52 protein-coding genes and 2 riboswitches (2 of these 54 running past the window's edge) are annotated in these 57,671 nt (G+C 39.1%); of the genes, 27 read left to right on the top strand and 25 right to left on the bottom strand.

What is annotated here, in order from left to right; translation table 11 throughout:
* Positions 1 to 725 carry the 3' portion of a sodium:proton antiporter gene (locus tag QP437_RS02830; protein ID WP_285266885.1) on the top strand. 586 nt of this gene lie to the left of the window's left edge, so 725 of the gene's 1,311 nt are visible here — the last part of the coding sequence; its start codon lies beyond the left edge, outside the window; its stop codon occupies positions 723 to 725.
* Between the two features lie 10 nt (positions 726 to 735).
* Here QP437_RS02830 and QP437_RS02825 read toward each other — a convergent pair whose 3' ends face one another.
* Complete coding sequence (locus QP437_RS02825; protein WP_285266884.1) at positions 736 to 1,413, bottom strand: TIGR01621 family pseudouridine synthase; 678 nt, start codon at positions 1,411 to 1,413, stop codon at positions 736 to 738.
* A gap of 18 nt (positions 1,414 to 1,431) precedes the next feature.
* Here QP437_RS02825 and cls point away from each other — a divergent pair, with 18 nt between their 5' ends.
* Positions 1,432 to 2,892: a cardiolipin synthase gene (cls, locus tag QP437_RS02820; protein WP_285266883.1), complete on the top strand. Its 1,461-nt coding sequence runs from the start codon at positions 1,432 to 1,434 to the stop codon at positions 2,890 to 2,892.
* Positions 2,893 to 2,955: 63 nt separating this feature from the next.
* Here cls and QP437_RS02815 read toward each other — a convergent pair whose 3' ends face one another.
* Positions 2,956 to 4,476, bottom strand: coding sequence for a Na+/H+ antiporter NhaC family protein (locus QP437_RS02815; protein WP_285266882.1), 1,521 nt, complete (start codon positions 4,474 to 4,476; stop codon positions 2,956 to 2,958).
* Positions 4,477 to 4,536: 60 nt separating this feature from the next.
* Positions 4,537 to 4,714: riboswitch (Lysine riboswitch) on the bottom strand.
* Between the two features lie 299 nt (positions 4,715 to 5,013).
* Here QP437_RS02815 and QP437_RS02810 point away from each other — a divergent pair.
* The 3 genes from QP437_RS02810 (at position 5,014) to aroA (ending at position 7,624) form a co-directional block, all read left to right on the top strand.
* The gene (locus tag QP437_RS02810) at positions 5,014 to 5,418 is read left to right on the top strand and encodes an H-NS family nucleoid-associated regulatory protein (RefSeq protein ID WP_285266881.1); all 405 of its coding nucleotides are present in this window, start codon (positions 5,014 to 5,016) and stop codon (positions 5,416 to 5,418) included.
* A 71-nt stretch (positions 5,419 to 5,489) separates the two neighbouring features.
* Entirely contained in the window at positions 5,490 to 6,326 is an 837-nt protein-coding gene (gene purU / locus QP437_RS02805) for a formyltetrahydrofolate deformylase (protein ID WP_285266880.1), read from the top strand.
* A complete protein-coding gene (aroA, locus tag QP437_RS02800) occupies positions 6,326 to 7,624 on the top strand; it encodes a 3-phosphoshikimate 1-carboxyvinyltransferase (protein WP_285266879.1) in 1,299 nt (432 codons plus the stop codon). Before purU ends, aroA begins: the two co-directional genes overlap by 1 nt.
* An 83-nt stretch (positions 7,625 to 7,707) precedes the next feature.
* Here aroA and QP437_RS02795 read toward each other — a convergent pair whose 3' ends face one another.
* Complete coding sequence (locus tag QP437_RS02795; protein ID WP_285266878.1) at positions 7,708 to 8,883, bottom strand: multidrug effflux MFS transporter; 1,176 nt, start codon at positions 8,881 to 8,883, stop codon at positions 7,708 to 7,710.
* Between the two features lie 110 nt (positions 8,884 to 8,993).
* A complete protein-coding gene (folE, locus tag QP437_RS02790; RefSeq protein WP_285266877.1) occupies positions 8,994 to 9,650 on the bottom strand; it encodes a GTP cyclohydrolase I FolE in 657 nt (218 codons plus the stop codon).
* A 155-nt stretch (positions 9,651 to 9,805) separates the two neighbouring features.
* Here folE and moeA point away from each other — a divergent pair, with 155 nt between their 5' ends.
* The 4 genes from moeA (at position 9,806) to yedF (ending at position 13,843) form a co-directional block, all read left to right on the top strand.
* A complete protein-coding gene (moeA, locus tag QP437_RS02785; protein WP_285266876.1) occupies positions 9,806 to 11,023 on the top strand; it encodes a molybdopterin molybdotransferase MoeA in 1,218 nt (405 codons plus the stop codon).
* Positions 11,023 to 11,745, top strand: coding sequence for a molybdopterin-synthase adenylyltransferase MoeB (gene moeB, locus QP437_RS02780; RefSeq protein WP_285266875.1), 723 nt, complete (start codon positions 11,023 to 11,025; stop codon positions 11,743 to 11,745). Before moeA ends, moeB begins: the two co-directional genes overlap by 1 nt.
* Before the next feature lie 563 nt (positions 11,746 to 12,308).
* Entirely contained in the window at positions 12,309 to 13,532 is a 1,224-nt protein-coding gene (gene yedE / locus QP437_RS02775) for a selenium metabolism membrane protein YedE/FdhT (RefSeq protein ID WP_070775294.1), read from the top strand.
* 41 nt (positions 13,533 to 13,573) lie between these two features.
* On the top strand, positions 13,574 to 13,843 hold the full coding sequence (gene yedF, locus QP437_RS02770) for a sulfurtransferase-like selenium metabolism protein YedF (RefSeq protein WP_005696304.1): 270 nt from the start codon (positions 13,574 to 13,576) through the stop codon (positions 13,841 to 13,843).
* 102 nt (positions 13,844 to 13,945) lie between these two features.
* Here the strand turns inward: yedF and QP437_RS02765 are convergent, their stop codons facing one another.
* From QP437_RS02765 to rsmI, 6 genes are all read right to left on the bottom strand, one after another.
* Positions 13,946 to 14,785: a hypothetical protein gene (locus QP437_RS02765; RefSeq protein WP_070775293.1), complete on the bottom strand. Its 840-nt coding sequence runs from the start codon at positions 14,783 to 14,785 to the stop codon at positions 13,946 to 13,948.
* Positions 14,786 to 14,863: 78 nt separating this feature from the next.
* Positions 14,864 to 15,229: a hypothetical protein gene (locus tag QP437_RS02760; protein ID WP_197553591.1), complete on the bottom strand. Its 366-nt coding sequence runs from the start codon at positions 15,227 to 15,229 to the stop codon at positions 14,864 to 14,866.
* Positions 15,230 to 15,378: 149 nt separating this feature from the next.
* Positions 15,379 to 16,758 carry a Re/Si-specific NAD(P)(+) transhydrogenase subunit beta gene (gene pntB / locus QP437_RS02755; protein ID WP_285266874.1) on the bottom strand — a complete coding sequence of 460 codons (1,380 nt, stop codon included), beginning with the start codon at positions 16,756 to 16,758 and terminating at the stop codon, positions 15,379 to 15,381.
* A 10-nt stretch (positions 16,759 to 16,768) separates the two neighbouring features.
* The gene (pntA, locus tag QP437_RS02750) at positions 16,769 to 18,310 is read right to left on the bottom strand and encodes a Re/Si-specific NAD(P)(+) transhydrogenase subunit alpha (protein ID WP_005696308.1); all 1,542 of its coding nucleotides are present in this window, start codon (positions 18,308 to 18,310) and stop codon (positions 16,769 to 16,771) included.
* A 307-nt stretch (positions 18,311 to 18,617) separates the two neighbouring features.
* Complete coding sequence (gene tldD, locus QP437_RS02745) at positions 18,618 to 20,066, bottom strand: metalloprotease TldD (RefSeq protein WP_285266873.1); 1,449 nt, start codon at positions 20,064 to 20,066, stop codon at positions 18,618 to 18,620.
* Positions 20,067 to 20,147: 81 nt separating this feature from the next.
* Positions 20,148 to 20,996: a 16S rRNA (cytidine(1402)-2'-O)-methyltransferase gene (gene rsmI / locus QP437_RS02740; protein ID WP_285266872.1), complete on the bottom strand. Its 849-nt coding sequence runs from the start codon at positions 20,994 to 20,996 to the stop codon at positions 20,148 to 20,150.
* A gap of 69 nt (positions 20,997 to 21,065) precedes the next feature.
* On the opposite strand from rsmI, the gene QP437_RS02735 reads away from it, so the two are divergent.
* The 8 genes from QP437_RS02735 (at position 21,066) to lysS (ending at position 30,842) form a co-directional block, all read left to right on the top strand.
* Positions 21,066 to 22,787, top strand: a complete 1,722-nt coding sequence (locus tag QP437_RS02735; RefSeq protein ID WP_285266871.1) for a penicillin-binding protein activator — start codon at positions 21,066 to 21,068, stop codon at positions 22,785 to 22,787.
* 3 nt (positions 22,788 to 22,790) lie between these two features.
* The gene (locus QP437_RS02730; RefSeq protein ID WP_049357528.1) at positions 22,791 to 23,150 is read left to right on the top strand and encodes a YraN family protein; all 360 of its coding nucleotides are present in this window, start codon (positions 22,791 to 22,793) and stop codon (positions 23,148 to 23,150) included.
* 12 nt (positions 23,151 to 23,162) lie between these two features.
* A complete protein-coding gene (locus QP437_RS02725) occupies positions 23,163 to 23,747 on the top strand; it encodes an SIS domain-containing protein (protein ID WP_285266870.1) in 585 nt (194 codons plus the stop codon).
* Positions 23,748 to 23,837: 90 nt separating this feature from the next.
* Entirely contained in the window at positions 23,838 to 24,419 is a 582-nt protein-coding gene (gene dolP, locus QP437_RS02720) for a division/outer membrane stress-associated lipid-binding lipoprotein (RefSeq protein WP_285266869.1), read from the top strand.
* A gap of 276 nt (positions 24,420 to 24,695) precedes the next feature.
* Positions 24,696 to 26,966 (top strand): class 1a ribonucleoside-diphosphate reductase subunit alpha, encoded by a 2,271-nt coding sequence (nrdA, locus tag QP437_RS02715; protein WP_285266868.1) that lies wholly within the window; start codon positions 24,696 to 24,698, stop codon positions 26,964 to 26,966.
* 119 nt (positions 26,967 to 27,085) lie between these two features.
* A complete protein-coding gene (locus QP437_RS02710) occupies positions 27,086 to 27,916 on the top strand; it encodes a DUF2806 domain-containing protein (protein WP_336620758.1) in 831 nt (276 codons plus the stop codon).
* Between the two features lie 9 nt (positions 27,917 to 27,925).
* Positions 27,926 to 29,056, top strand: a complete 1,131-nt coding sequence (gene nrdB / locus QP437_RS02705) for a class Ia ribonucleoside-diphosphate reductase subunit beta (protein ID WP_054418800.1) — start codon at positions 27,926 to 27,928, stop codon at positions 29,054 to 29,056.
* A gap of 277 nt (positions 29,057 to 29,333) precedes the next feature.
* Positions 29,334 to 30,842, top strand: coding sequence for a lysine--tRNA ligase (gene lysS / locus QP437_RS02700; protein WP_285266867.1), 1,509 nt, complete (start codon positions 29,334 to 29,336; stop codon positions 30,840 to 30,842).
* Between the two features lie 138 nt (positions 30,843 to 30,980).
* Here the strand turns inward: lysS and QP437_RS02695 are convergent, their stop codons facing one another.
* The 6 genes from QP437_RS02695 to pxpB form a co-directional block, all read right to left on the bottom strand.
* Positions 30,981 to 32,126, bottom strand: a complete 1,146-nt coding sequence (locus QP437_RS02695; protein WP_285266866.1) for a 5-methyltetrahydropteroyltriglutamate--homocysteine S-methyltransferase — start codon at positions 32,124 to 32,126, stop codon at positions 30,981 to 30,983.
* Positions 32,127 to 32,306: 180 nt separating this feature from the next.
* Complete coding sequence (locus QP437_RS02690) at positions 32,307 to 33,671, bottom strand: patatin-like phospholipase family protein (protein ID WP_285266865.1); 1,365 nt, start codon at positions 33,669 to 33,671, stop codon at positions 32,307 to 32,309.
* Between the two features lie 136 nt (positions 33,672 to 33,807).
* Positions 33,808 to 35,001: an NRAMP family divalent metal transporter gene (locus QP437_RS02685; RefSeq protein WP_285266864.1), complete on the bottom strand. Its 1,194-nt coding sequence runs from the start codon at positions 34,999 to 35,001 to the stop codon at positions 33,808 to 33,810.
* A gap of 48 nt (positions 35,002 to 35,049) precedes the next feature.
* Positions 35,050 to 35,787 carry a 5-oxoprolinase subunit PxpA gene (pxpA, locus tag QP437_RS02680; RefSeq protein ID WP_285266863.1) on the bottom strand — a complete coding sequence of 246 codons (738 nt, stop codon included), beginning with the start codon at positions 35,785 to 35,787 and terminating at the stop codon, positions 35,050 to 35,052.
* Positions 35,774 to 36,703, bottom strand: a complete 930-nt coding sequence (locus tag QP437_RS02675; protein WP_285266862.1) for a 5-oxoprolinase/urea amidolyase family protein — start codon at positions 36,701 to 36,703, stop codon at positions 35,774 to 35,776. The genes pxpA and QP437_RS02675 overlap by 14 nt, the downstream gene beginning before the upstream one ends.
* The gene (pxpB, locus tag QP437_RS02670; RefSeq protein WP_285266861.1) at positions 36,700 to 37,341 is read right to left on the bottom strand and encodes a 5-oxoprolinase subunit PxpB; all 642 of its coding nucleotides are present in this window, start codon (positions 37,339 to 37,341) and stop codon (positions 36,700 to 36,702) included. The genes QP437_RS02675 and pxpB overlap by 4 nt, the downstream gene beginning before the upstream one ends.
* Before the next feature lie 212 nt (positions 37,342 to 37,553).
* Between pxpB and fbp the strand changes: the two genes are divergently transcribed.
* Positions 37,554 to 38,558, top strand: a complete 1,005-nt coding sequence (gene fbp / locus QP437_RS02665) for a class 1 fructose-bisphosphatase (RefSeq protein WP_178161072.1) — start codon at positions 37,554 to 37,556, stop codon at positions 38,556 to 38,558.
* 92 nt (positions 38,559 to 38,650) lie between these two features.
* Here the strand turns inward: fbp and lptG are convergent, their stop codons facing one another.
* Together lptG and lptF are read right to left on the bottom strand one after the other, a co-directional pair.
* The gene (gene lptG, locus QP437_RS02660) at positions 38,651 to 39,724 is read right to left on the bottom strand and encodes an LPS export ABC transporter permease LptG (RefSeq protein WP_285266923.1); all 1,074 of its coding nucleotides are present in this window, start codon (positions 39,722 to 39,724) and stop codon (positions 38,651 to 38,653) included.
* Positions 39,725 to 39,735: 11 nt separating this feature from the next.
* Positions 39,736 to 40,827, bottom strand: coding sequence for an LPS export ABC transporter permease LptF (lptF, locus tag QP437_RS02655; RefSeq protein WP_014065549.1), 1,092 nt, complete (start codon positions 40,825 to 40,827; stop codon positions 39,736 to 39,738).
* Between the two features lie 105 nt (positions 40,828 to 40,932).
* On the opposite strand from lptF, the gene QP437_RS02650 reads away from it, so the two are divergent.
* Complete coding sequence (locus tag QP437_RS02650; RefSeq protein WP_285266860.1) at positions 40,933 to 42,408, top strand: leucyl aminopeptidase; 1,476 nt, start codon at positions 40,933 to 40,935, stop codon at positions 42,406 to 42,408.
* Between the two features lie 59 nt (positions 42,409 to 42,467).
* On the opposite strand, the gene QP437_RS02645 is transcribed toward QP437_RS02650, so the two are convergent.
* Complete coding sequence (locus QP437_RS02645) at positions 42,468 to 43,319, bottom strand: endonuclease/exonuclease/phosphatase family protein (RefSeq protein ID WP_285266859.1); 852 nt, start codon at positions 43,317 to 43,319, stop codon at positions 42,468 to 42,470.
* Positions 43,320 to 43,533: 214 nt separating this feature from the next.
* Here QP437_RS02645 and ytfE point away from each other — a divergent pair, with 214 nt between their 5' ends.
* Positions 43,534 to 44,208 (top strand): iron-sulfur cluster repair protein YtfE, encoded by a 675-nt coding sequence (gene ytfE, locus QP437_RS02640; protein WP_285266858.1) that lies wholly within the window; start codon positions 43,534 to 43,536, stop codon positions 44,206 to 44,208.
* A 69-nt stretch (positions 44,209 to 44,277) separates the two neighbouring features.
* Here ytfE and QP437_RS02635 read toward each other — a convergent pair whose 3' ends face one another.
* On the bottom strand, positions 44,278 to 46,203 hold the full coding sequence (locus tag QP437_RS02635; protein ID WP_285266857.1) for an LTA synthase family protein: 1,926 nt from the start codon (positions 46,201 to 46,203) through the stop codon (positions 44,278 to 44,280).
* A 146-nt stretch (positions 46,204 to 46,349) separates the two neighbouring features.
* Positions 46,350 to 47,624, bottom strand: coding sequence for a malic enzyme-like NAD(P)-binding protein (locus QP437_RS02630; RefSeq protein WP_285266856.1), 1,275 nt, complete (start codon positions 47,622 to 47,624; stop codon positions 46,350 to 46,352).
* Positions 47,625 to 47,824: 200 nt separating this feature from the next.
* On the opposite strand from QP437_RS02630, the gene QP437_RS02625 reads away from it, so the two are divergent.
* From QP437_RS02625 to QP437_RS02615, 3 genes are read left to right on the top strand one after another with little or no spacing between them, the layout of a single operon-like run.
* Positions 47,825 to 48,454: a DUF1919 domain-containing protein gene (locus QP437_RS02625; protein WP_285266855.1), complete on the top strand. Its 630-nt coding sequence runs from the start codon at positions 47,825 to 47,827 to the stop codon at positions 48,452 to 48,454.
* 9 nt (positions 48,455 to 48,463) lie between these two features.
* Positions 48,464 to 49,162, top strand: a complete 699-nt coding sequence (rsuA, locus tag QP437_RS02620; protein ID WP_285266854.1) for a 16S rRNA pseudouridine(516) synthase RsuA — start codon at positions 48,464 to 48,466, stop codon at positions 49,160 to 49,162.
* 1 nt (position 49,163) lies between these two features.
* A complete protein-coding gene (locus QP437_RS02615) occupies positions 49,164 to 50,354 on the top strand; it encodes a Bcr/CflA family multidrug efflux MFS transporter (protein WP_285266853.1) in 1,191 nt (396 codons plus the stop codon).
* 75 nt (positions 50,355 to 50,429) lie between these two features.
* Here QP437_RS02615 and QP437_RS02610 read toward each other — a convergent pair whose 3' ends face one another.
* The 3 genes from QP437_RS02610 to QP437_RS02600 all read right to left on the bottom strand — a co-directional run bounded on the left by QP437_RS02610 (position 50,430) and on the right by QP437_RS02600 (position 53,795).
* Positions 50,430 to 51,869: a sodium:alanine symporter family protein gene (locus QP437_RS02610; RefSeq protein WP_285266852.1), complete on the bottom strand. Its 1,440-nt coding sequence runs from the start codon at positions 51,867 to 51,869 to the stop codon at positions 50,430 to 50,432.
* 137 nt (positions 51,870 to 52,006) lie between these two features.
* Positions 52,007 to 52,924 (bottom strand): N-acetylglucosamine kinase, encoded by a 918-nt coding sequence (gene nagK / locus QP437_RS02605; protein ID WP_285266851.1) that lies wholly within the window; start codon positions 52,922 to 52,924, stop codon positions 52,007 to 52,009.
* Positions 52,925 to 53,069: 145 nt separating this feature from the next.
* Positions 53,070 to 53,795, bottom strand: a complete 726-nt coding sequence (locus tag QP437_RS02600) for a phosphatase PAP2 family protein (protein WP_049381514.1) — start codon at positions 53,793 to 53,795, stop codon at positions 53,070 to 53,072.
* Between the two features lie 66 nt (positions 53,796 to 53,861).
* Here QP437_RS02600 and ribA point away from each other — a divergent pair, with 66 nt between their 5' ends.
* Positions 53,862 to 54,509, top strand: coding sequence for a GTP cyclohydrolase II (ribA, locus tag QP437_RS02595; protein ID WP_005696347.1), 648 nt, complete (start codon positions 53,862 to 53,864; stop codon positions 54,507 to 54,509).
* Positions 54,510 to 54,554: 45 nt separating this feature from the next.
* On the opposite strand, the gene QP437_RS02590 is transcribed toward ribA, so the two are convergent.
* Positions 54,555 to 54,698 (bottom strand): hypothetical protein, encoded by a 144-nt coding sequence (locus QP437_RS02590; protein WP_014065561.1) that lies wholly within the window; start codon positions 54,696 to 54,698, stop codon positions 54,555 to 54,557.
* Between the two features lie 123 nt (positions 54,699 to 54,821).
* Positions 54,822 to 54,866, top strand: a riboswitch (PreQ1 riboswitch).
* A 1-nt stretch (position 54,867) separates the two neighbouring features.
* On the opposite strand from QP437_RS02590, the gene queC reads away from it, so the two are divergent.
* The 3 genes from queC to nirK form a co-directional block, all read left to right on the top strand.
* Positions 54,868 to 55,545 carry a 7-cyano-7-deazaguanine synthase QueC gene (gene queC / locus QP437_RS02585; protein ID WP_285266850.1) on the top strand — a complete coding sequence of 226 codons (678 nt, stop codon included), beginning with the start codon at positions 54,868 to 54,870 and terminating at the stop codon, positions 55,543 to 55,545.
* A 196-nt stretch (positions 55,546 to 55,741) separates the two neighbouring features.
* Positions 55,742 to 57,640 (top strand): DNA topoisomerase IV subunit B, encoded by a 1,899-nt coding sequence (parE, locus tag QP437_RS02580; protein ID WP_285266849.1) that lies wholly within the window; start codon positions 55,742 to 55,744, stop codon positions 57,638 to 57,640.
* A 16-nt stretch (positions 57,641 to 57,656) separates the two neighbouring features.
* Positions 57,657 to 57,671, top strand: the 5' portion of a protein-coding gene (nirK, locus tag QP437_RS02575; protein ID WP_285266848.1) for a copper-containing nitrite reductase. It continues 1,179 nt past the right edge of the window; 15 of the gene's 1,194 nt are visible here — the first part of the coding sequence; its start codon is at positions 57,657 to 57,659; the stop codon falls past the right edge of the window.

Here is a 57,671-nt window from a genome sequence, read left to right as displayed (position 1 = left end):
CGACAGCAAGCGGTATTCTCCATTTATTTTTTAAAGAAGCTTTAGGCGGGATTGCATTTGGATTAGTTTTAGGCCTATTCGCCCATTATTTGATTTCAGCTACAGATGATGGTTCGCTAGAAATTCTCTTAACCTTAATCGTACCAACCGCGGGCTTTATGCTTGCTAATCTCTTGCACGTCTCAGGTGCATTAGCTATGGTTGTCGCAGGGATTTTAATCGGGAACTGGACAAGATACACTGGATTTTCTCGACAAAGCCAACGCTATTTAGATCACTTTTGGGAAATGATTGATCACTTCCTCAACTCCTTACTCTTCATCTTAATCGGTTTAGCGATTTTATTGATTCATGTGTCTTGGCAAGGTTTAATCTTAATTTTCCTCGCTATTCCGGTTTGCTTAATCTGTCGCTATGCAAGTGTTTGGTTGCCATTCCAAGTTATGAAACGCTACCGTAAATACAACCCTTACACTATGAAAGTACTCACTTGGGGTGCATTACGAGGTGGATTAGCGCTCGCTATGGCGCTTTCTATTCCAAGTGGCCAATTTTATATTGAAGGATTAGAAATGGATGTTCGTGATCTTATTTTAGGTATGACATATGCAGTAGTGGCATTCTCAATTCTCGTACAAGGCATGACAATTGAGACCTTAATTCGTAAATCAAAAGAAGCTACTATGCGTGAACGTGGCTATACAGGTATCGGATTAGCGAAATAATCAATAACATTTATATCTTTGGCTCAGCACTTGCTGAGCCTATTTTTTGAATCTGAGACATAACGCCTTCACGATGCCACCACTCTCCTTCTTTAGGAACAGTAAATACATCAAATGCCTGACCTTTAAATTCAAATTGCAATCTTGCATCGTGCAAATAAGTGCGGTCAATATTTTCAGTGTTTTTACCATAAAGCGCATCGCCTAAAATCGGGCTACCTAAGCTTTTCATCGCTACACGCAATTGATGAGTTTTGCCTGTTTGTGGCTTTAAGATAAATAATCGTAAATTAGGCTCACAACTTACACTTTCAAAACGCGTAATAGCTGGATTTTCTTTCGATGGGCAGAGTTTCCAGGCGCCGTTTCTGGCCTTTTGCATATCCCCGACAATCAATCCTTGTTTCTTTTTAGGTTTCTGATTACTAAGGGCGAGATAAGTTTTTTGAATACGGTGTTCAGCAAAAAGTCGGAAAAATTCAGCCGCACTTTCGGCGTTCAATGCCAAAATGAGTAAACCTGATGTCACTTTATCTAACCGATGTACAAGCCAAACTTGCGGCACGCCAAGCTGCTCAGCAAGCAAAGTGGTTAAACCAATTTCGCTTTGATCTTTATGCACACTAAGCCCACAAGGCTTGTAAATAATGATAAAATCATCGGTCTGATAAACAATGTCTAATTTCATAAGTACGGTTAAAAATTAATGAATTTTGAACATATTATACTGGTTTATATTATTCCCGTGTTAATTTGGGTGGCGGTTATTTCTGTCACCTTGCGTTTGCTCGTCAAAAAACAAGCTGTCTCCGCTACGCTGTCATGGCTAATGATTATTTACCTAGTACCACTGATTGGTGTCATTGCCTATTTAATTTTTGGTGAAGTGAAACTTGGTGCTCGCCGTGCCAAAGCATTTCAGTTGTTAAAACCTAAATACATCAAATGGCTCAACCTGCTTTCAGAGCAAAAAGATGTGGTCACTCATTCTAAAGATCCGCGTTATCGTGCTTTATTTAAATTAGTCCACCAACGCTTAGGCATTCCGAATATTCGAGGCAATGAATTACATATTCTCGATACCCCGGAAACCATTATTCGAAGTATCATCGGTGATATTCAACAAGCTAGACATTCTATTAATATGGTCTTTTATATTTGGAGTAATGATGGATTAATTAATGAGATTAAACAAGCGTTAGAAGAAGCTGTGCAACGTGGCGTAAAAGTTTGTCTTTTACTGGATTCCGTTGGTAGTAAAGCCTTTCTTAAAAGTGCTATTTGTAAAGAAATGCGAGCGAAAGGTATTGAGATTACAGAAGCGTTACACGTAAATTTATTCCGGATGTTCTTCAACCGAATTGATTTACGCCAACACCGTAAAATTATCGTCATTGATAATCAAATTGCCTATACAGGCAGCATGAATATGGTGGACCCCAATTTCTTCAAACAAGAAAGTAATGTGGGCAATTGGGTGGATGTGATGGTACGAATTAATGGCCCTGTTTCACCTATTTTGAACAGCCTACACGCCTGGGATTGGGAAATTGAAACTACGGAAGAATTACCCCTTTTATTGCCAAATTGTCCAATTGTGGAAATTGATGACAATGATACTCACTCCGTACAAGTTATTGCTAGTGGTCCAGCATTCCCTGATGATTTAATTGCACAATCCCTTGCTACTGCGATTTATGCAGCGAGAGAAAGCATTGTGATTACCTCACCTTATTTTGTGCCAAGTCATAATATCGCTGAGGCACTACGTATTGCTGCATTTCGTGGCGTTGAGATCACGCTTATTTTACCGAAACAAAATGATTCCCTAATGGTTCGCTGGGCAAGCCGTACCTTCTTTGATGATTTACTTGAAGCGGGGGTAAAAATTTATCATTTTGAAGCGGGACTTCTCCATACAAAAAGTGTGTTAATCGATAACAAGCTTGCACTCGTTGGTACGGTAAATATGGATTTACGCAGTTTCCTGCTTAACTTTGAAATCACTGTTGCCGTAGAAGATCGTAATTTTGCCAATGAAGTGGCCACACTCCATGAAAATTATTTAGCGAACTCTTCTGCACTCAATATGCAAGAATGGCTAAACCGTCCTTTCTATCATCGAATAATTGAGCGGTTATTTTTCTTGTTTAGTCCTTTACTCTAATTTTCACAACAAATACAAAAAGGGCGTATCATGTGATACGCCCTCTCTTATTTCACTTATCGATTAACGTTTTTTCACGATAAACACTAAAGCAACTAATACGACTGCAGTTGTAACAAATCCCGCTAAACCTGATTCTGTAAAGCCAACCACAATGTAGCCCACAGCACTTGCTGTCGCAACAGTTGCCGCATAAGGTAATTGTGTGGTGACGTGATCCATATGGTTACATTTTGCCCCAGTTGATGACAAAATAGTCGTATCAGAAACTGGTGAACAGTGGTCGCCACATACCGCGCCAGCCATTACTGCAGATAAGCAAGGAAGTAATAACTCTGGAGCAGAGTTGGTCGCCATTGCTGCTGCGATTGGTAACATAATGCCAAATGTCCCCCAGCTTGTCCCTGTTGAGAATGCCATTGCTGAACCAAGGATAAATAAAATCACTGGTAAAAATTGAACTGGAATACTACCACTCACTAAAGAAGATAAGTATTTACCGGTTTGCGCATCCCCCACCACTTTATTGATTGTCCACGCAAAAAATAGGATCGCAATTGCACCTAACATGGATTTAATACCGGCAATCCACGCTTTTCCGTATTCTTGTAAAGAAACTTGACGCTCAAGAATAATCAATAATGTTGACATTGCAACCGCACTTGAACCCCCAACTACAAGCGAAATACCGACGGTTGTATTTTCAAATGCGCCTAAGATACTAAATGGTTTTCCATCTGCCGCTAAGGCTTCACTCCCCGTATGAATCATCATGAAAACAGTGACGGTAATTAAGACTAAAATCGGTAAAATTAAATTACGAACTTTGCCTTTTACACCTTCAATGACTTCTTCTTTATAATCACGTTCCATGGCTAATTTTTCATGACGAGCCATTGATGCAATATCAAATGAAAAATAAGCAACAAAGAACACCATTAATAATGAGAAGATCGCATAGTAGTTCATTGAGCTCATCGCAACGAATGCGCCCATTGGCGTATAAGATGTAATAGAGTAAGTCGCCAATAAACCTGCTACGAGAGTAATAATATATGCTCCCCAGCTTGATACTGGCATCATGACACACATTGGTGCAGCAGTAGAATCAAGAATGTACGCTAATTTTGCACGAGAAACTTTAAAACGATCAGTGACTGGACGAGCAATAGCACCGACAGCAAGACTGTGGAAGTAATCATCGATAAATGTCACAAACACTAAAGATGCCGCTAATAATTTCGCACCACGACGACCTTTAATTTTATTTTGTGCCCATTCAGCAAACGCACGGTTGCTGCCTGACACGGTTAAAAGTGCGGTCAATACGCCAAGTAAAACGAGGAAAAACACGATATTCATATTTGAATTCATGCCTTCTTCGCTACTATAAACTAATGCAACAACATTATCTTTTAAATAAATGAATGCATTCAATGGGTTGAAATCAACCAACATTAATGCACCGACAACAATCCCTGCACTCAGAGACACCAAAACCCGACGTGTTGCAATCGCTAAAATAATCGCAAGTAATGCGGGGATAATTGAATAAATAGATGAAGAATAATCGACTAGTTCCATTAAGTTATACCTAATAATTTAATGGAGACAACGGCAAGAAAAGACACAAGCATGACCAGACCGAACCGTAGCGCTCCATAGTTAATACACAAAAACTATGACAGTCACGTTCCTTTCGAAGACGTGACCAACCGAATAAGATGACGCCTATTCGATTTCGGCAATCATTCCTTTCCTTTCCCTTCAACGCTATCCACTCCAGGAAAATACTCATAATGATCGCACCTCTACTGTTGTATAGGATGGTGAGAGATTACATTAAAATGAATGAAATTACCAATAAAATCTTATACTTTCCCCTAAATCTATTCTTTAATTTAAAATTTCTAATCAGGTTGTTAAGACTTTGTTAAGTTGTTTTATAAGCAAACGTTTGCAATAACATGGAAAAACAATCAACTTTATACAGTGAAATATGATGACATCCGACCAATTAATTCTCTTATTTGAGCTAATTGATATTTACCAAATATACTATTTTCGTTATCATATATATCCAAAAAATAATTAAGCATTCACACATATAAAGGGGTAATAATGAACGAATTAACAAAAGGTTTAACGAACCTTCGTAGTTTACGTGCTGCTGTACGTGATTTAACATTAGAACAAGCCGAAAGTTCACTTTTAAAATTACAAGCTGCCGTGGAAGAAAAACGCGTTCAAGCAGCTGAAATTGAACAAGCTGAACAAGAACGTCGCGCACGTATTGCAAAATATAAAGAATTAATTAAACAAGAAGGTATCACTGCGGAAGAATTAACCGCAATTATCGGTATTGCCCCTTCTTCAATTCGTAAAAAACGTGAACCTCGTCCAGCAAAATACAAATATACTGATGAAACTGGTCAAGAAAGAACATGGACTGGCCAAGGCCGTACACCTCGTGTGATTCAAAAGGCCTTAGATAAAGGTGCCTCTTTAGCTTCTTTCGAAATCTAATTTCATTATCAACGATGCAGAACCCATTTTTATGGGTTCTCTTTTTTTATTTACCTTGCAAAATATTCATTATGTTAGAAAAGAAAATATTACTGACCGACTGTCCAGATGACAAAGGCTTAATCGCTAAAATCACCAATATTTGTTACAAACATCAATTAAATATCCTTCACAATAATGAGTTTGTTGATTTTGAAACAAAGCATTTCTTTATGCGTACAGAATTAGAAGGGATTTTTAATGAAGAAACCTTGCTAGCTGATTTAGATTATAGTTTGCCGAAAGGGACAAACTGTCGCCTAATCAGTGCAAAACGTAAACGTATCGTGATTTTAGTGACCAAAGAAGCGCACTGCATAGGTGATATTTTAATGAAAAATTACTACGGTGCGTTAGACGTAGAAATTGCGGCAGTCATTGGCAATCACGATAATTTACGCGAATTAGTTGAACGCTTTGATATTCCATTCCATTGTGTCAGCCATGAAGGTTTCACTCGTGTGGAACACGATAAATTGCTCGCTGAAAAAATTGATGAATATGCACCTGATTATATTGTTTTAGCTAAATATATGCGTGTATTAAATCCAGAATTCGTCGCTCGTTATCCAAATCGTGTGATTAATATTCACCATTCATTCTTACCGGCATTTATTGGGGCAAAACCTTATCAACAAGCCTATGAGCGCGGCGTAAAAATCATCGGTGCAACGGCTCACTTTATTAATAATGAATTGGATCAAGGTCCGATCATTATGCAAAATGTGATTAATGTGGATCACACCTACTCTGCCGATGCCATGATGCGTGCAGGCCGTGATGTGGAAAAAACAGTATTAAGCCGTGCGCTTGATCTTGCCTTACATGATCGTATTTTTGTGTATAAAAATAAAACGGTGGTCTTGTAATGAAAGCAATCACTTTAGAGCCAATTTCTCGCATTGAAGGTGAAATCAACTTACCTGGCTCGAAAAGTTTATCAAACCGTGCATTATTATTAGCCGCATTAGCTAAAGGCACTACAACGGTCACTAACTTGTTAGACAGTGATGACATTCGCCATATGCTAAATGCCCTTAAAGCTTTAGGTGTAAATTACCAGCTTTCTGAAGACAAAACTTGCTGTGAAGTTGAAGGCTTAGGTGGCGCATTTCAGGTTGAAAATGGCTTATCACTGTTTCTAGGCAATGCTGGCACAGCCATGCGTCCTTTAACTGCTGCGCTTTGTTTAAAAGGCGATACAGAAGGAGAAGTTATTTTGACTGGTGAGCCACGTATGAAAGAGCGTCCAATCAAACATTTGGTGGATGCGCTTCTTCAAGCAGGGGCCAATGTTCGTTATTTAGAAAATGACGGTTACCCACCGCTTGCGATTCGTAATCAAGGGATTAAAGGTGGCGTGGTTAAAATTGATGGCTCAATTTCTTCTCAATTTTTGACCGCACTTTTAATGGCTGCACCTCTTGCTGAAGGCGATTTAGATATCCATATTGTGGGTGATTTAGTTTCAAAACCTTATATTGATATCACCCTCGCGATGATGAAAGATTTTGGCGTTTCAGTTGAAAATCAACATTATCAAGTGTTTAAGGTGAAAGGTAACCAATCCTATGTCTCACCTGGCAAATATATGGTGGAAGGTGATGCTTCATCTGCCTCTTATTTCCTTGCCGCCGCCGCGATTAAAGGCAATGTAAAAGTGACAGGAATTGGTAAGCATTCCATTCAAGGCGACCGCCTATTTGCCGATGTACTAGAAAAAATGGGAGCCAAAATCACTTGGGGTGAAGATTTTATTCAAGCAGAACAAGCTGAACTCCATGGCATTGATATGGATATGAACCACATTCCTGATGCAGCCATGACGATTGCCACAGCTGCCTTATTTGCCAAGGGTGAAACCGTTATTCGCAATATTTATAACTGGCGAGTGAAAGAAACTGATCGCCTTGCTGCAATGGCTGCTGAGTTACGAAAAGTCGGTGCGGAAGTTGAAGAAGGTGAAGATTTTATTCGCATTCAACCACTTGCCCTTTCTCAATTTAAACATGCCGAAATTGAGACCTATAATGATCACCGTATGGCAATGTGCTTTGCATTGATTGCATTATCGGATACACCCGTCACGATTTTAGATCCGAAATGTACGGCTAAAACGTTCCCAACATTCTTCGATGAATTTGAGAAGTTAAGCATTCGAAACTAATTGCTAAAATAACAAAAGGCGAACCTATTGAAGTTCGCCTTTTTCTTTCTCAAAAACGCCGTCAAAAATGACCGCACTTTTCACTACTCTGCTGAATTTGGAATTTTATGACGAACCATCCAATAAATAACTAAAGCTAATACACTACAAGCCAAAATGACCAAAGCCGTTGAATAGAAAATATTGCCGATTCCGGCTAATGGTGAAACCACGCCACCTAAAAAGAATGGAGCAAAGCCTAATAAAGCTGATGCACTGCCTGCATATTGACGTTCACTTTCCATCGCTAAAGAAGAAATAGCCGGGAAAGTAATGCCCATTAATAACAACATCGCAAAGAAACCAATTTCAACAAACAACCAGTATGGCTGAATAATTAATACGGCAATGGTATAAAGTGCAGCCACCACAAAAGCCAATACGCCAATCGCTAAAGCCTTACGATTTGGTAATTTACCACCAATATTTGCCCCTATGACTAACGCCGCGCCATTCGCACCAAAACATAAGCTAAAGACAAATGCACTCAACCCATAAAAACTTTGAAAAATAAATGGCGAAGCCGCAATATAGGCAAACATGGAACCAAGCAAGAAACTTTGAATTCCTACATAGCTCATAAATAAGCGATTTTTGATAATCACACCAAACGTCAAAAAGGTAGAAAATATTGAACCTTGTAAGCGATTTTCGACACTTAAGCTTTCTTTTAAACGGAAGCAGAAAAGCAAAACAATCACACCAATCAATGCAAGGAAAATAAATATGCCTTTCCAACTGATGTATTCCAACAATAAACTACCAAGGATTGGTGAAATAATTGGGGCGAGTCCGTTAATTGTCATTAATAAACCAAAGAAACGAGTCATTTCACGGCCTCGATACAGATCCGTTGCGACCGCACGAGAAATGACTACACTCCCTGCCGAAGAAAGCCCTTGAATCACACGCAAGACAATCATCGCTTTAATATTTGGTGCATAAACGATTAAGACCGTGCTGATAATATAAATTACCAATGAAATAATAAGCGGAATTTTTCGCCCAAATTTGTCACTGAGAGGACCAAGAAGTAACTGCCCCACCGCTAGACCAATCATGGCAGTGGTGAGCGTAAGTTGTGTCATTGAAGCACTTGTTTCAAAAAAGGTGGCAAGTTGTGGTAATGAAGGTAAATAAAGATCCACCACAAACGGACCAAATGCTGAAAGGACACCGAGTAATAAAACAAGAAAAAGTTTTGAATTTGCTTTCGTCATGAGAATCCTCAAGAAAAATAAAAATCGAAATAAAAATGAAAAGGCTGATTTTAACTTATATTCGTACAATTAATAAACAAAAAGCACCGAATATTCGGTGCTTTTGCTCATTACTTCTGAATGGAAGATAAAAACTCTTTGCGAGTTTCGCGATCTTCTAAAAAGACCCCGCCATAGGCTGATGTCACTGTATAACTATGGGTATCTTTTACTCCGCGAGCTTTCACACAGAAATGTGTCGCTTTCACATAAACTGCCACATCATCGGTTTCTAAAATAGTTTGAAATGCCGTTAAAAGCTGTTCGGTTAAACGCTCTTGCACTTGTGGACGTTGTGCAAAAAACGCCACAATGCGATTGATTTTAGACAAGCCAATCACCCAATCTTTTGGATAATAGGCGATGGCGACATTACCATCAATCGTCACAAAATGATGTTCGCAAGTACTGGTCAACGTGATGTCATTCACTTGCACCATTTCGCTCACTTTCATTTGGTTTTTGATTTTCGTCATTTTCGGGAAATTGGCGTAGTCCATTCCACTGAAAATTTCATCAATAAACATTTTGGCTAAGCGATTTGGCGTTTCTTCTAAGCTATCATCACGTAGATCTAACCCAATCAATTTCATCACTTCACGCATATGCGAAGCAATCGCCGCGCGGCGCTCATCTTTACATTGAGTCGGATCAATCATTGGTGTTTCGATGCCTTTGGCTACCAAGGCTCGGCGGACACTTTCCGCATCAGGTGAAATAGCGTTCATTCACTTTCCATTTATAAAAAAATAATGTGTCATTTTAGCAAAAGATGAATTATTCGTAAAATGCGAAAAATCACCCTAATTTATTAATTTCCTTCATATTGTATTTCGGGCTACAATATATCTACTTTTATTTCGCTCAACCCAAAGGATTGATTATGTTGCCACTTGAAGATGCCTTGGCGCAAATGCTCAACCAACTTCCCTTCCCAACAAAAACTGAAACACTGGCTTTAACTGAAGCCGCTGATCGTGTCTGTGCGGAAGATGTGATTTCTCCGATTAACGTGCCTTCTTTTGATAACTCCGCGATGGATGGCTATGCAGTTCGTTTAGCCGATTTACAGCAATCCATGACACTTTCTGTTGCGGGAAAATCCTTTGCGGGTAATCCGTTTCAAGGGGAATGGATAGCACAAAGTGCGGTCAGAATTATGACGGGTGCGATGATTCCAGAAGGTGCTGATGCGGTGGTGATGCAAGAAGATGTCACCGTTAATGAAGATGGAGCTGTGACTTTTTCCGCATTACCAAAAGCCAATCAAAATATCCGTCGTATTGGTGAGGATGTGAAAAAAGGTGATGTGGTATTACATCAAGGGGATGAATTAAATGCCGTTTCTTTGCCTTTACTTGCATCATTAGGCATTGCTGAAGTCAAAGCATATCCACGCTTAAAAGTGGCTGTGCTTTCAACGGGTGATGAATTAGTGCCTGTTGGCAAACCATTGGAAGCGGGACAAATCTACGATACCAACCGTTTCACCGTCAAATTAATGCTAGAAAAATTAAATTGTGATGTGCTTGATTTCGGTATTCTGCCAGATAACCAAGCAGAATTTGAAGCGGCTTTTGTGAAAGCACAAGCTCAGGCCGATCTTGTGATCACAAGCGGTGGCGTTTCGGTGGGTGAAGCAGACTTCACGAAAACCGTGTTAGAAAAAGTAGGCCAAGTGAATTTCTGGAAAATAGCAATGAAACCCGGCAAGCCATTTGCTTTCGGTAAGTTAGAAAATGCTTGGTTCTGTGGCTTACCCGGCAATCCGGTTTCTGCATTAGTGACATTCTATCAATTGGTTCAACCTGCTATTGCCAAATTAAGCGGTAAAAAACACCCGAAAAAACAACCGCACTTTCAAGCGATTGCCCAAACCAATTTGAAAAAATCACCGGGACGTTTAGATTTCCAACGTGGTTTCTATCAAATTAATGAAAATGGTCAACTTGAAGTGCAACCAGTGGGTTTCCAAGGCTCACATTTATTCAGTTCTTTTGTGAAAAGTAACTGTTTTATTCGCCTCGAAAAAGATCGCGGCAATATAGCTGCAGGCGAAATCGTCACCATTGAACCGTTTAATCACCTATTGGGGCAATAATGGCTGAATTAAGCTACGAAGAAGAACTGCGCTATAACCGCCAAATCATCTTAAAAGCAGTTGATTTTGACGGGCAAGAAAAGCTGAAAGACAGCAGAATGTTAATTGTCGGTCTGGGCGGTTTAGGCTGTGCGGCAAGTCAATATCTTGCTGCCGCTGGCGTTGGGCATTTAACCTTGTTGGATTTCGACACCGTATCGCTTTCCAATTTGCAACGTCAGGTATTACATACCGATAGCCGATTAAATATGCCTAAAGTGGAATCGGCAAAAATCGCGTTACAACAGATTAATCCATACGTAGAAATTGAAACCATCAATGCACAACTTTCCGAAGAAAAACTCGCGGAAATCATACCGCACTTTGATGTGATATTAGATTGTACCGATAACGTGAATATTCGTAATGCACTCGATCGTGGGTGCGAACAAGCGAAGATCCCGCTAATTTCAGGTGCAGCGATCCGTTTAGAAGGGCAAGTATCCGTCTTTACTTATGAACCCAATACCCCAACCTATCGTCAACTTAGCCAGCTCTTTGGGCAAAATGTTTTAAGTTGTGTAGAGGCGGGCGTACTGGCGCCAATTGTGGGTATTGTTGGCTCTATTCAAGCCTTAGAAGCCATCAAAGTGCGGTTAAAAATCGGTTCAAATTTATGTGGACGTTTATTGTTAATCGATGGATTAACCATGCGTATCCGAGAAATGAAATTGCCTGTTTAAGTTTTCTCTTAACATTTAGGCAGACAGAAAGTTTGTCTAAACAAATCATTATTATGACTTAGCATTGAAACAACGTATGGATATTCTCTTTGAATGTATTTTCCGTTTATTTTTTGAAGGATTATTTGAATTTCTATTCAATAAATATTCCAAATTAAGTTGGGGATTATGGTATGTATTTTCCCTGTTATTTGGTTTCTATTTCTTTAATTTCCTTAATATGGATAAATCTGCTTGGGTAATTTGTTTATTAGCTATTCTAGCTGGTGGACTTACAATGCTTATTACCCTAGTCTTCGTTTTTTTAATTAAAAAATTGATATTGAGGAAAAAATAAGGACTATAGATTGACTTTATTCTTTCATCTTAAAACTCAAAATTACCCACAAATAATTATCCCTCCCCTCGTGCATTAACAAAAAACAAATGCTATTATCTTGCTCGACAATTCATTTGTCTTATATCGCAAGTTTTGTGTATAGGAAAATGGTAGACACTTCAAAATATCTTCATTTTATACCTCACTTGCAAATCATCATTTCAATTTAAGGATTTATTCACTAATGAAAGAGATTTTGCAGCAATTCAAACAAAATTATCTGATCAAATACTGGAATCCTGTCGCTGCAGTTATTGCTGCCGGACTCATTTCAGCTTATTACTTTGGGGTAACTGGCACTTATTGGGCGGTTACTGGGGAATTTACCCGTTGGGGCGGTCATGCTTTGCAAGCGCTAGGTGTCGATGTATCCGACTGGAGCTATTATAAAATTATCGGCATGCAAGGCACGATCTTCACCCGTATTGATGGCGTGATGATTTTAGGTATGTTCGCGGGATGTATTTCTGCTGCACTTTGGGCAAACAACGTAAAATGGCGTAATCAACCACACAAACGTCGTATTGTTCAAGCCCTCATTGGGGGTGCATTAGCCGGTTTTGGTGCACGTTTAGCAATGGGCTGTAACCTTGCCTCTCTCTTCACGGGTATTCCACAATTTTCGGTTCACGCCTGGTTCTTTACTATTGCCACTGCCGTAGGTACTTATGCAGGGGTAAAAGTCACCTTACTACCGATGTTTCGCGTGAAATTAGAATTGAAAAAAGGCGCGGCAAAATTACAAGAAACTGACCCGAAACAAGCAAGTCGTCGTTTTTGGATTGGTATGGTGATCTTTTTTGCTTACCTGATTGCTTCACTTTATGTGATGACAAACTCCGTCAAGCTCGGTTTTGCAATGCTTTGTGGGTTAGCTTTTGGCTTATTAATTGAACGTGCTCAAATCTGCTTTACCTCTGCCTTCCGTGATTTATGGGTAACTGGCCGTGCTTATATGGCAAAAGCGATTATCTTCGGTATTATCGTGGGTACGCTCGGCGTATTCAGCTACATTCAATTAGGCGTACCAGCCAAAATCATGTGGGCGGGTCCAAATGCAATTATCGGTGGTTTATTATTTGGCTTCGGTATTGTATTAGCGGGCGGATGTGAAACCGGTTGGATGTATCGCTCAATGGAAGGTCAAGTTCACTTTATGTGGGTGGGCTTAGGCAATGTTATCGGTTCAACCTATTTAGCCTACGCCTGGGACGATCTTGCCCCTGTGCTTGCGTTAGATTACGAAAAACTTAACTTATTGAAATCCTTTGGCCCAGTTGGCGGTTTATTAGTAAATTACGGCTTGCTTATTCTCTGCTTAATCGCTGTTGTTTGGTGGGAACACCACTTCTTGAAAAAAGCCAAAGCAAAAATCGCTGCAGCAAATCCACAAGCTTGTGGTTGCTAATTAAATATTAACGAATTCATTCAAAAAAAGAGGACATTATTATGGCATTTACCGTTGTTCAAAAATTAGATAAAGATCCAAAAGACATCACCCCAGATTACACGTTAGATACGCTAGGTGAACCTTGCCCGTATCCAGCGATCGTAATGCTCGAAACCATGCCACAATTACAAAAAGGCGAAATTTTAGAGCTATTAAGTGACTGTGCTCAATCTATCAACAACATTCCTGTTGATACTAAAAACCACGGTTACACACTATTAAGCGTAGAACAAGATGGCACCAAATTACGCTATTTGATTCAACGTTAATGTAAAAAGTGCGGTCAAATTTGGCCGCACTTTTGTATTTTTTAGCAAGACACATCTAATAAAAAACAACCCCATTTTTACTGTCAGCGCTTACATTGAAGCCTATTCATAATATTCATATTGATAAGTCTTTTTCGTTTTCCATACACCATCTTTGTTATAGATTATCTCTTCAATAACATTGCCATGTTTATCAAATTGGTATGATACGGTTATCCAGTTGATGCGTATTCCAACGCTAAACATTTCACTTTTTAATAAGCGATGATTTTTATCAAAAGAATTTTTCACACTATTGATAAAAACGTTTAAAGATTCGGTAAATGAACCATCATTTTCGTAATGATAAATATCGCAATCTTTTTCTACATTATCTTCAATACGACATATTTTGCTCAGTTTACCATTCTCATAGTCGTATTTTTTTATATCTGATGTTGTTTTATTCTCTACATCATACTCTTGAGTTTTGAGCAAAGTACCCGCTTTATCATAAAAATGTTCTTTATATGAGGATGAAAAATCTGGTGTGTCTTTATATTCCACAAACTGCACCACACCACTACCATCCTGATTTTCTAAATAACGATAAAATTTGCTAAAGGTTTTGAGCTCTGGATTAGTTTCAGTTACATTGTCATCTTGAATTTCTAATAATCGATTCTGATCATCATACTTATAGTAACGAATTGTGATCTTTTCTTTATCAAAAAGAACGCCCTGTTCCTTTTCTTTTATCAAAAAGCCTTGTTCGTTATAAAATCTATCTAGATAACTTACTGTCCCATTATCGGGCAAGGCTGAATTACCTTCATCCTTGGATTTAATTGATTTCACTTTTCCTTGCAAATGATGTTTTGTCCAGTCATTCTCAATTGGAAATAATGCGAAAGCAGAAGTTGAAAAAGAAAAAAGCAATAAGAAAAATAAGGATTTATTCATAAAATTCTCTTTAAAAATTAAATACTGAATGATTCTAAATAATTACAAGAAAAATTCAATAAACGAAAGTTGTGATACCTAATACTTACCCCAAGGCTTAGCATCAGGCTTGCTGTGTTTTTTTCGCCATTGGGTACATATTGGACTATCCCACATTAGTCTTTCTTCACAAACCGGACCGCCTTCTAGATACCAACCTTTTTTCTCTAAACAAAGATTCACTTCTGGATTAACACTTTCACCGGTAACAAAATCCATACCGCAATCCTTCATATCTTTTTCTTTTCTATCAACATATTTAGTTAAAACATTAGGATCTGATTCAGGGAATAATGCATCTGCATTACGCAAACGCCAATGATAATATTGTGGTGCTGGCTTAAATCCGCCAAAAGAACAACCAAACAAAGTTAGAGATAATAATAGTAGTAATATAAATCTCATTTTATAGCTCCCTCGCCTATTTTGATTTTGGGAAGTTAGTGTATTACTTCTTAAAGTTCGGTTATTTAATCATATACGCACTTAAAAACATACAAAAAAACCGCACTTTAATTTCTCAAAGTGCGGTTAGTTTTACGTCAGTTTTTTGCTTATTTGTTTAATGCTGTAAGAATGTCATCAACACGTTCTTTTGCATCACCAAAGAGCATTTGAGTGTTTTCTTTGAAGAATAATGGGTTTTGAACGCCTGCGTAACCTACCGCCATAGAGCGTTTGAATACGATAACGTTTTGTGCTTTCCATACTTCTAACACCGGCATACCGGCGATTGGGCTGTTTGGATCTTCCATTGCAGCAGGGTTTACGGTGTCGTTTGCACCGATAACCAATACTACATCGGTATCCGCGAAATCATCATTGATTTCATCCATTTCAAGCACGATGTCATAAGGCACTTTCGCTTCCGCTAAAAGTACGTTCATATGACCCGGTAAACGACCTGCAACAGGGTGAATACCAAAACGTACGTTAATACCACGTTCACGCAATTTCGCCGTAAGTTCTGCGACTGGATATTGCGCTTGTGCTACCGCCATACCATATCCTGGCGTGATGATCACAGAGCTTGCATTTTTGAGTAATTCAGCCACTTCTTCTGCGGTTGTTTCACGGTATTCGCCTTGTTCTTCATCAGAAGATACTTGAACATCATTACCAAAACCACCAGCGATAACGCTGATAAATGAGCGGTTCATCGCTTTACACATAATGTAAGAAAGAATCGCACCAGAAGAACCCACTAATGCACCGGTGACGATAAGCAAGTCATTGCTTAGCATGAAACCTGCTGCAGCCGCTGCCCAACCAGAGTATGAGTTAAGCATTGAAACCACAACCGGCATATCCGCACCACCGATAGATGCCACTAAGTGCCAGCCGAATGCAAGTGCAATCGCGGTCATGAGTAACACTGGGAAGATATTATCTGGGTTGTTTAAGAATGCCACCATCAATAAAGCAGAAACTACTAACGCCGCTAAATTTAATTTATGGCGATGTGGCAACATTAACGCTTTTGAATTGATTTTGCCGCTTAATTTGCCAAATGCCACGATAGAACCCGTGAATGTTACCGCACCGATGAAGATCCCTAAGAATACTTCAACGTTATGGATATTCATTAACACAGGATCAGTTTCGTTTGTTAAACCGTAACTGTTAAAGCCTACGAGCACTGCTGCTAAACCTACAAAGCTGTGAAGGATCGCAACAAGTTCAGGCATTTCAGTCATTTCAACTTTTAATGCACGTTGAACACCAATCACGCCACCGATGATCATCGCAATAATGATCCATAGTGTACCTTCAGATTGTGGGCCGAAAATGGTTGCAACAAGGGCAATTGTCATACCGACAATACCATACCAGCAACCGGCTTTTGCCGTTTCGTGTTTAGAAAGACCGGCTAAGCTCATAATGAAAAGTAATGCAGCGATAATATAGGCTGCTTGTACTAAACCTTCAGACATCGTCTTCTCCTTAACCTTTTCTAAACATCGCCAACATACGTTGAGTTACACGGAAACCACCAAAGATGTTGATGCTTGCCACCAAGATTGCCACAAAGGCTAATGCATCAATGAAGAAGTTGCCTGTTGGTTGTCTAATTTGCAGTAATGCACCCACAATGATGATACCTGAAATCGCATTGGTTACCGCCATAAGTGGGGTGTGTAAAGCGTGGCTAACGTTCCAAACCACATAGTAACCAACTACACAAGCCAATACGAATACAGTGAAGTGAGAAAGGAATGCCGCTGGCGCCACAGATGCAAGCCAGAGGAATAACACACCTACACCCGCCATCACACCGTATTTGATGCGAGGATCAGCTGGTTTTTCTTCCTCTTTTTTAACCGCACTTTGTGCCGCTTTCGCTTCTTGTTTTGGTTGTGCTGACACTTGGATTTGCGCTGGTGGAATTTCTTCACCATCACGTACCACAGTCACACCGCGTAATACCACATCTTCAAAATCGATATTGATCTTGCCGTCTTTTTCTTTACAAAGTAGTTTTAATAAATTAACTAAGTTTGTGCCGTAAAGTTGGGAAGATTGTGTTGGTAAACGACTTGGGAAATCGGTGTAACCAATGATTTTCACTTGGTTTTCAGTGGTGACGACTTTTCCTGCTTCAGTGTAAGCACAGTTACCGCCTGTTGCAGCCGCTAGATCCACCACCACAGAACCTGGTTTCATGGAATCAACCATTTCTTTCGTGATCAAGCGAGGGGCTGGTTTACCTGGAATCGCTGCAGTGGTAATAATGATATCCACTTCTTTCGCTTGTTCCGCATAAAGCTCCATCGCACGACGGTTAAATTCTTCTGACATCACTTTCGCGTAACCATCGCCACTACCGCCTTCCTCTTTGAAATCAATTTCTAAGAAAGACGCGCCCATACTTTGTACTTGTTCTTTTACTTCAGGACGAGAGTCAAAAGCACGTACAATCGCACCAAGGCTATTCGCTGCACCAATCGCCGCAAGACCTGCAACACCCGCACCAATGACTAACACTTTTGCCGGTGGTACTTTACCTGCTGCGGTAATTTGTCCAGTGAAGAAACTACCAAATTCATGAGCTGCTTCAATCACCGCACGATAACCAGAAATATTCGCCATAGAGCTTAATGCATCAAGCGCTTGCGCACGGGAAATACGCGGCACAGAATCCATCGCTAATACATTAATTTTTTTCGACGTGAGTTTTTTCATTAAATCCGGATTTTGTGCGCGCCAAATGAAGCTCACAAGTGTTGCACCTTCCTTCATTTGATCAATTTCTGCATCCGTTGGTGGATTCACTTTAAAAATCACATCCGAATGCCACACTTCTGAACTTGAGCCAATTTTTGCGCCGGCGTCGATAAATGCTTGGTCTTCAAAACTTGCTTTGAATCCCGCATCGTGTTCTACGATGACGTCAAAGCCCAGTTTTAAGATCTGCTGAACCGTTTTTGGCGTCGCCGCCACACGATTTTCACTCTCAAGCAGTTCTCTAGGTACACCAATTAACATAAATGTTTCCCTCTGGTTGATGAAATTTCAGACAAACTCACGCCTGTCCCTGTCTCTTAAATGACAAAAAGTCATGCGACGGTAAATGTATCACTTATTAGGGTTATTTGGGGAATTTTTTTAACTGGTTTTACAAGATATTGTGATAGGGATCATAAAAGAATCGAGATAAACGCATAGGGTGTTTAACTTTTAGCCTAACGCAATGATTATTCATCAGAAACTGATTAATCAAAAATAGATGAAAAACGGACCGCACTTAGATACGAAGGAAATAAAAAGCCCAATATGATTATCGGGCTTATGTTTAATTGGTTCCACCAACGGTGATTTCATCTATTTTCAAGGCTGGCTGACCAACGCCGACCGGCACGCTTTGGCCATCTTTGCCGCATACACCGATACCAAGATCCAAATCAGTTTCATCTGCAACCATAGAAACTTTTTGCATCACATCAATACCGCTACCAATCAACGTTGCACCTTTAACGGGTTTAGTGATTTTACCTTTCTCGATCAAATAAGCTTCAGAAGTTGAGAACACAAATTTACCTGAGGTAATATCCACTTGCCCACCACCAAAGTGCGGTGCATAAATACCGCGATCTACTGAAGCCACTAAATCTTCAAATTTGCTTTGACCCGCTAACATATAGGTATTCGTCATTCTCGGCATTGGCAAATGCGCATAAGACTCACGGCGACCATTCCCTGTTGGTTTCACACCCATTAATCGAGCGTTGAGTTTATCTTGCATATAGCCTTGCAAAATCCCGTCTTTAATTAAAACGTTACACTGACTTGGCACACCTTCATCATCAATGGTTAAAGAACCTCGGCGATTTTGTAATGTGCCGTCATCCACAATTGTACATAATGGTGACGTCACTAACTCACCAATTTTTCCTGTAAATAAAGAACTTTCTTTACGGTTGAAATCCCCTTCTAAACCGTGTCCCACTGCTTCATGAAGTAACACGCCAGGCCAGCCAGCCCCTAATACTACAGGCATTAATCCTGCTGGCGCAGCGACCGCACTTAAATTCACAAGGGCTTGACGAACCGCTTCTTTGGCAAAATTAACGGCACGAATGTCCCCGTTTACTACTTCAAAGAACCAATCTAAGCCAAAGCGTCCACCTGAACCACAACTGCCCCGCTCACGTTTACCATCTTCTTCAACAAGAACAGAAATGGATAAGCGCACAAGCGGACGAATATCTGCGGCAAGTGTGCCATCTGTTGCGACTATTAACACTTCCTCATAAATCGAACTTAATGCTGCAGAAACATGTGTAACACGAGGATCTTCAGATCGCGCAGTACGATCCACTAAGTGTAATAACTCGATCTTTTTCTCTTTACTTAAACTTTCTAACGGGTTAATTGCCGCATAACGCTGAACCGCATTCACCGCATTAAATGCTTGAGGCGAAATTAAATTGCCTTCTTTAATTTGTGCAATACCTTTTACGGCCTCTGCACATTGTTGTAATGACGCTAAATTAATTTGATCGGAATACGCAAAGCCTGTTTTCTCTCCAGAAACTGCGCGTACACCAACACCGCAATCAATATGAAAGCCACCTTCTTTAATAATACTATCTTCTAATACCCAGCTTTCATCTTGGCTTAATTGGAAATAAAGATCCGCATAGTCAATATTACGATGCGACATCACATCAAAAATATTAAGCAATGATTGATGCGATAAATTGCTTGGTGCAAGTAAGGTATCTGAAACCTGTTTTAACATTTGTTCTCCGAAATTTATAAAAATTAATTCTGCCAAATCTCCCCTAGCTCCTCTTTGCTAAAGAGGGAGATAGTTTTTTGACTAATCTAAATTATCCAATCCAAATTGGTATAAGGCATTTTTCTTATAACCATAAAGTTCTGCCACAATCGCCGAGGCTTTTTTTAAAGGTAATTCTTTAGCTATCAAAGTGAGTGCTTTAATTGCTTGTGGTGAAAATTCTTCGCTATCTTCTGATTTGGGTTTGCCTTCCACGATTAACACCATCTCACCTTTTGTGCGATTCGGATCTTCACTTAACCATTGACGAAGACTACTTAATTTATCCCCTGCAATGGTTTCCCATGTTTTCGTAATTTCACGGGCAAGCACAACATAACGATCACCCCCTAATACATCTTGCATATCGGCAAGGGTATCTAAAATGCGGTGGGTTGATTCATAGAAGATTAAAGTGCGGTCTTCTTCCGCGACATTTTCTAACTTATCTTTACGCGCCTTGGTTTTGGCGGGTAAAAAACCTTCAAAGCAAAAACGGTCTGACGCAATGCCCGATGCACATAATGCAGTAATCGCAGCACAAGCGCCCGGTAATGGCACCACTTTAATGCCTGCCTCACGACATTGACGCACTAAATGAAAACCCGGATCGCTAATTAAGGGCGTTCCTGCATCAGAAATTAATGCAATATTAGTGCCTTGTTTTAGCTTTTCTACCAACACATGAGCTTTTTCTTGCTCGTTGTGATCATGCAAGGCGAAAAAAGGCTTTTTGATACCATAATGACTGAGCAATAAACCACTGTGGCGCGTGTCTTCCGCAGCAATTAAATCCACTTGTGAAAAGGTCTCTAAAGCACGTTGTGTAATATCTTGTAAATTCCCGATTGGCGTGGCGACAATATATAAAATTCCGGTTAAATCATTCATTTTTGTTTGCTTTTATATTGTGAGATAAGTAAGATCGACCATTATTGATTTATTCATTATGGAGCGAATATGTCTATTCTATTACAAGGCGGTCGTTTTAAAAAACGTTTAATGCCGATTTTATTGTCTATTGCATTAGCGGGTTGTTCTAACTTATTTGGCAGCAGCTTTACCCAAACATTACAACGTGATGCCAATGCAAGTTCTGAATTTTATATGAACAAATTAGGACAAGCACAAGATAAAGAAGATCAACAAACTTACAAACTTTTAGCCGCACGTGTATTAATTACTGAAAATAAAGTGCCACAAGCCGAAGAGTTATTAAATGAATTGGTTGACTTAAACGAAGCGCAACAATTAGACCGTACTTTAGTTGAAGCACGTATCGCTGCGGCGAAAGGCGCTAATGAGATGGCTGAAAGTAAATTACGTGCGCTTGATCTCACGAAATTAAGTCCATCACAAAAATCTCGTTATTACGAAACTTTTGCTCAAACTGCAGAAAATCGTAAAGACGTGATTGAAGCGGTGAAAGCACGCATCAAAATGGATGAAAACTTAACGGATGTACAACGCCGTCAAGATAATGTAGATAAAACTTGGGCTTTATTGCGTTCAGCCAATACAGGTGTCATTAATAATGCATCAGATGAAGGCAGTGTTGCATTAGGTGGCTGGCTCACATTAATCAAAGCATATAACGATAACATTCGTCAGCCAGTGCAATTAAGCCAAGCGTTACAAAGCTGGAAATCGGCTTATCCAAATCATGCAGCTGCAATCTTATTCCCGAAAGAATTACAAAGTATGTTGAATTTCCAACAAACTAATGTGGCACAAATTGGTTTAGTGTTACCTTTAAGTGGTGATGGTCAAATTTTAGGCTCAACCATTCAATCAGGTTTTAATGAAGCAAAAGGCGATTCAACTATTCCAGTGCAAGTATTTGACTCCTCTACGACTCCAATTAATGAGATTATTGCACAGGCAAAAGCTTCAGGTATTAAAGCGTTAGTAGGACCATTGCTCAAACAAAACGTAGATGCCATTATTTCAAACCCTGCAGAAGTGCAAGGTATGGATGTGTTAGCCTTAAATGCAACACCAAATGCACGTGCGATTAACCAAGTGTGCTATTACGGTTTATCACCAGAAGATGAAGCGGAATCTGCAGCAAACAAAATGTGGAAAGACGGTATTCGTAACCCAATCGTTGCCATGCCACAAAATGATTTAGGACAACGTGTGGGGAATGCGTTCAACGTACGTTGGCAACGTTTAGCGGGTACAGATGCGAATATTCGCTACTATAACTTACCAGCTGATATTACCTACTTCTTCCAAGGTGCTTCACAAGATACAGCTGGACTTTATGTTGTGTCATCGCCAGATGAATTAGCGGAAATTAAAGGTTATTTAGATACAAGCAATCCGAATGTTCGCATTTATGCAAGTTCTCGTTCAAATGCGGCAAGCAATACTGCGGAATACTATGTAAAAATGAATGGCGTTCAATTTAGTGATATTCCATTCTTTAAAGAAACAGATTCTTCACAATATCAAAAAGTGGCAAGTTCAACTGGTGGCGAATTCCAATTAATGCGTTTATATGCAATGGGTGCCGATGCTTGGTTGCTCATCAACCACTTTAATGAATTACGCCAAGTGCCAGGCTACACACTAAGCGGTTTAACCGGTCAGCTTAGCGCAGGTCCAAACTGTAATGTGGATCGTGATATGACTTGGTATCAAGTACAAGATAGTAACGTGGTGCCGGTTGCAAACTAATCCATGTTTTCATTAAAACGTCAACAAGGGGCGGGCTTTGAACATCAAGCCCGCCTTTTCTTAGAAACCAAAGGTCTCAAATTCATCGCTGCGAATCAATATTTCAAATGCGGTGAATTGGATCTTATTATGCAAGACGGTCAAACGATCGTTTTTGTTGAGGTACGTCAACGATCTAGTTCGACATTTGGATCCGCTGTTGAAAGTGTGGATTGGCAAAAGCAACAAAAATGGCTAAATGCCGCAAATTTATGGCTTGCTAAACACGATCTAAGTCTTGAAGATGCAGATTGCCGTTTTGATCTTATAGCCTTTGGTAAAACGACCAGCGATATTCAATGGTTTCCTAATTTCCTCGATTAATCGTTTCTAATTATGTTACAAAAAGTCAAAGATATTTATAGCGAAAGTATTCAGATTCAAATTTCTGCTTCTAGCCTACTATCAGAAAATATTGCCACCGCCGCACAAATGGTGATGCAATGTTTACTGAGTGGTAATAAAGTCATTGCTTGTGGAGTATCTCGTTCTTACGCTAATGCCCAATTTTTAGTATCAAATCTGCTTAATCGCTATGATTTTGAGCGCCCTAGTCTGCCTTCTGTACTGCTTAGCCTTGAAAGTGCGGTCGGTTCTTCACTGGTTTTTGATCAACCAACCGATCTACTTTATCAATATCAATTTAACGCTATCGCTAAACCCGGTGATTTATTGCTCGCCTTTGCCCCTTTAGGAACAGAAAAAACCGTGCTAAATACGATTTCCAATGCAGTTAATAAAGAAATTCAGGTGATTGCTTTAACGGGTTCAAATAATGATGCTATTCAAGGTGTATTGGCTGAAACAGATTTAGAGATCTCCATTCCAGCCAATAAAGAAACACGTATTTTAGAAAATCATTTATTCGTCATTAACGCACTTTGTGAGCTTGTTGATAGCACACTTTTCCCAAGAGCTTGACATTAAAAGATTTTCTAACTAGAGTGTTTCTTAGACTAATTGACAAATTAGTTGACCCAACTCATTTTAATAAATAAGGAGATTATTAATATGAAACTAACCCAATTTAAAAAATTAGCCTTCATACTTGGCACATCAATTATATTACAAGGCTGTGCTGCTGCGGTTGTTGGTGGCGCTGCTGCGGGCGCAAAAGTCGCGACAGATCCTCGAACAATGGGTACTCAGATAGATGATGAAACCCTAGAATTAAAAGTTGGACACGCATTAGATAAAGATGCACAAATTAAATCAGAAGGTCGTGTTAATGCTGTTTCTTACAGTGGTCGCGTGCTGTTAATTGGTCAAGTTCCTAATGGAACTGTAAAAGAAACCGCAACTAGTCTTGCAAAAGGTGTAGAAGGTGTAAACGACGTATACAATGAATTACGTGTTGGGCCAAAAATTACTTTTGGACAAATTACAAAAGACAGTTGGATTACAACACAAATTAAATCTAAACTTTTCGTAGGCGATAATGTAAAAGCAACAGATGTGAAAGTGATTACCGAAAATGGTGAAGTATTCTTACTCGGAAACCTCACTCAATCACAAGCTGATTCAGCTGCAGAAATTGCAAGTAAAGTTACTGGTGTTCAAAAAGTTGTCAAAGTATTTAAATATTTGAATTAATTAATTTTTTAACTCTTAAAGTGCGGTCAAAAATCATCTCGTTTTTAACCGCACTTTTTTCTTTACAAAAGATTTACAAAAAAGATCCTGCCTAAAAAAACATCACTTCGAAAAAAAGTTATTTATTTTAAATGACTTATCTTTTGTCAATAATGTAAGTAAAAAATTTACCGCTTGAATTCAATTTTAAAACACTCTATCTTGTGCATTGTTATTTTTTATAACACTATATATTGTGTTTTTTTAAAGTCATCTCTCTAGCAGGTTTTATCTTCCATGAACAAAGGATTAATGGTTACAAAGCGCGATGGTACGCTTGAACAAATCAATTTAGACAAAATTCACCGCGTAATTACTTGGGCAGCTGAAGGCTTAGAAAACGTGTCTGTTTCTCAAGTTGAATTGCGTTCTCATATTCAATTCTATGAAGGTATTCGTACCTCTGATATTCACGAAACGATTATTAAAGCAGCAGCAGACCTAATTAGTAAAGATACCCCTGATTATCAATATCTTGCTGCACGTCTTGCAGTTTTCCATTTACGCAAAAAAGCGTATGGCCATTTTGATCCGCCTCGTTTATACGATCATGTAAAGAAATTAGTGCGCATGGGCAAATACGATCCTGCACTTTTAGCCGACTATACTCGTGAGGAATGGGATGAAATGGATGGGTTTATTGATCACTGGCGTGATATGACCTTTTCTTATGCCGCAGTAAAACAATTAGAAGGAAAATACTTAGTTCAAAACCGTGTAACCGGTGAAATCTATGAATCTGCACAATTCCTTTATTTATTAGTTGCAGCAAGTTTGTTCTCAAAATATCCGCAAGAAACCCGTTTGGATTACATTCGTCGTTTCTACGATGCGACCTCAACCTTTAAGATTTCTTTACCTACGCCTATCATGGCGGGGGTTCGTACGCCTACGCGTCAATTCAGCTCTTGTGTATTGATTGAATGTGGTGATAGCTTAGACTCTATCAACGCTACCTCTGCAGCAATCGTGAAATACGTTTCACAACGTGCAGGTATCGGGGTAAATGCCGGTGCTATTCGTGCGTTAGGTAGCCCAATTCGTGGTGGTGAAGCATTCCATACGGGCTGTATTCCATTCTATAAACACTTCCAAAGTGCCGTCAAATCTTGTTCACAAGGTGGCGTACGTGGTGGTGCGGCGACAGTTTACTACCCGATTTGGCACTTAGAAGTTGAAAGCTTATTAGTATTGAAAAATAACCGTGGTGTGGAAGATAACCGTGTTCGTCATATGGACTACGGCGTACAGTTAAACAAATTAATGTATCAACGCTTAATTAAAGGCGAAGACATTACTTTATTCAGCCCTTCAGACGTACCTGGACTTTATGAAGCTTTCTTTGCTGATCAAGATAAATTTGAAGAACTTTACGTGAAATACGAACAGGATCCAAATATCCGCAAACGTTCTGTAAAAGCCGTTGAGTTATTCTCTTTATTAATGCAAGAACGTGCATCAACCGGTCGTATTTATATCCAAAACGTGGATCACTGTAATACTCACTCACCGTTTGATCCACTTGTTGCACCGGTGCGTCAATCTAACTTATGTTTAGAAATTGCATTGCCAACTAAACCATTACAACATTTCCATGATGAAAATGGTGAAATTGCCCTCTGCACACTTTCAGCGTTTAACTTAGGTAAATTAGATAATTTAGATGAGTTAGAGAACCTAGCAGATCTTGCAGTACGTGCATTAGATGCATTACTTGATTACCAAGACTACCCTGTTCCTGCAGCGAAACGCTCTTCATTAGGTCGTCGTTCACTTGGTATCGGTGTAATTAACTATGCGTATTATTTAGCGAAAAATGGTGTGCGTTATTCTGATGGTTCAGCAAACGATTTAACTCACCGTACGTTTGAAGCGATTCAATACTATCTATTAAAAGCATCCATGAACTTAGCAAAAGAATTAGGTGCATGTGAGTACTTCAATGAAACCAATTACGCAAAAGGTATTTTACCAATCGATACGTATAAGAAAGATATTGATAGCTTAACGCAAGAACCATTGCATTATGATTGGGAAACGTTACGTCACGAAATCAAAGAGTTTGGTTTACGCAACTCAACCTTAACCGCATTAATGCCGTCAGAAACCTCTTCACAGATTTCTAACGCAACAAACGGTATTGAACCACCACGTGGTCATGTAAGTATTAAAGCGTCAAAAGATGGTATCTTAAAACAAGTCGTACCAGATTATGAGAACTTAAGCGACAACTACGAATTACTTTGGGATATCCCAAGCAATGATGGTTACTTACACTTAGTGGGTATTATGCAAAAATTCGTGGATCAAGCGATCTCTGCCAACACCAACTACGATCCAAAACGTTTTGAAGACGGTAAAGTACCGATGAAAGTGTTGTTAAAAGATCTTTTAACCGCTTACAAATACGGCTTAAAAACCCTTTACTATCAAAATACCCGTGATGGTGCTGAAGACAGCCAAGAAGATTTAGATGATGGCTGTGCAGGCGGGGCGTGTAAGATTTAATAAAGTAAGGTTTAATACAATGAGTGGAAGTGGAGTGGCTGCATTTCTTGTAAAAAAGCTTTGGGAATTTGGAGTATCTAATAATAAAAAATTATTATTAGCAATAAGGTAGAACAGAAATTCAATTAAAGAAAGAAGAATTAATTGAATTAGAAGAAGCTAAAGTTTATGCAGAATATAATGCAGAAAAATTACGTGAAAAGTTAGATCTTACCTTAGAAAAAAATGAACGTAGTCAAATAATTACTGAAATAGCTACTTTAAAGCACCAAATAGAACAACTTAAAAAGCAACAAAATATTATGTATTCTCTTGTGGAGGGAGTTAAAGAATTTAAGTCTTCCGACTTAAATTCTGAAAATATTGTATTGCCTGAGGATGATTGGTTACAAGACTGGCAAGAAAAAGCATCTCGCTTTTCTAATCAACATGCATATTCCTTATGGGGAAAAATTTTAGCTGGTGAAATAAAAAATAAAGGAACTTTTTCTTATAGAACTCTAGATATTCTTAAAAATTTAACTCAAGAAGATGCGGAGTTATTTTTAAAAGCTGTTAGTATTTCTTTTAGTAGTGCTAACCTTATTTTTATAATAGACTCAATATCTGAGTCAAAAACATTAACTTATGCAAATTGGGCTACTCTGCAAGATATTGGATTAGTAACACAAGTATCTAGCTTACCTCCAGAAATTTCTTATCAAGTCTCTTTAAATACTCCAATGAGAATTGAATCAAGAGATTATACTTTTATAGTTGAAACTAATAATGAGCCATTTGAATTTTTAGAAAGATGTTATATTTTCTCTGAAGCAGGTAAAAGCCTACTAAAAATCATAGATTTTGAAGAGAATTTAGAATATTTCAAATCCATAAAAAAATATTTTGAAGAAAAATATTCTTCTGCAAAAGTTACATTATTAAATAAAAGAGAAACAATCATTACTTAGGATGAAATCATGGCATACACTACTTTCTCACAAAACAAAAATGACCAATTAAAAGAACCGATGTTCTTTGGTCAAAACGTTAACGTTGCGCGTTACGATCAACAAAAATATGAGACCTTTGAAAAGCTCATTGAAAAACAACTTTCCTTCTTCTGGCGTCCGGAAGAAGTAGATGTGTCACAAGACCGTATCGACTACGCGGCGTTGCCTGAACATGAAAAACACATTTTCATCAGCAATTTAAAATATCAAACCTTGTTGGATTCCATTCAAGGTCGCAGCCCGAACGTTGCATTATTACCGTTGGTATCTATTCCAGAATTAGAAACTTGGATCGAGACTTGGACCTTCTCTGAAACCATCCACTCTCGTTCTTACACACATATTATTCGTAACATTGTGAACGATCCATCTATTGTATTTGATGACATCGTAACCAACGAAGAAATCATCAAACGCGCACGTGACATTTCTTCTTACTACGACGATTTAATCCGTGATAGCCAACTTTACAGCTTGTATGGTGAAGGTACTTACACGGTAGATGGTAAAGAATGTGTGGTGACATTACGTAACCTGAAAAAACAACTTTACCTTTGCTTGATGAGTGTGAACGCACTTGAAGCGATTCGTTTCTACGTATCTTTCGCTTGTTCCTTTGCCTTTGCAGAGCGTCAATTAATGGAAGGTAATGCGAAAATCATTAAATTTATCGCACGTGATGAAGCCCTACACTTAACGGGTACACAGCACATTTTAAACATCATGGCTGCGGGTCAAGACGATCCTGAAATGGCAGAAATTGCGGAAGAATGTAAACAAGAAGCCTATGATTTATTCTTAGCGGCAGCAGAACAAGAAAAAGAATGGGCAGATTACTTATTTAAAGACGGTTCAATGATTGGTTTGAACAGAGACATTTTGGTACAATACGTGGAATACATTACCAATATCCGTATGCAAGCCGTTGGTCTTCCACTGCCATTTGGCGCGCGCTCTAACCCAATTCCATGGATTAACGCATGGCTTGTTTCTGACAACGTACAAGTAGCGCCACAAGAAGTCGAAGTGAGTTCTTACCTTGTCGGTCAAATTGACTCTAAAGTCGATACCAATGATTTTGGTGATTTCGATCTTTAATTAATCATTCTACGCAAAGAGCGGTCTGTATTTTCCGAGTTTAAACCCTTTGGAAAATTAACCGCTCTTTTTGTTTGTATGAATATCAGATAATAAACATTTTGATTAAAAAAATAGCACAATTTTGCTTTCCTGCATTTATCACCAACACTTTCCCTATAAAACAGATGACTTCATTAAAAAAGGCTTAACAAAAAACAATGCTATGGGTAGAATAGAAGAAACCTTTTTATTTTCAATAAATCACATTCTAATTACAAACTAGCGAGGTAAGGATATGTCAGAACAAGAAGTGAAAGAATTAGATCTCAATGGCGAAATGCTCGTTCGCCGTGAAAAATTAGCCGCATTACGTGCAAAAGGTAATGCGTTCCCGAATCAATTCCGTCGTGACGCCCTTGCTCAAGATTTACATGATAAGTATGAAGCCGAAGATGGCGAAGTATTAAAAGATAAAGCGATTGAAGTAGCCGTTGCTGGTCGTATTATGACTCGTCGTGCAATGGGTAAAGCCACCTTTATTACCTTGCAAGATATGAGTGGCAAAATCCAATTATATGTTGCTCGTGATAACCTTCCTGAAGGCGTTTATGCCGAAGATGTAGGTAATTGGGATTTAGGTGATATCATTGGGGTGAAAGGGACACTTTTCAAAACTAAAACCAATGAATTAACCATTAAAACAACTGAAGTTCAACTTTTAACCAAAGCACTTCGTCCATTACCAAACAAATTCCATGGTTTAACAGACATGGAGGCACGTTATCGTCAACGTTACTTAGATTTAATTTCTAATGAAGAATCTCGCCGCACATTTATTATTCGTTCAAAAGTGATTGCGGGTATTCGTGAATTCTTTATTTCTAAAGGTTTCATGGAAGTAGAAACCCCTATGCTACAAGTGATTCCGGGCGGTGCATCTGCTCGTCCATTTATCACTCACCACAATGCATTAGACGTTGATATGTATCTTCGTATTGCGCCAGAACTTTACTTAAAACGTTTAGTTGTTGGTGGTTTTGAACGTGTCTTCGAATTAAACCGTAACTTCCGTAATGAAGGGGTTTCTGTTCGTCACAATCCAGAATTCACTATGCTTGAATACTACCAAGCTTATGCGGATTATCATGATTTAATGGATAACACCGAAGAATTATTACGCAAACTCGCGATGAATATTCTTGGTACAACCATTGTGAAATACGGTGATTTAGAATTTGACTTTGGCAAACCATTTGAGCGTATCACATTACATGATGCAACCATTAAATATGGTGCAGATAAAGGTATCGTAAAAGAAGATCTTTATGATTTCGATCGTGCAAAAGCTACCGCTGAACGCTTGGGTATCGAAGTTCAAAAATCTTGGGGCTTAGGCTCTATCGTAAATGCGATCTTTGAAGAAGTAGCTGAACATCACTTAATTCAACCAACCTTCTTAATGGCGCATCCAGCTGAGATTTCACCGCTTGCACGTCGTAACGATGAAAACCCAGAAGTAACTGACCGCTTTGAATTGTTCATCGGTGGTCGTGAAATTGGTAACGGCTTCTCAGAATTAAACGATGCCGAAGACCAAAATGAACGTTTTGATGCGCAAGTCGCAGCGAAAGAAGCGGGTGACGATGAAGCAATGTTTAAGGATGATGACTTCGTAGTTGCACTTGAACACGGCTTACCACCTACAGCGGGTGAAGGTTTAGGTATCGACCGCTTAGCAATGCTTTATGCTAACGCGCCATCTATCCGTGATGTGATCCTATTCCCTGCAATGCGTCAAAAATAATTAAATTGAAATAACATAAAAGGAAGTCTATTGACTTCCTTTTTTATTGTTTAAAAGTGCGGTCATTTTTTACCGCACTTTCATGAAAAAAAGAGATAACCATCTTAACGATTATCTCTTTTACATTCCAATTTGAAATTATTTACCCCAAACTTCTTCCACGATACTACGGATAAATTCGAGTTTCTTCCATTGTTGTTCTTCAGTCAGGATATTACCCTCTTCCGTTGAAGCGAAACCACATTGTGGGCTTAAGCAAAGTTGATTGATATTCACATATTGTGCTGCTTCTTTAATACGAGCAATAATTTCATCACGGTTTTCTAACTCGCCCGATTTAGAGGTGATTAATCCTAACACTACTTGTTGATTTTTAATAAAGCGTAAAGGTTTGAAATCACCTGCACGATCACTGTCGTACTCCAAGAAGAAACCATCCACATTACAGTGGCCAAATAAGGTTTCTGCGATAGGCTCATAACCACCAGCAGAGAACCAAGTTGAACGGAAATTACCACGACAAATATGCATTGTAATCGCTAAATCAGCTGGTTTCGCTGCCACGATTTTGTTTAACATATACACATAATCTTTGGCGATTTGATCTAAATCTAAACCACGCTCAGTATAGGTTTTACGTTTATCTTCCGCACAAAATTCACCCCAGCTTGTATCATCCAACTGTAAGTTACGACAGCCTAATTTATAAAAGATATTCATCGCATCAATATAAGCATCAGCAATATCATCTAATAACAACTGATTGTTATCTTTATAACGTTCAATTGGCTGATAATCTGTGGCTCGTACTGTACAAATTAAATGAAGCATAGACGGAGAAGGAATCGTTAATTTGACTTCAGTCTCCCCTGCTATTTTTTGCAATGAGCGGTAATGTTCAACGAAAGGATGGCTCTCTGAAAAACCAATCTTATCCACAATTTTTAATGTTTTCGGGCGTACATTATCGTGTTTAAATTGCACTGAGAATTTTTCAGCATCCACTTCTTTCACGCCATCTAATGCAGCTAAGAAATCTAAATGCCAAAAAGTACGACGAAATTCACCATCAGTCACCGCATGCAATCCAACATTTTTTTGATGCTCTACCAATTTCGCAATTTCTGCATCTTCAACTTGCGTTAGATCCGTACAAGAAATATCGCCACAACTACATTGATGACGAGCCTGTTTTAAAGCCTCTGGGCGTAAAAAACTGCCTACAATATCAAAACGATATGGCGCAGAAGTACGAATAGTGGCATTTGGAAAAAGTTTACTCATTTTGCTTTCCTATATTTAATTAATTCTAAGATATACTGAGTGTAACAAAATTAACGTCCTCATTAAATATTTAGACGTCTAGATGGATGTGAATTTTATTGTGATTTTATATGAATGGAATTGATATAAAATTTAAAAAGAAAAGTGCGGTCATTTCTAACCACACTTTAAGCCTATAAACTATTGCAATGCTTTCACTGCCTTATAGTATTCTTTTGATTGTTCCAATAAAATCTTAGCCGCTTCGCGCAGTTTATCCACATCCGATTCTGGCAAATATAGCGATGTACCGATATTAAGAACATCATTCTTCAATTGCCCCTCTGGCAAATCTTTTAAATTTAAATTCACAAAATGAGCTTTAATTTTTATTCCTTTTTTACGTTTAGCGTAAGCATTCCATTGATCCGCAAATTGTTGTGAATATTTCACTGTCGATGCTGTCGTTTTATCAATTGGTACATTAATCACTGTATTTACGACATCTTTGATTCCCGGTACATCAGCTGATTTATCAATATCGCTAGTAAGTTCATTTTGAGCATTAACGTTTACCACGACAATATTACGTAAATTATAATTCTTAAGCTCAGTATATAATTTTCGGACACTAAGTAAATTTGACACATCCAATAAGCTAGCCAAACCTAAATTATCCGTTAAGCCACCATCAACTAAGTGCAAATAAGGTTTTTCAGCCTTATTTTGATAAGGCTCCATGCGTTTTTCCATGGCATCAAAGTTACTCAACAACAACCGATTAGGTGGATTCATCTGCATCAATAACTCTTTTTTATTTTCCACGAGGCAGGAACCACCATGATTATTTTGCGTAATCGGTGAAAAAATTAATGGTACGGCGCTTGATGCCGCTACTGCCCGAGCAATCTCAACATCATTTAAATCAACACAAAGCCAATCAAAGAAATCTTGCGTAAAAGAAACTTCCTGTCCTGCTGTCATATCTGTGGCATTAATCACGGCAAAAGGTCCTTTACGTTGTTCAAGATCTGCAAATTTTTTCCCACTATATAAAGCAAGATTGAGCTGTTCCTGCAACAAATCGCTACGACCAAACTGTGGAGAAGTAAGCCGAGGCACATTACTCACCGAAAATACTTCATTGATGACTTTTTTCTGGAAATTCTTTTTCAAAAAAGAATTATTAAATTTAGGGATAATGTCCTGTCCCTCCAAAGCAAAATAGGCTGCTAATACTGAGCCGCCAGACACCCCATACACAATATCAATATTTTGCAATAAGGTGCTACCTTTCTCTGTTGGACGCACTGAGACATTTTGGAATTGCTCTAACACGCCATAACCTAAAGATGCCGCGCGAGAGCCACCACCTGAAAAAGTCATAATCACCAAATTTTCTTTTTGTAATGCTTGCTGCATCGCATTTTCCAAGCGATATCCCTTTTGTGGATCTATTTGCTCAATCGTTTTAGTGGGATGATAAGTAATTGAATTGCAAGCAGAAAGCAAAGCGATACTGCAAGCAAGTAAACTTGATTTGAAAGGAAAATGAGTAAATTTCATAACAGTATTCCTTTACTGTGATTAAATACTTTTAATTCTACACAGATTTAGGGATAAAGAAAGTGCGGTTGATTTTTTTAATATTATACTGAAAACTCTCAGTAAATTCTGACCGCACTTTAGTTTGAAATAAAAACTAACTTACAAAACTAGATACATAAGAAATTATGGTTTTTCCACTTAATATTGCCATAATAATCACTACAAACCAGCCAGCAAAAGCTAAACAAATTGGGTGTTTATAGCTACCAACAATATTGCTTCGATAAGCGGCTAATAAAATCAAGGCTAGTGCTATTGGTAAAATTAAACCATTTAGGGTTCCCACAAAAACCAGTACAGCAGCAGGTTTCCCTACAGTGACAAGAACTGCTGTAGAAACCACTATAAACCCAATAATCCAATAGTTTCTATTTCGTTCAATTGTCGGACAAAGGCTCGTGAGGAATGATACCGATGTATAAGCGGCACCAATAACTGATGTGATAGAAGCTGCCCAAATCACTACGCCAAATAAGATTTGGCCAAAATGGCCTGCCACGTATTCGAAAGGCGTTTCTGCTGGATTTTTAGGATTCAACGGAATCCCTTTGGCGACAACACCAAGCACGGCAAGAAATAATACAACACGCATGGTAGAGGCGATTAAAATAGCCGATACAGAGCTACGACTCACTTCAGCCATTGCTTTTTCACCCTGGATCCCCGCGTCTAATAAGCGGTGAGCGCCAGCAAAGGTAATATATCCCCCTACAGTTCCTCCAACTAATGTCACAATTGCGATAGGATCAACTTGCTCTGGAATAAAGGTACGATATGCTGCTTCTACCACTGGCGGTTCTGTTTTAAACATAACATACAAAGTCAGTGCAATCATAATAAAACCCATTAATTGGGCAAAGCGATCCATTAACAATCCTGCTTCTTTACGTAAAAAAATTAAAATTGCAATGATGCCACTGATAACAGCTCCTGTTTCTGGGGCGATACCAAAGATTGAATTAAGCCCTAGGCCTGCGCCCCCTACATTACCAATATTAAAAGCCAACCCTCCCATCACGATAAGTGACGCAAGAAAATAGCCCGCGCCTGGAAAAACAGCATTAGAAATATCCTGTGCTCGCTTTCCTGATACCACCACAATTCGCCAAATATTAAGCTGAGCACCAATATCTAACAAAATCGATAATAAAATCACAAAGCCAAAACTGGCTAATAAGGTGTTTGTAAAGGTTGCAGTTTGAGTTAAAAAGCCAGGACCAATTGCTGAAGTCGCCATTAAAAATGCCGCACCCAGCACTGCATTTCGGCGGTGATTGATTGATGCCATAAAGCACCTCCCTTGTTAAGTTGATGTTGTGTGTTATGTTTATTCGGCTTATGCCGTTATTGTTATATGATTTTTTTCTAATTCTTCCACAATGCGTGCAGCAAATTGTAGAGAATGTTGATTATCGCCATGTAAACAGATACTTTCTGCTTTTACTGGCACAAGGCTTCCATCAATGGCTTTGACTTGACCTTCTGTTACCATTTGTAACACTTGTTGAATGGTTTCCTCATCAGACTCCACCATTGCATTCGGTTGCGAACGAGGTACCAAACTCCCATCAGGCATATAGTGGCGATCCGCAAAAACTTCAGAAATTGTTTGTAAACCTTCTTCCTCAGCTACGCGTAACATTAAGCTCCCCGCCAATCCCATTAATTTTAAATTAGAATCAAATTGACGAATTGTTTGTGCAATTAAACGGGCTAACTTTTCATCTTTCGCAGCTTGATTGTATAAAGCTCCGTGTGGCTTAACATAACTAATTTCCGTGCCTTCCCCATCACAAATCGCTTTTAAGGCACCAAGCTGATAGCGCAAATGTGCAATTAATTCCTGTTCAGGTAAATCCATCTGAGTTCGCCCAAAATTTTCTCGATCAGGGAAGCCTGGATGAGCCCCAATCCGTACCTGATTTTCTTTCGCAAATCTAACCGCACTTTGCATTTCTTTTGCTCCACCGGCATGTAAACCGCAAGCAATATTGGCAGAAGAAAGCAATTTTAATAAGGCCTCATCAAAAGGAAAACCTTCAGCAATATCGGCATTTAAATCAATTTTTTTCATCGACAATTCTCCTAATTTGATCGAGGTATATCTCATTTTTACGACGTAATTTTGCAGCTTGTTCTAAACTAACGGCCTCGAATTGAATGGTTGAGCCTAAACGTACCTGTGCCAACGCACCAAGATCCGCATCGATCACATTGGCAATTTTGGGATAACCGCCTGTAGTTTGTGCATCAGCCATTAAAATAATTGGTTGACCACTTGGTGGCACTTGTACGCTTCCAAATTGAATCGCGTGAGACAGCATTTCCAGCGGTTGCTTTAATTCTAATTTTTGCCCTTGAAAACGATAGCCCATGCGATCACTGCTACTTTGTAACGTCCATTTACTTCGCCACCAATAATATTGGGATTTTCGTTTAAATGCCTGATATTCAGAGGACGGTAACGCATGAATAGTATGTTTAAGTGGAATAGGTGCAATCCCAATTTCACTACGCAAAATAGGATCATTTACCGTTTGCAGTTGATCGCCCACTTGTAAACCACGTCCTTCTATTCCTCCTATTTGAGCTCGGAGATCTGTACTACAAGAGTTCAATTCTTGGGGTAAGATAAAACCACCTTGAACACATAAATAGCCATACATACCAATTTTTGCACGTATCATTTTCAGAACTTGCCCAGCTCGTGCCTGATAACGCCAGTAAGCAAAAACCGGTTTATCATCTAAGGTCATTTCATAAAATGCCCCGGTGACACAAAAATTCATATCCTGCTGGAATTGCAATGTAATACCACCTAAAGGGACTTCGATTGCCGGGGCTCCCTCTGCATTTCCCAGCAGAATATTGCCTGCTCGTAATGCTAATTTGTCCATTGCCCCACAATGACTGATTCCAAATCGACGTAAACCAAAACGGCCCAAATCCTGAATTGTGGCACGGGATTGCACATCAATAACATGAATCATAATTCAATTCCCTCCACCACAAATTTCACCGTATCTCCTGCTTGTAATAAAGTGGGTTGTGCTTGATTTTTGTCAAAGAGCGCATGCTTAGTATGACCGATTAATTGCCATCCGCCAGGAGAGGAAAAGGGATAAATGCCCGTTTGAGCCCCACCAATACCAACAGAACCGGCAGGAACAAGTGTTCTTGGGACAGCACGACGTGGCGTGTGCAGGCTTTCAGGTAAACCACCTAAATAGGGAAAACCAGGTTGGAAACCAATCATATATACCGTATAAATCGGTTCGCTATGCATTTGAACAATTCGTTCTGGTGTGGTGTCATGTAATTTGGCTACTTCAGATAAATCTTGGCCTAATTCGCCGCCATAAATTACCGGAATTTCGATATGACGACCTTGAAAAGCCGATACTTTCAATTCTCCCCAACGTTGTTCCAAGCGCTGAATAAGCGGCTCAAAATCTACGTAAAAATCAGTGAAGACCGTGAGATTATTCATTCCCACGACAACTTCTACAATATCTTTCTCAGACTGTAGTTGGTTGGCAAACGCCCAGAGTTGGCGTTGTTGTTGAAGTGAAGCTGGTGGCGGTAAAGAGCAAACCACCGCCGACTCGCTGATCGGGGTTATATTCATAAGGTACCCTTTATTCTGATGTTGTGTTATTTGTTATTTTTTTGTTACACCTCTCTTTTAAAGGATATTTATAGGTTTTGTCAAGGTTTTGTATCAAAAATAAAATGTGACAAAGATCTCATTCTTCACATTTTGATCTCAATCAAAAGTGCCAAATAACATATAATAAAAGGGTCTATTATTTATTTAACAATTATAAAAAAGGAATAAACATGAAAACATTGAGTGAATTTATTGTTGAACGCCAAGCGGAGTACCCAAATGCAAAAGGGGAACTTAGTGGTATTTTGTCTTCTATTCGTTTATTAGCAAAAATCATTCATCGTGATATCAACAAAGCAGGTTTAACCAATATTCTTGGTCAGTCTGGTGTCGAAAACGTGCAGGGTGAAAGCCAAATGAAATTGGACTTGTTCGCCCATAACACTATGAATGCAGCCCTTATGTCACGTGAAGAAGTGGCAGGTTTTGCTTCAGAGGAAGAAGAAAGTTTTATCGCTTTTGATACTGAACGCGCTCGTAATGCAAAATATATTATTTTGACCGACCCACTTGATGGTTCATCCAATATTGATGTGAACGTTTCGGTTGGGACAATCTTCTCTATTTACCGTCGTGTATCCCCTATTGGCTCACCTGTTACCTTAGAAGACTTTATGCAACCGGGTAATAAACAAGTGGCTGCGGGTTATATCGTATATGGTTCATCTACCATGTTGGTTTATACCACTGGTCACGGCGTAAATGGTTTCACTTATGATCCATCTATCGGTACATTCTGTCTTTCTCATGAAAATATGCAAATGCCAAAAGAGGGAAAAATCTATTCCATCAATGAAGGACAATATCTCAAATTCCCACAAGGGGTAAAAAAATACATTAAATACTGCCAAGAGGAAGATAAAGCAACTAACCGCCCTTATGCGTCACGTTATATCGGTTCATTAGTGGCTGACTTCCATCGTAACTTATTAAAAGGCGGTATCTATATTTACCCAAGTGCAACTAACTATCCAAATGGTAAGCTTCGTTTGCTTTATGAAGGCAATCCAATGGCATTCTTAGCAGAACAAGCGGGTGGTATTGCCTCTGATGGTTACAATCGAATTTTAGATATTCAACCAACTGAACTTCACCAACGTGTACCACTTTTCGTCGGTTCTGCAGAAATGGTGAAAAAAGCAGAAGAAATGATGAGAGAATTTAAAGAAGATTAAATTCCTAAAGTGCGGTCAGTTTTGACCGCACTTTTTTAGTAAATAAAAAGGCGAACCTTATATGTTCGCCTTTTTCATTAATGGTTTGTTAATTAATCTCGTTTTCTCGCTAGTAGCCACCAAATAATCGCCATAAACAAGAGGCTTGGCATCAGTGCACCTAAAAAGGCCGGTGCATTAAATACCACACTCATTTGTCCAAAAATTTCATTGACGACATAGAACAAGAACCCAAAGCAAATCCCCGTTACGATTCTCGCTCCTGCAGTGACACTACGTAATGAACCAAAGATGAAAGATAACGCAAGCATCATCATTACACCTACAGAAAGGGGCTGAAAAATCTTACGCCAATAGGTTAATTCAAAACGGCGAGAATCCTGTCCTGTTTGTTTTAAGAAAGCAATATATTCATACAAACCGGAAATAGATAATGACGTTGGACGTAATGAAACTGCGCCTAATTTATCTGGCGTTAAGCTTGTTGCCCAATCTTCTGTTAAACGGTTTGTTGTGGTAATTTGTTCTTTTGATACCGCTGAATTATTCACTTGACGCAACTGCCATTGATTATTTTCAGCAGAATATTGTGCTTGATTTGCATGCTTCAAATGAGTGAGATTACGCTGTTCATCAAAGGTATAAATATAAATATCTTCTAATTGTGCATCATCTTTAATTCGACGAACATACACGAAATTATTACCGTCTTTTGCCCATACACCATTTTTTACCGAAAGCATTGAACCACCGGAAAGCGCACGAGTACGCATATCACGGGCAAACTGTTCAGTTTGTGGAATCCCCCACTCACCAATAATCATGGTAAAAAGCACCAGTGGAAGTGCCGTTTTCATGACGGCTAATCCAATTTTAAAGCGAGAAAAACCGGCAGATTGCATGACCACTAATTCACTGCGGCTGGCCAAATTACCTAAAGCAATTAAGGCACCTAACAAAGCAGCCATCGGGAAAAAGGTTTCTACATCTTTTGGCATCGTTAAGCCTGTATAAGCCACGGCTTGCCAAATATCATAAGAACCTTTCCCTACGCTACGGAATTGCTCTACAAATTTGATAATTGCCGAAAGGCCAACCAACGTAAATAACGTGGCAAAAATTGCCCCTAAGATGCTTTTACCGATATAACGATCAAGAGTATTCATTAACATTGTTATTACCCTTTTCTGAATACACGACGGAATTTATGCATAGCAGTGCTATCCCAACTATTCAGCACAATCCCTAAAATTAAAAAGGCGATATTTACCAACGGCATTAACAAACCGGCATCAAGCTTATCAGCCCCCCCCGCAGATTTAAATGAGCTTTGTAACAAGAAGTAAATTAAATAAAGCAATAATGCTGGTAAGATTTTCGCGAAACGACCTTGACGAGGATTCACTTTACTCATTGGTACAGCAATAAGCGCCATTAAAGGCACCGCTAAAATTAAGGTAATGCGCCAATGCAACTCTGCTTTTGCGGCTGCACTTTTATCTTTTAATAATTGCTCAAAAGATAATTCAGCGGCTTCATCACTTTCCGAGTTTGTCTCTTGATGGCCTAAATACGCTTGGTAGTCATCAAAATGTGTAATACGAAAATCAGGAAGCACGGATGTGCCTTCTACACGCAAGGTATTCTGTAAATTCAAGACTTGGTCGCCATTCGGTAACGCTTTTAATTCACCTTTTTCAGCCGTAACCACTGATGGTTTAGTTTGGCCTTTGGCTTTCATTTGGAAAAGATAAACATCACTGATTTGATTACCGTTAATCTTATCAATGAATAAGACGAAATTATTGTTGCTTGTGGACATGAATTGACCAGAAGCCAATGCCCCCATGGTTGGGTTCGCTTTAGCATCTTCGACAATCGCCGCTTGCTTTTGAATGGCCCATGGAGAAAGCCACAATGCATTGTAAGCAGCCAAGCCAGCTGTGAACAAAGAAAGAATTAACGCCACACGAACAAGGATACGTTGTCCCACACCACAAGCCCGCATTACAGTAATCTCACTTTCAGCGTAGAGTCGACCGAAAGTCAGCAAAATGGCGATAAACAAACATAATGGCAACATTAATTGCGCCATCGTCGGCATCCCTAAACCAAGTAAAGAGAACACCAGATCGGCGGGAACCTTACCATTTGCCGCTGAACCAAGTACGCGCACAAGTTGTTGGCTGAAGAAAATTAAAAGCAAAATAAACAAAATTGCAATCTGGCTTTTAAATACTTCCTTTGTTAAATATCGGGTTAATATCATTCTTTTTTTCTAACTAAAAAACACGGGAAACTGGCTAATTTAGATGGCGTATGATACCTTATTTTGACTGATTTAAATAGCAAATTAGCAACATAAGGAAATAACATGAAATATCAAGCAAACTCAACCGCACTTTCTCAATCAACCGATTGCCTTATTATCGGCATTTATGAGAACAATGAATTGACAAAAAGTTTCAATGAAATCGATCAAATCACACAAGGCTACCTCAGCCAGTTAGCTCAAAGCCAAGATCTTTCAGGCAAAATTGGCCAAGCGACTCTGCTTCATTCATTACCTAATCTTGCGACTAAACGCGTGTTAGTCGCAGGTTGTGGTAAAAAAGGCGAAACGACTGAACGCCAATTTAAACAAATCATCCAACGCGTAACCCAAACATTAAAAGAATTAAATATTCAACAAGCGGTGAATAATTTAACGGATGTGGAAATTAAAGATCGCGATCTATTTTGGAATGTGCGTTTTACCGTTGAAACCATCGAACATAGTCTTTATCAATTTGATGAATTTAAAAGTAAAAAAGCGGATGCTATCTCTCTTCAAGAAATCATTTTTAATACCGATGATTCACAAGCTCAACAAGCTATCGCAGAAGCGCAAGCCATTGCAAATGGTGTAAAAGCTGCGCGTAATATCGCGAATATGCCACCTAATATTTGTACACCGGCTTATTTAGCTGAACAAGCTAAAAATTTAACCGAAACATCAGCCGTACTTTCCCTTGATGTGATTGATGAAGAAGACATGACAAAACTTGGCATGAATGCGTATTTAGCCGTATCTCGAGGTTCGCAAAATCCGGCTTATATGTCTATTTTACATTTCAACAATGCACCTGATAAAAATGCGAAACCTATCGTATTAGTGGGCAAAGGCTTAACCTTTGATGCGGGTGGTATTTCGTTAAAACCAGCCGCAGAAATGGATGAGATGAAATACGATATGTGTGGTGCAGCTTCGGTATTTGGTACGATGAAAGCCATTGCAGAATTAAATCTACCACTCAATGTTATCGGTGTATTAGCGGGTTGTGAAAATTTGCCTGATGGTAATGCCTATCGCCCAGGCGATATCCTCACCACAATGAACGGTTTAACCGTAGAAGTATTAAATACAGATGCTGAAGGCCGTTTAGTGCTTTGTGATACATTAACTTATGTTGAACGTTTTGAACCGCAATATGTGATTGATGTTGCAACCCTGACTGGCGCTTGTGTGGTTGCTTTAGGTCAACATAACAGTGGCTTAGTTTCAACTGATGATGCCTTAGCAGAACAGTTATTACAAGCCGCACAGCAAACCACTGACAAAGCTTGGCGTTTACCGTTGAGTGAAGAATATCAAGAGCAATTAAAATCACCTTTTGCCGATTTGGCTAATATTGGCGGTCGTTGGGGCGGTGCAATTACTGCAGGCGCATTCCTCTCTAACTTTACGAAAAAGTACACCTGGGCACATTTAGATATCGCCGGGACAGCTTGGCTTCAAGGTGCAAATAAAGGCGCAACAGGTCGTCCAGTGTCTCTATTAACACAATTTTTAATTAATCAAACCAAGTAATTAACACATAGGGCTAACATAACGTTAGCCCTAAAATTTTCTCAAAATCTGACCGCACTTTATTCCAATTCGAATTCAACCAGTAATGGATTATGATCTGACGAAGTAACCACTTCTGATGTTGCACTCACCACTTTTACGCCTCGCGTAAAAATATAATCAAGTGGATAACCTAAAAATCGCAATCGTTCATCTTGAGATAGCGTCATTGCATCTAGTCCATATTTTTGCATCAAATTATTGACTAAATTCAGACGACGCTCATTCCACGCATTAAAATCGCCAGACATAATGATGGGGCCTTGATGATTTTCCACAAAAGAAAAGAGCTGCTCTAACTGAGTTTGATAAGCGGAAATCCCCCATTCAAAATTAATCAAATGCACATTAATAAGTAGCAAGCTAGCGTCTTTTTCTAATGGAAAACTCATCACACTTGCCACTTTAGGTATTTGTATTAATGGTTCTGCTACGCCACCACCGCAATACCATTCTGGTTGCGTTTTAGTGAATGTCTTGACACCCGATAAGAGATCTTTAAAAGAAAAAGAGGACACAAAAAGTGCGGTCGAAAATGTGTTTAAATTTTGATGCTGCGTTGCCTCTTGCAATAACACAAAATCAGCTTGTTTAGACAATCTCGCTAAATCTTCTTGCCAACCCTTATCTTGCCCTTTATGCACATTCCAATTGACTAAACGAAAATGTGAAGACGTTAATTTAGGCATTAAACCATTAACCTTGTCACATTGCATATTTAGCTTGTTTTCAAAAGGAATATAACTCACTTTTTGTGACGTATTTAATTGGATAAATGTACGTTCAAAAATTGTTAAATTCGCAAAAAAATAGCCGCCACCTAAAATCAGCAATAGTAATCCAACAGCTAAAAATCGATAAATTCGTTTCATCTAAATCCCCTTTCAATGCTCGAATAATAACACCCTATTCAAGCAATGCAACTTTCTCTTTTTAAACACATCAACTCCTAACTATAAAAAGGTAAATTTGAGCCGTCGCTTTGATTTGAATCATACTTTTCTAAAAAAGTCTTTGCATTTTTTTGCTATTGTCATAGTATTTCACTCAACTTTTAACTCTACCTCATCAATAAGGAGATTCATTATGTCTTTTGGAGATAAAAAATTAAGTGAAATCGCAGTCAGCGTACCCGGCTCAACTTCTCTACTTCGTGAATATGATTTGGATTTCTGCTGTGGTGGTTCAGATACACTTGCTCACGCAGCGGCAGAAAAAGGATTAAATTTAGCAGAAATTGAAACGCGCTTAACCGAGCTTCAAAACAGCAAAGCAGAAAACCCGGAAGAATATTGGGTTAATGCAACTTATCCTGAAATTATCGATCATATCTTAGTTCGCTACCATCAACGCCACCGCGAACAGCTTCAAGAATTAATCGTCTTAGCGGATCGTGTAGAAAGTGTTCATGGCGATCGTGAAGATTGCCCAATAGGTGTGGCGGCTGAATTACGCAATGTCTATGAGGATTTGAGCAACCATATGATGAAAGAAGAGCACGTGCTTTTCCCTATGATCAAAGCAGGTAACTATATGATGGCGCAAATGCCAATTCGTATGATGGAAATGGAACACGCAGAACACGGCGAACATTTAGATGTATTAAAATCATTAACAAACAATATGACGCCTCCGGCTGATGCTTGCAATACATGGCGTGCGCTTTACAGCGGCATCCAAGAATTTGCAGATGATTTAATGATGCATATTCACCGTGAAAACAATATTTTATTCCCACGTGTGATTGCTGAAAATCACTAAGAGCAAATCATATAAAGAAAAAGGGCGAAATCATTCGCCCTTTAAAATTAGCCTAAAACTGACCGCACTTTACTTCTCTTCACTGCCTTTATATAAACGGTTTTTATACAAATAGCTACCAAGTAAGGCATGTGCCAAGGCTTCTTTTTTCATTTCTTCCGGCACTTCTTTTTCAGTTAATGTATCTTTTTCTTTATCGTACACATAGCCTTTTGCTTTGCTATTTGGTGTTTGGATAACAACATCGTGATTGCCTTTCATTAAAGCTTGGGTTTGATCAAATTGCATAAAGGCACGATCTGGATTAACGTCTTGCGTTAAATCAAAACCAATCATCGGATAATTACCGCTTACCCCCGCAATAGAAAGTAAGGTTGTCGGCATATCAATTTGACTCACTAAACGACTGTCTCTGCGTGGTGCAACATGATCTCCTAAAATTAATGCAGGAATATGGAAATGCTTAATTGGCACTAAGCTTGCCCCTGCAGCACGGGAGTCGTGGTCTGCAATTACCAAGAACACGGTATCTTTCCAATAATTAGATTGTTTTGCTAACTTGAAGAAATGACCAATCGCATAATCCGCATATTTTGCGCTGTTATTACGTGTTGCTTTTGGTTGTTCGTAAAGCTCAATTTTGCCATCTGGAAACTCGAAAGGATCGTGATTGCTCGAACTAAAAACGAGGCTAAAGAACGGTTTTCCTTCATTATGTAACTGGGTAAAGGTTTCGTTCGCTTTATCAAATAGATCCTCATCACTCACGCCCCAAGTCGCGGTAAATTTTGGATTTTGGTAATCTTTTTGATCGATAATAGTTTGGAAACCATTGCCATAGAAGAAGCTTGCCATATTATCAAAGTGTTTTTCACCGCCATAAATAAAGGAAGTGTTGTAACCTTGTTTGGCAAGTAAATCCGCAATGGTAAAGAAACCACTTTGACTGTTATTCAATTTCACTACTGCTCGTGCTGGAGTGGGTGTAAAGCCCGCTGTGGTGGCTTCAATACCACGAACAGAACGCGTCCCCGTAGCATAAAGATTTTCAAATAACCAACCTTCTTTAGCTAATTTATCAAATTCAGGTGAAAGTGGTTTTCCGCCTAACGTACCCACAAATTGCGCCCCAAAACTTTCTTCCAAAATAATGACGATATTTTTCGGTTTACCTTGGTAAGTGGCTTGGTTTTTCGTTAATGTTGGAATCTTCTCTGAAATATAATCACTTTCAGGACGGCCACGGCTGGCTTTGACAACACGCAACATTTCATCAGTATCCATTTTGCCGTACACCTCGGAAGATGAACCTTCATCTTTAAATTGCTGTGCCGCATAAAGGACAGAATAGCCAGAGTTCAACACTAGAGAATTCACTAAACCATCGGAAGAAAAAGCGACCATTGCAGGGTTAACACCACGGTGTTGGAAACTCGAACGCGCACCTAAAAAAGCAACGGCAATCACAAGCAATGCTACAACAGGGCGTAATTTCCAGCTCATTGGGCGCAAGTTTTTCACCGCATAAGCAGAGAGTTTCCAATAACAGAAGAAAGCCGTAACGGTGAAAATAAGGCTAAAAATGACTGCAGTTAAATGCCCTTCCATCAACATTGAAAAGACTTCTTTCGGATAAATTAAATATTCGATAAACAGACGGTTTGGACGGAAGTCATAGGTTTCGATAAATGCTGGTGTAGCCAGTTCCATAAATAGAATGAACACACTACCGAGAGTAAGCCAAATACGTAAAATCATTTTCCAAATTCGGCTATGATGAAATAGCACTGTAAATAATGCTGGCACACCAAATAAATAGCACAAGGCCACGATATCCATACGCAAGCCTTGCAAAAATAATTGTCCCCATCCCTCTACCGCAGAAACACGGTCTACCTGCCAAATCGCAAGCCCAAGACGAGACAAGGTGAAAATAATCAGATTAATGATGACGAAGAGGAAAATCGGATATAAAGGAGAACGTGTTTGTTTCATTTTGACACTCATAAGTCCTAAGGGAATCGCTACCCTTTGATTAATTTAAAGCACGCTAATGTGCCATTTCTTTCATAGACAGATAAAAAAACACAAAGTGCGGTTAAAAACATCATCATTTTTGACCGCACTTTGAGAAAGTAAAATTACGCTGCAACTAACGCTTTTAATTGTTTTTCATAAGCTGCCCAATCTGTAATTGGCCGCGTTGCAACGCCTGTTTCCATCGCTTTTTTCGCTACTGCAGAAGAGACAGTAAACAATAAACGAGGATCAAACGGTGTTGGAATCACATAATCTGGACCAAATGATAACGCACCATAACTTGCAATAATTTCTAACGGCACCTGTTCTTTCGCCAAACCTGCAATTGCACGAGAAGCCGCTAACTTCATTTCTTCATTAATCTCAGTTGCACCTACGTCTAATGCACCACGGAATAAGAATGGGAAACAAAGTACGTTATTTACTTGGTTTGGAAAGTCTGAGCGACCAGTACAAACAATCGCATCTGGACGCACTGCTTTCGCTTCATCAGGTGTAATTTCAGGTGTTGGGTTTGCCAATGCAAGGATTAATGGATTCTCCGCCATAGTTTTCACCATTTCAGGTTTTAACGCACCTGCTTTAGAACAACCTAAGAAGACATCTGCACCGTTAACCGCATCGGCTAATGTACGCCAGCCATTATCTTCAATCGCGTAGAATTGTTTGGTTTCATCCATGTTATCGCCACGGCCTTTGAAAATCACGCCTTTAGAGTCACACATGGTGATGTTTTCTTTTTTGAAGCCTAATGCACGAAGTAAATTAGTACACGCAATGGCTGAAGCACCGGCTCCATTTACCACTAAACGTACATCTGCGATATTTTTACCAATAATTTCTAAACCGTTTAATGCTGCCGCACCGACGATAATGGCTGTACCGTGTTGGTCATCATGGAATACTGGAATTCCCATACGTTCACGCAACACTTTTTCAATGTGGAAACATTCCGGTGCTTTGATATCTTCAAGGTTAATGCCACCAAACGTTGGTTCTAATGAAGCAATAATATCGATTAATTTATCTGGATCGTGTTCGTTGATTTCAATATCGAATACGTTGATGCCTGCAAATTTTTTGAACAATACACCTTTCCCTTCCATAACGGGTTTTGAGGCAAGCGCACCAATATTTCCTAGACCTAACACGGCTGTACCATTTGAAATAACGGCTACTAAATTAGCACGCGCAGTATAACGACTTGCGGCTGAAGGATCTTTTTCAATTTCTAAACAAGGCTCTGCGACACCTGGGGAATAAGCAAGGGCTAAATCATGTTGGGTTTCTAACGATTTGGTTGGGGTGACCGCAATTTTTCCCGGAATTGGGAACTCATGAAAATCTAATGCAGCTTGGCGCAATTGTTCGCTCATATAAAAATACTCCATTTTCACTTAGGCTAAATAAAATTTGCGCCATTATACTCTCTTTTAAACAGAATTTTGTGACATATCGCAAAAATTTTACAAAATTATTACAAAAATATGAGTAAAATCGACTGCACTTTTGTCTTTTCTTCACATTCAGAAGCAAAAACGTTACTATATCGCAAAAAATATACAGGATATAAACAATGAGTTTGTTTTCTAAATTTAGAAGCGCCATCAATAAATTACAACGGAAAGCGATTAATCAAACCTATCAAAAACGTTTAACCAATCAAGGCATGTCGGTGATTTCTGCCAACTGTGTCGGCGCGTTTATTTTGCACGATCTAAATCAGCCTTTTAACTCCCCATTTGTTAATCTCTATTTAGATCCGAGCGATTTTGTTCGCTATCTACAGAATATCGAATTCTATCAAGCACAACCTCTTCAATTTATACAAACAGAAAAACCGTATCCCGTTAGTCTATTAGGTGATCTTAAAGTACACTTTATGCACTACCACTCCGAACAAGAGGCTCGAGAAAAGTGGGAATCTCGCTCTCAGCGTTTAGACTTCGATAACTTGTTTATTATGATGACAGATAAAGATGGTGGAAAAGGTGCAAAATATGAAGACTTGCAAGCTTTCGATAACTTGCCTTATCCAAACAAAGTGGTCTTTACTCACAAGCCATATCCTGAATTAAAATCCGCTTACTACATTAAAGGCTTTGAAAATGAAGGAGAAGTGGGCGATTTATTTACTTTTTCTGGTTGGAATGGTGAAAAATATTACGACCAATTTGATTACGTTAGCTGGTTCAATCAAAAATAAGAGTTTACGATGCGATTAGATAAATTTATTGCCGAGAATACTGGTTTAACCCGTTCACAAGCCACCAAGGTCATTCGCCAAAGTGCGGTCAAAATTAACGGTGAAATTGTGAAAAACGGTGCCACTAAGGTAAGTCAAGAAGATGAAATTTATTTTGAAGATGAATTGTTGCCTTGGGTAGAAGAAGGCCAATATTTTATGTTGCATAAACCTCAGGGCTACGTTTGCTCTCATGATGATGGTGACTATCCAACTATTTATCAATTCTTTGAACCGCCTCTTTCAGGCAAGTTACACAGTGCTGGGCGATTAGATGTGGATACCACTGGCCTCGTGCTATTAACGGATGATGGGCAATGGTCACATCGAATTACCTCACCAAAGCATCAATGCGAAAAAACCTATTTAGTCACTTTAGCTGACCCAGTTGAGAACCATTATGCTTCAGCTTGTGAAGAAGGCATTTTGTTACGTGGTGAAAAAGAACCAACTAAGCCAGCAAAACTTGAAGTATTAGATGATTACAACGTGAATCTGACTATCTCAGAAGGCCGCTATCACCAAGTGAAACGGATGTTTGCTGCGCTGGGTAATAAAGTCATGGCACTCCATCGTTGGAGAATTAGTAACGTTGAATTAGATGAAAGCTTAGAAGAAGGCGAATTTCGTCCACTTACTCAGGAAGAAATCGACAATTTAGTGAAATAATATGAGCCAAAATATTAAACCTACCTTTATTTTTATCGCCACGCTCGGCATCCTCTCGATGCTACCGCCTTTGGGCGTGGATATGTATATTCCGTCCTTTTTAAATATCGCTGAAGACTTAAATATCAACTCCGAGCAAGTACAGCATACGCTAACATTCTTCGCTTATGGTATGGCCGCAGGGCAATTATTCTGGGGGCCCTTTGGTGATAGTTTTGGTCGTAAACCGATTATTTTATTAGGGGTCATTATTGGTGCTATCACAGCCATTGTTTTAACAGGTATTCATTCTATTGGCAGTTTCACTGCACTGCGTTTCGTTCAAGGTTTCTTTGGGGCGGCGCCTGTTGTGCTTTCAGGGGCTTTATTACGAGATTTATTTAGCAAAGATCAGCTCTCTCGAATCATGTCCACCATCACGCTTGTCTTTATGATCGCGCCGCTTGTTGCGCCCATAATTGGTGGGTATATTGTGAAATATTTCCACTGGCATATGATTTTTTATGTGATTGGCATCATGGGATTTCTTGCTGCATTGCTTGTCTTTTTCATTATTCCCGAGACCCATAAAAAAGAAAACCGTATTCCCCTGCGCCTGAATATCATTGCCCGTAACTTTATGACACTTTCTAAACAAAAAGAAGTGCTAGGTTATATGGCGGCGGCTTCTTTTGGTTTTGGTGGCTTATTTGCTTTCGTCACTGCGGGATCGATTGTCTATATCGGTATTTATGGCATTCCAGTCGATCAATTCGGCTATTTCTTTATGATCAATATCGCGATTATGACCGCTGCTTCTTATCTAAATGGGAAATTTGTATTGAAGCTAGGTGCTGAAACCATGTTACGAATTGGTATTGCCGTACAATTTATTTCAGGAATTTGGCTATTTTTAACCGCACTTTTTGATTTTGGTTTTTGGTCAATGGCAATTGGTGTGGCCTTTTTTGTAGGTCAAAACCCATTAATCTCATCCAATGCTACCGCCTCTATTCTAGAAAAATTCCCAACTATGGCGGGTACCGCAAATTCATTAATGGGAAGTGTACGTTTTGGTGTCGGCGCTGTAATGGGATCCCTTGTGGCAAGCTTTAAAATGGAAACCGCTGCGCCAATGCTCTATACAATGACGGCTTGCGTGATGATTTCAGTCCTTTCTTATTACTTCCTGACTTATCGAAATGAACGATAAGGTGCGGTTAATTCTCAAGTCAATTTAAAACAATGAAGGCGGGAATCTCCCGCCTTTTCATATTTCATTAAATGCTTATTTCCAAATTCGATGCTCTAAAACACGCTTTTTAATTTCAGGATAAAGCTCGATTTTGAATTCTGGTTCTTTCCCTTCTTTTAATTGACGCTGATAATCTTTCATTAGTTTCCACACAATCGGGGAAAGTAAAACAATCGCGACTAAGTTAATAATTGCCATCACAGCCATTACCGTATCCGCAAAATTCCACACGACATTGCCTGATTTTACTGAACCGAAATAAACAAAGAACAATACCGATAAGCGGAACAACCATACAAACCAAGGTTTATTTTTAATAAAGCGGATGTTACTTTCCGCATAAGCATAGTTACCAATGATAGATGAATAAGCGAAAAGTAATAAGATGAAAGCTAAGAAGTGTACGCCAAATTCACCTACATGATAACGCAATGCATTTTGTGTTAAGGAAATACTTTTCAGCGTTTCACTGCCGTAATTATCTGAAAGCAGGATAATCACTGCCGTACAAGTACAGACAATCATGGTATCTACAAATACACCAAGCATTTGCACTAAACCTTGGCTTACTGGATGTTTGACATGTGCTGCAGCGGCCGCATTTGGGGCTGACCCCATCCCCGCTTCATTAGAGAATAATCCCCGTTTGATCCCCATCATCATAGCTTTAGACACAAGAGCACCAAACATGCCACCAGCAGCAGATTGGAAAGTAAAGGCACTTTTGTAAATATTGGCAATTACCGTTGGAATCATATCAATATGCATACCTAGGATAATTACCGCCATAATTAGATAAAAGAGTGCCATCATCGGTACTACGCTACTAGAAATGGTCGCAATACGTTTCACGCCACCAAAAATAATGGCGGCAGTTAATACCACTAAAACAAGGCCAACATACTCACCTTGCCAATCCCAAGCGTTTTTAGTTGCTTCTACGATTGAGTTTGCTTGTACTGAATTAAATGCAAAACCAAAGGTAAAAATAAGTGATACTGCAAACGCTACTGCTAAGCAACGTGATTTTAAACCTTGTGTAATATAGTAAGCGGGGCCACCACGGAAAGAGCCATCTTTATCTTGAATTTTGAATACCTGTGCTAAAGTAGATTCCGCAAAAGCACTCGACATGCCAATAAATGCCGTTACCCACATCCAAAATACAGCACCTTCACCACCTAGCGCAATAGCTGTTGCCACACCACTGATATTACCGACACCAACTCGGCTGGCTAACCCTGTTGCAAAAGCTTGGAATGGGGTTAAAGAATTACCTTCTGCAGCACGTCCGAACCACATTTCGCGTATACTTGTAGGGAAAAGACGTAGCTGTACTAAGCCTGTAGTAATGGTAAAAAATAGACCTACACCTAATAAAATAACAATGGTGATATTCCATAATGGCTCATCTAAATGTTCAACAACCCATGTTAAACCTTGCTCAATCCAGTTCCCAAATTCTGTCAGCATAAAAAACCTCGTTTAAAAAATCTATGTTCTGATTGTAAATAGACAAAATAAAAAATCCAGTTTTCTTAGAAAAAAACTGGACTTTTATCCTATAACATAAATTTTATTCAATTTTTTACTATTTTTTTAGATTAAATCTATTCACGTTTTAAAAATAACGCTGCAGCACCACGCACTCCACCAGAATCACCATGTTTTGCTTTTTTGATTGGTGGCACTTTCGCACTACGCATTAAATGAGGTGGCAATGCTTTTGGTAACGCTTCATAGAGATAATCAAAATTCGATAACCCCCCACCTAGCACAATCATATGTGGATCAAACGCAGTGATAATATTACCGATAGAAATAGCCGCTAACTCCACAAAAATGCGAACAAAATCAACCGCACTTTCCTCTTTCGCATAAAAACGATCGATAATGTCTTTGGCTGATAATTCTTCCCCTTTTAAATCACGGTACAACATTTCAAAACCGCGACCTGAAATATAAGTATCTAAACAGGCATGATTACCACAACCACATTGATAAATAGGGGCTTTATCCCAACCCAATAATTTTAAGGCATGATAATTTAATTGAAGATGACCTAACTCTCCTGCCATTCCCACTTGTCCTGAGTGAATTTTTCCATTAATCACAAAGCCACCACCAAAACCAGTGCCTAAAATCAGCCCTAATACAGAAGGATATTGGGTATTCTCTTCGTCCCAAGCTTCAGAAAGCGCAAAGCAATTTGCATCATTTTCAGCTCGCACTTCACGCCCGAGTATTTTCTCAAGATCGGTTAAAATAGGTTTATTATCTGCGACACGAATATTCGTCACTTCAGCAAGCCCAGTTGTCAAATTAACAAATCCTGGCAACCCAAGTCCTACCGTGCCTTTTTCACCAAAGTGGGCATCCGCACGTTCGACTAAAGTTTTAATCGCCTGTAACCAATCTTGATAATCTGTCTGTGGCGTTGGCACGCGCTCGGTATAAAGTTTTTCTAATTTTTCATTAAAAGCAGCCAATTCAATCTTTGTGCCACCAATATCAATACCGTAATACATATTGTCTCCTTAAAAGAGCGGTCAAAATTATTGAAATTTATAGGTTGTATTTTCCTTGAAATCAAAATGAAAATCCATGACAAAAATCATATTTTCTATAAGCAATAAAAAAGACCGGCTTTATCGCTAAAACCAGTCTTTGATGCTATTTATTGTTAAACAAGCCTTTCTTCTGTAAGAAACCAAAAATAATTAAATGAACAATCCATGCTGAAATTATCGCCACAAATAAATCGATTGGATAATGCATTCCAAGGCGTACACGGCTAATCAACATTAATACTCCCCAAATGGTCATGGCACCAATCAGTAATTCCGCTTTAAAAGAACGATTACCTAATAATTGGCTAAATCCAACGGCTAACATTAGCCAAGTGGCTGCAAAAATAGAATGTCCTGATGGGAAAGAATAACCTGTTTCATCTTCATAATGCGCTTTTAACCAGGCTGGTGTATCGGCTTGTGTAGAATAAAATTTATCAACTAATTTTGCACGCTCTGAACGATCTTGATGATAAAAAGCATCCGTAGTGCTTTCTGTTTTTTCTGCTAAATAGACGGTGAAAGGACGTGGCTCGGCAAAAACTGTTTTTAAACCTGTTTTAATCACTTGTGTGGATAATACCGACAGGCCCATTACAATCACGCCCATAATCCACTGTTTACGATTTTCAAAAAGAAAACGAAAAAGTAAAGCAAACACACCACAGGTAATTAAAGCATAAGGTACGCTACCCGTTTCGGTTAAAAGATAAAGCCAATAATCCCATTCCATTAATTGGTTGTTTCCATGCCAATGATAAGCAAACCCCCAAACAAAAAATGGTACAAGACAAAGGAATAACGTATATAATGACAGCCTTTTAAACATTGTTGCCTCTTGATAATAAAAATAAAGTGCACATTTTAGCAGAATAAAGTTGAAAAAGGATACGTTATGTCAAAAATCCAACTGGTTGCTCAAGCCAATTTGCCTACTGAATATGGCATATTTAAAATGGTCGGATTTGAATTTCCCGATACAAAAAAAGAACATGTCGCATTAGTAATGGGTGATATTTCAAACCAAGATGAGCCTGTGCTCGCCCGTATTCATTCGGAATGCTTGACTGGTGATGCATTACACAGTTTAAAATGTGATTGCGGTTTCCAGCTTGCAGCCGCATTACGTCAAATTAGCGAAGCGGGTCGAGGTGTGTTGATCTATCATCGTGAAGAAGGACGAGGTATTGGTCTAATTAATAAAATTCGTGCTTATTCATTACAAGATCAAGGCATGGACACCATTGAAGCCAACCTTGCATTAGGCTTTAAAGCTGATGAACGTAACTTTAATGTGTGTGCCGATATGTTTGAATTATTAGGTGTGAAGCAAGTTCGCTTGATGACAAACAACCCGCAAAAAGTAGAAACCATGAAAAAAGCGGGAATTAATATCGTAGAACGCGTACCATTAAATGTAGGTGAAAACCGTTACAATACGAAATATCTTGATACCAAAGCAAAAAAAATGGGCCATTATATTGTGCATAATAATGAAGAGCATTTAATGACTTGCCCACATTGCCAAGAAGAAGTGATTTAAATAAAAAAGCCATACAACTGTATGGCTTTTCTTTTATCAAAACAATTATTGATTAACGCCCCAATGACGAGTGTCTTTATCAAATTTCATGCCTGAATGAGATCCTTCCGAACCATTAAAATAAACGTCTTTATTTGCGCAAGCTGAAATTACTAATGCACCGATAACAATAAGAATTAATTTTTTCATTGTGTTTACCTTTTTAAAACTAAGTTGCCAAAATTGTATCACAATTTTCTCCGCTTTTTCCTGCTTAAATTAGTCCTTTTCTTGCAAAATTTATCTTTGACTTCTACAATACCGCTTCATTTTTAACTTGTAGTTCGCAAACCTCCTACATAAAAAAACTAGGTATCCTATGAATATTTCAAATCCTAATCACAATCGCAAAGCCCTTGTGATCTTCTCTGGTGGACAAGATTCCACAACCTGTTTAATTCAAGCTATTGCCGAATATGGCATGGAAAATGTCGAAACCGTCACCTTTCAATACGGCCAGCGCCATGCTATTGAATTAGAAAAAGCCCGTTGGATCGCCAAAGATCTCGGCGTAAAACAAACGTTGATTGATACGTCCGTCATCAAATCTATTACCCATAATGCCTTAATGGATGCCAATGCAGATATTGAGCAAAAAGACGGTGAATTACCTAATACCTTTGTGGATGGACGAAATGCGCTCTTCTTATTGTATGCGGCGATTTACGCAAAAGGACAAGGTATTAATGACATCATTACGGGTGTATGTGAAACAGATTTCAGCGGCTATCCCGATTGCCGTGATGTGTTTATCAAATCCATGAATGTCACCCTTAATTTAGCCATGGATTATCCGTTCAATTTAAAAACACCGTTAATGTATCTCACCAAAGCACAAACTTGGGCATTAGCTGATGAATTAGGTGCGTTAGATTATGTTCGTCAGCATACCCACACTTGCTATGAAGGTGTTGAAGGTGGCTGTGGGGAATGCCCAAGTTGTAAATTGAGAAATAAAGGCTTGCAGGAATATTTAGCAACAAAAGCAAAAGCTTAGTATCTCGATAACTCACTCCATAACAGATTAAATAGATTCAAATGAACCCCAAGTGCGGTCAAAATTCACGTCAAATTTTGACCGCACTTTTACTTGATATAGTATCCTTATCTTTTCTCATCTTTGATTTTATAAACGCGTCATTTTTTGATAAAATCACGCTAATTTTTTTATAAATAAGTAACTAATTTTAAAAATGACTACAAATTATTCTGCTCAAGAAATTACGGTTCTAAAAGATCTCGAACCGGTGCAAATTCGCCCCGGTATGTACACGGACACTACCCGTCCAAATCACCTAGCACAAGAAGTTATCGATAACAGTGTGGATGAAGCTCTTGCGGGTTTTGCCACCAAAGTTGAAGTGATTTTACACGCCGATCAATCGCTTGAAGTCATTGATAACGGCCGCGGGATGCCAGTGGATATCCATCCAACGGAAGGCGTTTCTGGTGTCGAAGTAATCTTAACGAAACTTCACGCTGGCGGTAAATTCTCAAATAAAAACTATGAATTTGCTGGTGGTTTACACGGGGTGGGGATTTCTGTCGTCAATGCACTTTCTGAACGCGTTGATATTCAAGTTAAACGTAACGGTGAAGTGTATAAAATTGCCTTTGAAAATGGCGCAAAAGTAGAAGAATTAGAAGTCATCGGGACTTGTGGCAGACGTACAACCGGCACCACCGTTCACTTCAAACCTAATCCAAAATATTTTGATAGCAAGAATTTTTCTGTCAGCCGTTTACGCCACTTATTACGTGCGAAAGCCGTACTTTGTTCTGGCTTAGAAATTAAATTTGTCGATAAAGTGAATAACACTGAAGATGTGTGGTGCTATCAAGATGGTTTATCCGATTACTTAACTGAAGCGGTAAATGGTTTTGAAACCTTGCCTGAAAAACCATTTGTCGGTGAATTTAAAGGCTCCACAGAAGCGGTAAGCTGGGCATTATTATGGTTACCTGAAGGTGGCGAGCTTATTGCTGAAAGCTATGTAAACTTGATTCCAACAGTCCAAGGCGGAACACACGTAAATGGTCTTCGCCAAGGCTTGCTCAATGCCATGACCGAATATTGCGAATTCCGCAATAAATTACCACGAGGGGTGAAATTAACAGCAGATGACATTTGGGATCGCTGTGCTTATATTCTTTCACTGAAAATGCAAGATGCTCAATTTGCCGGCCAAACGAAAGAACGCTTATCTTCTCGTCAAAGTGCGGTCTTTGTTGCGGGGGTTTTAAAAGATGCCTTCAGTTTATGGTTGAATCAAAATGTACAAGATGCGGATCGCTTAGCTGAAATGGCGATCAGTTCTGCACAACGTCGTTTAAATGCCGCTAAAAAAGTCGTACGTAAAAAATTAGTGAGTGGTCCTGCTCTACCTGGGAAATTAGCCGATTGTGCATCACAAAATTTAGAAAAAACCGAATTATTCTTAGTAGAAGGAGACTCTGCGGGCGGCTCAGCCAAACAGGCGCGTGATCGTGAATATCAAGCTATTTTGCCGTTACGTGGAAAAATCTTAAACACTTGGGAAGTCGCCAGTGATCAAGTGCTTGCCTCAACGGAAATTCATGATATTGCTGTGGCGCTTGGTATCGATCCTGATAATGAAGACTTATCCCAACTCCGTTACGGTAAAGTCTGTATTTTAGCCGATGCGGACTCTGATGGTTTGCATATTGCTACCCTACTCTGTGCACTCTTTTTACGTCACTTCCCGAAATTGGTTCAAGATGGGCATGTTTATGTGGCAATGCCACCACTCTATCGTATCGACTTAGGCAAAGAAGTGTTTTATGCCCTCGATGAAAGCGAAAAAGAAGCCATTTTAGAACGTTTAAAAGGTAAAAAAGGCACCTTAAACGTACAACGCTTCAAAGGTTTGGGTGAAATGGATCCGTCACAATTACGTGAAACCACCATGGATCCGAATACACGCCGTTTAGTTCAATTAACCTATGAGCTAGGTAAAGATCAAGGGGCTGAAACATTAGAATTAATGGATATGTTACTCGCCAAAAAACGAGCGGAAGATCGCAAAAATTGGTTGCAAACCAATGGAGATCAAGTGGATTTAGCTGTTTAATTATTTGAGGTTAATCATGAACGAACAACGT

It is taken from the genome of Haemophilus sp. UMB1048, assembly GCF_030218125.1.
Taxonomy (GTDB): domain Bacteria; phylum Pseudomonadota; class Gammaproteobacteria; order Enterobacterales; family Pasteurellaceae; genus Haemophilus_D.
The sequence above is the reverse complement of the archived record's forward strand: the minus strand, read 5'-3'. Positions and strand labels throughout refer to the sequence as shown.

Bases quoted from the DNA above. Each gene is read 5' to 3' on its own strand.
- rsmI (WP_285266872.1), bottom strand. From the start codon at position 20,996: ATGAATGATTTAACCGGAATTTTATATATTGTCGCCACGCCAATCGGG.
- fbp (WP_178161072.1), top strand. From the start codon at position 37,554: ATGAAAACATTGAGTGAATTTATTGTTGAACGCCAAGCGGAGTACCCA.
- QP437_RS02765 (WP_070775293.1), bottom strand. From the start codon at position 14,785: ATGAATAAATCCTTATTTTTCTTATTGCTTTTTTCTTTTTCAACTTCT.
- QP437_RS02685 (WP_285266864.1), bottom strand. From the start codon at position 35,001: ATGGCATCAATCAATCACCGCCGAAATGCAGTGCTGGGTGCGGCATTT.
- nrdB (WP_054418800.1), top strand. From the start codon at position 27,926: ATGGCATACACTACTTTCTCACAAAACAAAAATGACCAATTAAAAGAA.
- QP437_RS02730 (WP_049357528.1), top strand. From the start codon at position 22,791: ATGTTTTCATTAAAACGTCAACAAGGGGCGGGCTTTGAACATCAAGCC.
- QP437_RS02825 (WP_285266884.1), bottom strand. From the start codon at position 1,413: ATGAAATTAGACATTGTTTATCAGACCGATGATTTTATCATTATTTAC.
- QP437_RS02615 (WP_285266853.1), top strand. From the start codon at position 49,164: ATGAGCCAAAATATTAAACCTACCTTTATTTTTATCGCCACGCTCGGC.
- lysS (WP_285266867.1), top strand. From the start codon at position 29,334: ATGTCAGAACAAGAAGTGAAAGAATTAGATCTCAATGGCGAAATGCTC.
- QP437_RS02610 (WP_285266852.1), bottom strand. From the start codon at position 51,869: ATGCTGACAGAATTTGGGAACTGGATTGAGCAAGGTTTAACATGGGTT.
- purU (WP_285266880.1), top strand. From the start codon at position 5,490: ATGTTAGAAAAGAAAATATTACTGACCGACTGTCCAGATGACAAAGGC.
- pntB (WP_285266874.1), bottom strand. From the start codon at position 16,758: ATGTCTGAAGGTTTAGTACAAGCAGCCTATATTATCGCTGCATTACTT.
- lptG (WP_285266923.1), bottom strand. From the start codon at position 39,724: ATGAATACTCTTGATCGTTATATCGGTAAAAGCATCTTAGGGGCAATT.
- QP437_RS02600 (WP_049381514.1), bottom strand. From the start codon at position 53,795: ATGTTTAAAAGGCTGTCATTATATACGTTATTCCTTTGTCTTGTACCA.
- nrdA (WP_285266868.1), top strand. From the start codon at position 24,696: ATGAACAAAGGATTAATGGTTACAAAGCGCGATGGTACGCTTGAACAA.
- QP437_RS02690 (WP_285266865.1), bottom strand. From the start codon at position 33,671: ATGAAATTTACTCATTTTCCTTTCAAATCAAGTTTACTTGCTTGCAGT.
- tldD (WP_285266873.1), bottom strand. From the start codon at position 20,066: ATGTTAAAACAGGTTTCAGATACCTTACTTGCACCAAGCAATTTATCG.
- dolP (WP_285266869.1), top strand. From the start codon at position 23,838: ATGAAACTAACCCAATTTAAAAAATTAGCCTTCATACTTGGCACATCA.
- yedE (WP_070775294.1), top strand. From the start codon at position 12,309: ATGAAAGAGATTTTGCAGCAATTCAAACAAAATTATCTGATCAAATAC.
- pntA (WP_005696308.1), bottom strand. From the start codon at position 18,310: ATGTTAATTGGTGTACCTAGAGAACTGCTTGAGAGTGAAAATCGTGTG.
- aroA (WP_285266879.1), top strand. From the start codon at position 6,326: ATGAAAGCAATCACTTTAGAGCCAATTTCTCGCATTGAAGGTGAAATC.
- ytfE (WP_285266858.1), top strand. From the start codon at position 43,534: ATGTCTTTTGGAGATAAAAAATTAAGTGAAATCGCAGTCAGCGTACCC.
- nagK (WP_285266851.1), bottom strand. From the start codon at position 52,924: ATGTATTACGGTATTGATATTGGTGGCACAAAGATTGAATTGGCTGCT.
- lptF (WP_014065549.1), bottom strand. From the start codon at position 40,827: ATGATATTAACCCGATATTTAACAAAGGAAGTATTTAAAAGCCAGATT.
- pxpB (WP_285266861.1), bottom strand. From the start codon at position 37,341: ATGAATATAACCCCGATCAGCGAGTCGGCGGTGGTTTGCTCTTTACCG.
- QP437_RS02630 (WP_285266856.1), bottom strand. From the start codon at position 47,624: ATGAGCGAACAATTGCGCCAAGCTGCATTAGATTTTCATGAGTTCCCA.
- folE (WP_285266877.1), bottom strand. From the start codon at position 9,650: ATGAACGCTATTTCACCTGATGCGGAAAGTGTCCGCCGAGCCTTGGTA.
- cls (WP_285266883.1), top strand. From the start codon at position 1,432: ATGAATTTTGAACATATTATACTGGTTTATATTATTCCCGTGTTAATT.
- QP437_RS02810 (WP_285266881.1), top strand. From the start codon at position 5,014: ATGAACGAATTAACAAAAGGTTTAACGAACCTTCGTAGTTTACGTGCT.
- rsuA (WP_285266854.1), top strand. From the start codon at position 48,464: ATGCGATTAGATAAATTTATTGCCGAGAATACTGGTTTAACCCGTTCA.
- QP437_RS02815 (WP_285266882.1), bottom strand. From the start codon at position 4,476: ATGGAACTAGTCGATTATTCTTCATCTATTTATTCAATTATCCCCGCA.
- pxpA (WP_285266863.1), bottom strand. From the start codon at position 35,787: ATGAAAAAAATTGATTTAAATGCCGATATTGCTGAAGGTTTTCCTTTT.
- queC (WP_285266850.1), top strand. From the start codon at position 54,868: ATGAATATTTCAAATCCTAATCACAATCGCAAAGCCCTTGTGATCTTC.
- QP437_RS02760 (WP_197553591.1), bottom strand. From the start codon at position 15,229: ATGAGATTTATATTACTACTATTATTATCTCTAACTTTGTTTGGTTGT.
- QP437_RS02650 (WP_285266860.1), top strand. From the start codon at position 40,933: ATGAAATATCAAGCAAACTCAACCGCACTTTCTCAATCAACCGATTGC.
- QP437_RS02795 (WP_285266878.1), bottom strand. From the start codon at position 8,883: ATGACGAAAGCAAATTCAAAACTTTTTCTTGTTTTATTACTCGGTGTC.
- QP437_RS02625 (WP_285266855.1), top strand. From the start codon at position 47,825: ATGAGTTTGTTTTCTAAATTTAGAAGCGCCATCAATAAATTACAACGG.
- QP437_RS02675 (WP_285266862.1), bottom strand. From the start codon at position 36,703: ATGATTCATGTTATTGATGTGCAATCCCGTGCCACAATTCAGGATTTG.
- ribA (WP_005696347.1), top strand. From the start codon at position 53,862: ATGTCAAAAATCCAACTGGTTGCTCAAGCCAATTTGCCTACTGAATAT.
- moeB (WP_285266875.1), top strand. From the start codon at position 11,023: ATGGCTGAATTAAGCTACGAAGAAGAACTGCGCTATAACCGCCAAATC.
- QP437_RS02695 (WP_285266866.1), bottom strand. From the start codon at position 32,126: ATGAGTAAACTTTTTCCAAATGCCACTATTCGTACTTCTGCGCCATAT.
- QP437_RS02590 (WP_014065561.1), bottom strand. From the start codon at position 54,698: ATGAAAAAATTAATTCTTATTGTTATCGGTGCATTAGTAATTTCAGCT.
- QP437_RS02725 (WP_285266870.1), top strand. From the start codon at position 23,163: ATGTTACAAAAAGTCAAAGATATTTATAGCGAAAGTATTCAGATTCAA.
- QP437_RS02735 (WP_285266871.1), top strand. From the start codon at position 21,066: ATGTCTATTCTATTACAAGGCGGTCGTTTTAAAAAACGTTTAATGCCG.
- QP437_RS02635 (WP_285266857.1), bottom strand. From the start codon at position 46,203: ATGAAACAAACACGTTCTCCTTTATATCCGATTTTCCTCTTCGTCATC.
- QP437_RS02645 (WP_285266859.1), bottom strand. From the start codon at position 43,319: ATGAAACGAATTTATCGATTTTTAGCTGTTGGATTACTATTGCTGATT.
- yedF (WP_005696304.1), top strand. From the start codon at position 13,574: ATGGCATTTACCGTTGTTCAAAAATTAGATAAAGATCCAAAAGACATC.
- moeA (WP_285266876.1), top strand. From the start codon at position 9,806: ATGTTGCCACTTGAAGATGCCTTGGCGCAAATGCTCAACCAACTTCCC.
- parE (WP_285266849.1), top strand. From the start codon at position 55,742: ATGACTACAAATTATTCTGCTCAAGAAATTACGGTTCTAAAAGATCTC.